The sequence below is a fragment of the Flavobacterium quisquiliarum genome, assembly GCF_019308285.1.
GTDB lineage: Bacteria > Bacteroidota > Bacteroidia > Flavobacteriales > Flavobacteriaceae > Flavobacterium > Flavobacterium quisquiliarum.
In genome coordinates, this window is sequence record NZ_WWEM01000033.1 from 173,015 (window position 1) to 230,685 (window position 57,671).

The 57,671-nt window shown below is 33.2% G+C and carries 52 protein-coding genes and 2 tRNA genes (2 of these 54 running past the window's edge); 31 read left to right on the plus strand and 23 right to left on the minus strand.

Going from position 1 to position 57,671, the window contains the following annotated elements:
• Both GSY47_RS16065 and GSY47_RS16070 read left to right on the plus strand, forming a co-directional pair.
• Nucleotides 1–1,024, plus strand: partial view of a Ppx/GppA phosphatase family protein gene (locus tag GSY47_RS16065; RefSeq protein ID WP_179001224.1) — the 3' portion only. Its footprint begins 71 nt before the window's first position; the window shows 1,024 of its 1,095 coding nt (coding positions 72–1,095); its start codon lies off the left edge, out of view; it ends in the stop codon at nucleotides 1,022–1,024.
• Between the two features lie 170 nt (nucleotides 1,025–1,194).
• Complete coding sequence (locus GSY47_RS16070) at nucleotides 1,195–2,490, plus strand: nucleoside hydrolase-like domain-containing protein (protein ID WP_179001226.1); 1,296 nt, start codon at nucleotides 1,195–1,197, stop codon at nucleotides 2,488–2,490.
• A 58-nt stretch (nucleotides 2,491–2,548) separates the two neighbouring features.
• On the opposite strand, the gene GSY47_RS16075 is transcribed toward GSY47_RS16070, so the two are convergent.
• Both GSY47_RS16075 and GSY47_RS16080 read right to left on the minus strand, forming a co-directional pair.
• On the minus strand, nucleotides 2,549–2,851 hold the full coding sequence (locus tag GSY47_RS16075) for a hypothetical protein (protein ID WP_179001228.1): 303 nt from the start codon (nucleotides 2,849–2,851) through the stop codon (nucleotides 2,549–2,551).
• A gap of 87 nt (nucleotides 2,852–2,938) precedes the next feature.
• Nucleotides 2,939–3,397 carry an Lrp/AsnC family transcriptional regulator gene (locus tag GSY47_RS16080; RefSeq protein ID WP_179001230.1) on the minus strand — a complete coding sequence of 153 codons (459 nt, stop codon included), beginning with the start codon at nucleotides 3,395–3,397 and terminating at the stop codon, nucleotides 2,939–2,941.
• Nucleotides 3,398–3,558: 161 nt separating this feature from the next.
• Between GSY47_RS16080 and GSY47_RS16085 the strand changes: the two genes are divergently transcribed.
• Nucleotides 3,559–4,461 (plus strand): EamA family transporter, encoded by a 903-nt coding sequence (locus GSY47_RS16085; protein ID WP_179001232.1) that lies wholly within the window; start codon nucleotides 3,559–3,561, stop codon nucleotides 4,459–4,461.
• Between the two features lie 95 nt (nucleotides 4,462–4,556).
• Here GSY47_RS16085 and GSY47_RS16090 read toward each other — a convergent pair whose 3' ends face one another.
• Nucleotides 4,557–4,802, minus strand: coding sequence for a hypothetical protein (locus GSY47_RS16090; RefSeq protein WP_179001233.1), 246 nt, complete (start codon nucleotides 4,800–4,802; stop codon nucleotides 4,557–4,559).
• Nucleotides 4,803–5,110: 308 nt separating this feature from the next.
• On the opposite strand from GSY47_RS16090, the gene GSY47_RS16095 reads away from it, so the two are divergent.
• Together GSY47_RS16095 and GSY47_RS16100 are read left to right on the plus strand one after the other, a co-directional pair.
• Complete coding sequence (locus GSY47_RS16095; protein WP_179001235.1) at nucleotides 5,111–6,367, plus strand: putative DNA modification/repair radical SAM protein; 1,257 nt, start codon at nucleotides 5,111–5,113, stop codon at nucleotides 6,365–6,367.
• 5 nt (nucleotides 6,368–6,372) lie between these two features.
• A complete protein-coding gene (locus GSY47_RS16100; RefSeq protein WP_179001237.1) occupies nucleotides 6,373–7,155 on the plus strand; it encodes a TIGR03915 family putative DNA repair protein in 783 nt (260 codons plus the stop codon).
• A 401-nt stretch (nucleotides 7,156–7,556) separates the two neighbouring features.
• Here the strand turns inward: GSY47_RS16100 and GSY47_RS16105 are convergent, their stop codons facing one another.
• Nucleotides 7,557–9,023 (minus strand): glycoside hydrolase family 130 protein, encoded by a 1,467-nt coding sequence (locus GSY47_RS16105; RefSeq protein ID WP_179001238.1) that lies wholly within the window; start codon nucleotides 9,021–9,023, stop codon nucleotides 7,557–7,559.
• Nucleotides 9,024–9,524: 501 nt separating this feature from the next.
• Between GSY47_RS16105 and GSY47_RS16110 the strand changes: the two genes are divergently transcribed.
• Both GSY47_RS16110 and GSY47_RS16115 read left to right on the plus strand, forming a co-directional pair.
• Nucleotides 9,525–10,067: a helix-turn-helix domain-containing protein gene (locus tag GSY47_RS16110; RefSeq protein ID WP_179001240.1), complete on the plus strand. Its 543-nt coding sequence runs from the start codon at nucleotides 9,525–9,527 to the stop codon at nucleotides 10,065–10,067.
• 87 nt (nucleotides 10,068–10,154) lie between these two features.
• Complete coding sequence (locus GSY47_RS16115) at nucleotides 10,155–11,093, plus strand: hypothetical protein (RefSeq protein ID WP_179001242.1); 939 nt, start codon at nucleotides 10,155–10,157, stop codon at nucleotides 11,091–11,093.
• Nucleotides 11,094–11,121: 28 nt separating this feature from the next.
• Here the strand turns inward: GSY47_RS16115 and GSY47_RS16120 are convergent, their stop codons facing one another.
• Complete coding sequence (locus GSY47_RS16120) at nucleotides 11,122–11,367, minus strand: hypothetical protein (protein WP_179001244.1); 246 nt, start codon at nucleotides 11,365–11,367, stop codon at nucleotides 11,122–11,124.
• A gap of 408 nt (nucleotides 11,368–11,775) precedes the next feature.
• Between GSY47_RS16120 and GSY47_RS16125 the strand changes: the two genes are divergently transcribed.
• The 4 genes from GSY47_RS16125 (at nucleotide 11,776) to GSY47_RS16140 (ending at nucleotide 14,753) form a co-directional block, all read left to right on the plus strand.
• Nucleotides 11,776–12,324: a DUF4494 domain-containing protein gene (locus GSY47_RS16125; protein ID WP_179001246.1), complete on the plus strand. Its 549-nt coding sequence runs from the start codon at nucleotides 11,776–11,778 to the stop codon at nucleotides 12,322–12,324.
• Nucleotides 12,325–12,547: 223 nt separating this feature from the next.
• On the plus strand, nucleotides 12,548–14,059 hold the full coding sequence (locus GSY47_RS16130) for a glycosyltransferase family 39 protein (protein ID WP_219071479.1): 1,512 nt from the start codon (nucleotides 12,548–12,550) through the stop codon (nucleotides 14,057–14,059).
• A gap of 5 nt (nucleotides 14,060–14,064) precedes the next feature.
• Nucleotides 14,065–14,589, plus strand: a complete 525-nt coding sequence (locus GSY47_RS16135; protein ID WP_179001250.1) for a DUF4269 domain-containing protein — start codon at nucleotides 14,065–14,067, stop codon at nucleotides 14,587–14,589.
• 91 nt (nucleotides 14,590–14,680) lie between these two features.
• A tRNA-Met gene (locus GSY47_RS16140) sits at nucleotides 14,681–14,753 on the plus strand.
• Nucleotides 14,754–14,896: 143 nt separating this feature from the next.
• Here GSY47_RS16140 and GSY47_RS16145 read toward each other — a convergent pair.
• Nucleotides 14,897–15,097, minus strand: coding sequence for a YqaE/Pmp3 family membrane protein (locus GSY47_RS16145; protein ID WP_218651370.1), 201 nt, complete (start codon nucleotides 15,095–15,097; stop codon nucleotides 14,897–14,899).
• A gap of 809 nt (nucleotides 15,098–15,906) precedes the next feature.
• Here GSY47_RS16145 and GSY47_RS16150 point away from each other — a divergent pair.
• Both GSY47_RS16150 and GSY47_RS16155 read left to right on the plus strand, forming a co-directional pair.
• Complete coding sequence (locus GSY47_RS16150; protein WP_179001286.1) at nucleotides 15,907–16,743, plus strand: T9SS sorting signal type C domain-containing protein; 837 nt, start codon at nucleotides 15,907–15,909, stop codon at nucleotides 16,741–16,743.
• 448 nt (nucleotides 16,744–17,191) lie between these two features.
• Nucleotides 17,192–17,263: transfer RNA gene (locus GSY47_RS16155), tRNA-Glu, on the plus strand.
• Between the two features lie 109 nt (nucleotides 17,264–17,372).
• On the opposite strand, the gene GSY47_RS16160 is transcribed toward GSY47_RS16155, so the two are convergent.
• A complete protein-coding gene (locus GSY47_RS16160; protein WP_179001288.1) occupies nucleotides 17,373–17,678 on the minus strand; it encodes a hypothetical protein in 306 nt (101 codons plus the stop codon).
• Nucleotides 17,679–18,179: 501 nt separating this feature from the next.
• Here GSY47_RS16160 and GSY47_RS16165 point away from each other — a divergent pair.
• Together GSY47_RS16165 and GSY47_RS16170 are read left to right on the plus strand one after the other, a co-directional pair.
• Nucleotides 18,180–18,668: a DUF1761 domain-containing protein gene (locus GSY47_RS16165; protein ID WP_179001290.1), complete on the plus strand. Its 489-nt coding sequence runs from the start codon at nucleotides 18,180–18,182 to the stop codon at nucleotides 18,666–18,668.
• Between the two features lie 122 nt (nucleotides 18,669–18,790).
• The gene (locus GSY47_RS16170) at nucleotides 18,791–19,936 is read left to right on the plus strand and encodes a GNAT family N-acetyltransferase (RefSeq protein ID WP_179001291.1); all 1,146 of its coding nucleotides are present in this window, start codon (nucleotides 18,791–18,793) and stop codon (nucleotides 19,934–19,936) included.
• A gap of 48 nt (nucleotides 19,937–19,984) precedes the next feature.
• Here GSY47_RS16170 and GSY47_RS16175 read toward each other — a convergent pair whose 3' ends face one another.
• Nucleotides 19,985–20,854, minus strand: coding sequence for a diacylglycerol/lipid kinase family protein (locus GSY47_RS16175; protein WP_179001294.1), 870 nt, complete (start codon nucleotides 20,852–20,854; stop codon nucleotides 19,985–19,987).
• Between the two features lie 62 nt (nucleotides 20,855–20,916).
• Between GSY47_RS16175 and GSY47_RS16180 the strand changes: the two genes are divergently transcribed.
• The gene (locus tag GSY47_RS16180) at nucleotides 20,917–21,879 is read left to right on the plus strand and encodes an App1 family protein (RefSeq protein WP_179001296.1); all 963 of its coding nucleotides are present in this window, start codon (nucleotides 20,917–20,919) and stop codon (nucleotides 21,877–21,879) included.
• A 217-nt stretch (nucleotides 21,880–22,096) separates the two neighbouring features.
• Here the strand turns inward: GSY47_RS16180 and abc-f are convergent, their stop codons facing one another.
• Nucleotides 22,097–24,019 carry a ribosomal protection-like ABC-F family protein gene (gene abc-f, locus GSY47_RS16185; RefSeq protein ID WP_179001298.1) on the minus strand — a complete coding sequence of 641 codons (1,923 nt, stop codon included), beginning with the start codon at nucleotides 24,017–24,019 and terminating at the stop codon, nucleotides 22,097–22,099.
• 66 nt (nucleotides 24,020–24,085) lie between these two features.
• Between abc-f and GSY47_RS16190 the strand changes: the two genes are divergently transcribed.
• Nucleotides 24,086–24,469, plus strand: a complete 384-nt coding sequence (locus GSY47_RS16190; protein WP_179001299.1) for a DUF983 domain-containing protein — start codon at nucleotides 24,086–24,088, stop codon at nucleotides 24,467–24,469.
• Here the strand turns inward: GSY47_RS16190 and GSY47_RS16195 are convergent.
• From GSY47_RS16195 to topA, 8 genes are all read right to left on the minus strand, one after another.
• On the minus strand, nucleotides 24,450–25,523 hold the full coding sequence (locus GSY47_RS16195; protein WP_179001301.1) for an NAD(P)/FAD-dependent oxidoreductase: 1,074 nt from the start codon (nucleotides 25,521–25,523) through the stop codon (nucleotides 24,450–24,452). The genes GSY47_RS16190 and GSY47_RS16195 overlap by 20 nt on opposite strands.
• 74 nt (nucleotides 25,524–25,597) lie before the next feature.
• Nucleotides 25,598–26,587 (minus strand): type IX secretion system ring subunit PorN/GldN, encoded by a 990-nt coding sequence (gene porN / locus GSY47_RS16200; protein WP_179001303.1) that lies wholly within the window; start codon nucleotides 26,585–26,587, stop codon nucleotides 25,598–25,600.
• Nucleotides 26,588–26,778: 191 nt separating this feature from the next.
• Entirely contained in the window at nucleotides 26,779–27,768 is a 990-nt protein-coding gene (gene porN, locus GSY47_RS16205) for a type IX secretion system ring subunit PorN/GldN (protein WP_179001665.1), read from the minus strand.
• A gap of 44 nt (nucleotides 27,769–27,812) precedes the next feature.
• Nucleotides 27,813–29,354, minus strand: a complete 1,542-nt coding sequence (gene porM / locus GSY47_RS16210) for a type IX secretion system motor protein PorM/GldM (protein WP_179001305.1) — start codon at nucleotides 29,352–29,354, stop codon at nucleotides 27,813–27,815.
• A 51-nt stretch (nucleotides 29,355–29,405) separates the two neighbouring features.
• Nucleotides 29,406–30,053 (minus strand): type IX secretion system motor protein PorL/GldL, encoded by a 648-nt coding sequence (porL, locus tag GSY47_RS16215; RefSeq protein ID WP_091492645.1) that lies wholly within the window; start codon nucleotides 30,051–30,053, stop codon nucleotides 29,406–29,408.
• Between the two features lie 55 nt (nucleotides 30,054–30,108).
• Nucleotides 30,109–31,509, minus strand: coding sequence for a T9SS ring complex lipoprotein PorK/GldK (porK, locus tag GSY47_RS16220; protein WP_091492644.1), 1,401 nt, complete (start codon nucleotides 31,507–31,509; stop codon nucleotides 30,109–30,111).
• A 262-nt stretch (nucleotides 31,510–31,771) separates the two neighbouring features.
• Nucleotides 31,772–32,923, minus strand: a complete 1,152-nt coding sequence (locus tag GSY47_RS16225; RefSeq protein WP_179001307.1) for a formimidoylglutamase — start codon at nucleotides 32,921–32,923, stop codon at nucleotides 31,772–31,774.
• Between the two features lie 6 nt (nucleotides 32,924–32,929).
• A complete protein-coding gene (gene topA / locus GSY47_RS16230; RefSeq protein ID WP_179001309.1) occupies nucleotides 32,930–35,428 on the minus strand; it encodes a type I DNA topoisomerase in 2,499 nt (832 codons plus the stop codon).
• 554 nt (nucleotides 35,429–35,982) lie between these two features.
• On the opposite strand from topA, the gene miaB reads away from it, so the two are divergent.
• The 10 genes from miaB to GSY47_RS16280 all read left to right on the plus strand — a co-directional run bounded on the left by miaB (nucleotide 35,983) and on the right by GSY47_RS16280 (nucleotide 48,692).
• Nucleotides 35,983–37,428: a tRNA (N6-isopentenyl adenosine(37)-C2)-methylthiotransferase MiaB gene (gene miaB / locus GSY47_RS16235; protein WP_179001311.1), complete on the plus strand. Its 1,446-nt coding sequence runs from the start codon at nucleotides 35,983–35,985 to the stop codon at nucleotides 37,426–37,428.
• Between the two features lie 45 nt (nucleotides 37,429–37,473).
• Nucleotides 37,474–37,863, plus strand: a complete 390-nt coding sequence (locus tag GSY47_RS16240; RefSeq protein WP_179001313.1) for a GxxExxY protein — start codon at nucleotides 37,474–37,476, stop codon at nucleotides 37,861–37,863.
• Between the two features lie 186 nt (nucleotides 37,864–38,049).
• Nucleotides 38,050–39,309, plus strand: coding sequence for a sigma-54 interaction domain-containing protein (locus GSY47_RS16245; protein ID WP_179001315.1), 1,260 nt, complete (start codon nucleotides 38,050–38,052; stop codon nucleotides 39,307–39,309).
• 123 nt (nucleotides 39,310–39,432) lie between these two features.
• On the plus strand, nucleotides 39,433–39,954 hold the full coding sequence (locus GSY47_RS16250) for an LptE family protein (protein WP_091492636.1): 522 nt from the start codon (nucleotides 39,433–39,435) through the stop codon (nucleotides 39,952–39,954).
• A gap of 85 nt (nucleotides 39,955–40,039) precedes the next feature.
• Complete coding sequence (locus GSY47_RS16255) at nucleotides 40,040–41,815, plus strand: tetratricopeptide repeat protein (protein ID WP_179001317.1); 1,776 nt, start codon at nucleotides 40,040–40,042, stop codon at nucleotides 41,813–41,815.
• A gap of 3 nt (nucleotides 41,816–41,818) precedes the next feature.
• Nucleotides 41,819–42,160, plus strand: a complete 342-nt coding sequence (secG, locus tag GSY47_RS16260; protein ID WP_179001319.1) for a preprotein translocase subunit SecG — start codon at nucleotides 41,819–41,821, stop codon at nucleotides 42,158–42,160.
• A 143-nt stretch (nucleotides 42,161–42,303) separates the two neighbouring features.
• Nucleotides 42,304–42,579 carry a co-chaperone GroES gene (locus tag GSY47_RS16265; RefSeq protein WP_008467105.1) on the plus strand — a complete coding sequence of 92 codons (276 nt, stop codon included), beginning with the start codon at nucleotides 42,304–42,306 and terminating at the stop codon, nucleotides 42,577–42,579.
• Between the two features lie 88 nt (nucleotides 42,580–42,667).
• The gene (gene groL / locus GSY47_RS16270; RefSeq protein WP_177210785.1) at nucleotides 42,668–44,299 is read left to right on the plus strand and encodes a chaperonin GroEL; all 1,632 of its coding nucleotides are present in this window, start codon (nucleotides 42,668–42,670) and stop codon (nucleotides 44,297–44,299) included.
• 405 nt (nucleotides 44,300–44,704) lie between these two features.
• The gene (locus GSY47_RS16275) at nucleotides 44,705–45,907 is read left to right on the plus strand and encodes an alkaline phosphatase family protein (RefSeq protein WP_219071480.1); all 1,203 of its coding nucleotides are present in this window, start codon (nucleotides 44,705–44,707) and stop codon (nucleotides 45,905–45,907) included.
• 418 nt (nucleotides 45,908–46,325) lie between these two features.
• On the plus strand, nucleotides 46,326–48,692 hold the full coding sequence (locus GSY47_RS16280) for a hypothetical protein (RefSeq protein ID WP_179001323.1): 2,367 nt from the start codon (nucleotides 46,326–46,328) through the stop codon (nucleotides 48,690–48,692).
• 255 nt (nucleotides 48,693–48,947) lie between these two features.
• Here the strand turns inward: GSY47_RS16280 and GSY47_RS16285 are convergent, their stop codons facing one another.
• The 5 genes from GSY47_RS16285 to GSY47_RS16305 all read right to left on the minus strand — a co-directional run bounded on the left by GSY47_RS16285 (nucleotide 48,948) and on the right by GSY47_RS16305 (nucleotide 54,301).
• Nucleotides 48,948–49,787, minus strand: coding sequence for an oxidoreductase (locus tag GSY47_RS16285; protein ID WP_179001325.1), 840 nt, complete (start codon nucleotides 49,785–49,787; stop codon nucleotides 48,948–48,950).
• Nucleotides 49,788–49,877: 90 nt separating this feature from the next.
• Nucleotides 49,878–50,786 (minus strand): helix-turn-helix domain-containing protein, encoded by a 909-nt coding sequence (locus GSY47_RS16290; RefSeq protein ID WP_179001327.1) that lies wholly within the window; start codon nucleotides 50,784–50,786, stop codon nucleotides 49,878–49,880.
• 451 nt (nucleotides 50,787–51,237) lie between these two features.
• The gene (locus GSY47_RS16295; protein ID WP_179001329.1) at nucleotides 51,238–52,767 is read right to left on the minus strand and encodes a SulP family inorganic anion transporter; all 1,530 of its coding nucleotides are present in this window, start codon (nucleotides 52,765–52,767) and stop codon (nucleotides 51,238–51,240) included.
• A gap of 296 nt (nucleotides 52,768–53,063) precedes the next feature.
• On the minus strand, nucleotides 53,064–53,309 hold the full coding sequence (locus tag GSY47_RS16300; protein WP_246611342.1) for a hypothetical protein: 246 nt from the start codon (nucleotides 53,307–53,309) through the stop codon (nucleotides 53,064–53,066).
• 2 nt (nucleotides 53,310–53,311) lie between these two features.
• A complete protein-coding gene (locus tag GSY47_RS16305; protein ID WP_219071481.1) occupies nucleotides 53,312–54,301 on the minus strand; it encodes a DUF6268 family outer membrane beta-barrel protein in 990 nt (329 codons plus the stop codon).
• Nucleotides 54,302–54,481: 180 nt separating this feature from the next.
• Between GSY47_RS16305 and GSY47_RS16310 the strand changes: the two genes are divergently transcribed.
• The 3 genes from GSY47_RS16310 to GSY47_RS16320 all read left to right on the plus strand — a co-directional run bounded on the left by GSY47_RS16310 (nucleotide 54,482) and on the right by GSY47_RS16320 (nucleotide 56,719).
• The gene (locus GSY47_RS16310; RefSeq protein WP_219071482.1) at nucleotides 54,482–55,477 is read left to right on the plus strand and encodes a sensor histidine kinase; all 996 of its coding nucleotides are present in this window, start codon (nucleotides 54,482–54,484) and stop codon (nucleotides 55,475–55,477) included.
• On the plus strand, nucleotides 55,453–56,166 hold the full coding sequence (locus GSY47_RS16315; RefSeq protein WP_179001335.1) for a LytR/AlgR family response regulator transcription factor: 714 nt from the start codon (nucleotides 55,453–55,455) through the stop codon (nucleotides 56,164–56,166). Before GSY47_RS16310 ends, GSY47_RS16315 begins: the two co-directional genes overlap by 25 nt.
• Before the next feature lie 91 nt (nucleotides 56,167–56,257).
• Nucleotides 56,258–56,719 (plus strand): hypothetical protein, encoded by a 462-nt coding sequence (locus GSY47_RS16320; protein WP_179001337.1) that lies wholly within the window; start codon nucleotides 56,258–56,260, stop codon nucleotides 56,717–56,719.
• Nucleotides 56,720–56,725: 6 nt separating this feature from the next.
• Here the strand turns inward: GSY47_RS16320 and GSY47_RS16325 are convergent, their stop codons facing one another.
• A complete protein-coding gene (locus tag GSY47_RS16325) occupies nucleotides 56,726–57,148 on the minus strand; it encodes a DoxX family protein (RefSeq protein WP_179001339.1) in 423 nt (140 codons plus the stop codon).
• Between the two features lie 238 nt (nucleotides 57,149–57,386).
• On the opposite strand from GSY47_RS16325, the gene GSY47_RS16330 reads away from it, so the two are divergent.
• Nucleotides 57,387–57,671, plus strand: partial view of a hypothetical protein gene (locus GSY47_RS16330; RefSeq protein ID WP_179001341.1) — the 5' portion only. It continues 180 nt past the right edge of the window; 285 of the gene's 465 nt are visible here — the first part of the coding sequence; it begins with the start codon at nucleotides 57,387–57,389; the stop codon falls past the right edge of the window.

The following is a 57,671-nucleotide window of genomic DNA, read 5'->3' on the forward strand; positions in this document are numbered from 1 at the left end:
TGCTCAAAAAAGTATTTATGCTGGAATTGAAATTGGAAGAAGAGCCATCAAAGTTTCTGTTATTGATGTAAGTAACATAAAAAAAGCCGATTACAAAATCCTTTCTTTTTGGACTGAAAGAATCCCTTTTGCAGATCACATTGGTGCTAATGGGCAACTTACTCCAGAAGACATCAGCAAAACAAGCATTACAGTCGTTGATCAGTTGAAAAAAATCAGAACCGATTACAAAATGTTGGATGAAAACATCTTTATTGTTGCCGCTCCAGTTTTTGCTTCTGCCACTAATGTTGATGTGCTAAAAAATAAAATTGCTACTCTTACCAACAAAGAACTTGAAATTCTTGATGTTAACGAAGAAGCAAAAACATTGGTAAAAGGTGCAATTCCTCCAGTTGATTACGCTAATGCATTCCTTTTAGATATTGGTGCTCAAACTACTAAAGGCGGTTATATTGACGAACTTAAAGATAATAAATTAGAGTTTATTCCTTTAGAGCTTAATTTCGGTACAATGACACTTACAGATGCTGTAGAAAAAACAGTAGTAAACAAAAGCCAAGCAAATGATATGTCTGCTTATCAAGAAAAATCGTTTGACTATAACACCATCCTACGCAAGAAAACACAAGAGTTATTTGCTGCAAATCCGCTTTTAATGAAAAAAGATAAATTGTATTTGTCTGGCGGAGCTGTTTGGGCTTTTTCTACTCTTTATTATGATGAAAATGTTAAAGACCATTACATTCCTTTGACATTACAAGATGCTGTAGATTACGATGCTATCTTAAAAAATAACTTTGGTAAGTTTACCAACCTTGCAAAAACTAATAAGGAAGCAGCGAGAGTTTTAAACACATACGATCAAAAATATCTTATTTCGGCAAACAACATTTTAATAGCGTGTCTGGAAAGTATTCCAAATTTAGCGACCAAGAAAGTCTATTTTGTAAAAGAAGGACAGGTTACTTGGCTAATCTCTTATATTGCAGAGCGTTCTAAAAAAATTAATACTAATTTCTAAAAAGTATTTATTTTACAAATCATCAAAGCTTCAGAGAAATCTGGAGCTTTTTTTATTCTTTAAAATCACCAAAACGCTTCAAACTCGAAATATTTTTAAATTGACTTATACATAAAAGCCTTATATTAGCAATTGTAATCGATTACATTAATCTTTAAATGCATATTGTCATGAGAATTAAATGTTATACCATTAGTTTACTGAGCCTCTTTATTACTTCAGTTTATGGTCAAAAAGCCGTGCCTGTAAAGCCAAGAATACTAATCAGTACAGATATTGGCGGCACAGATCCAGATGATAATCAATCGATGACGCATTTACTGATGTATAGCGATAAATTTGAAATTGAAGGATTAATTTCATCGCCTTCTTATGGAAACGGAAGCAAACAGGAAATAATTCGAATGATTGATTTGTATGAAAAAGATCTTCCTAAACTGCAAAAACACCAATCCGGATTTGCATCTCCGGATTATCTTCGTTCTATAACCAAACAGGGATATCACGGAAATGTATCTTTTATTGGTTATTCTAAAGCTACAGAAGGTTCTAACTGGATTGTAAAATCAGCTCAGAAAAAAAGTTCTCAGCCTCTATGGATATTGTGCTGGGGAGGTTTAGAAGACTTGGCGCAAGCATTGCACGACGCACCTGAAATTCAAAATAAAATCAAAGTGTATTGGATTGGCGGGCCAAATAAAAAATGGAGTGCTAATAGTTACGCTTATATTGTTGCCAATTTTCCCAATTTATGGTTTATCGAAAACAACTCGTCTTATTATGGTTTATTCTCTAAAAGTGATGAGCCCGATAGCGTAGCGATTTCAAATTATTACACGAATCATATTAAAGACAAAAGTTTTTTGGGGAAAGACTTTATCAATTATTATAAAGGAGAAGTCAAAATGGGAGATACGCCTTCCCTGCTCTACATGATGGACGGCGATCCCAATGATCCAACACGTGAAAGCTGGGGATGCAGTTTCGAAAAATTCAATCATAGTCCGCGAACTGTACTTGATCGTACAACAACTATTAACGATACGATTGCCTACTGTTCGATTATGGAAATGCGATTTACTGTACCCAAAACAAAAGCTAAAAAAGAATCTATTGGCTTTTGGATGGAAGTGCCTTATGGAAAAACAATTCAGAAATGGCCAGGATATTACATCGGAAATGATGTTTATGCCATACGGTATATTCCAAAGAAAGCAGAAGTTTTAAATTATAAATTGTCCTCGGATATTCCGGAAATTAACGGAAAAACCGGTGCATTGGTGGCGACAAACTTATGGCCTGGAAAAAGAAGCTCAAAAGATGATCAGTTAGGCAGTAATTGGTTTACAGATAAACACGATCCTGATCTTTATTTTGGTAAAATTCAGGGCGGTAAAACCATTTCAAAATGGAGAGATGACATTCTTCTGGACTGGAGTAAAAGATGGGAATGGCTTAATGAATAAGTACTTAAAAGAGTTTCTCAGTATAAAAAAGCTTCAGAGAAATCTGGAGCTTATTGTTTTATGCTTCTTTAACTAAAATTTCCTGAACCAAATCCAGCAACTCCATTTCGTCTGTTGGAAATAACTGAAGTGCTTGTTCCAAAATCAATCCAACATCAATCGCTTTGTTTTTACCATTATCCTGTTCCAATGCTAAAATACAAAGCTTTAGCATGTTGGTAATAACACAGCCTAGCTCCGAATAATTCAGCATTTTGATTTCTGCATTATACCCTTTTTCTATTTTTGGCTTTAGCGTATTTAAATATCGAACTGACATTTTTCTAATATGCTCTAAGTTTCTTAATTGCTCCGTTTCCATGATCATAATTTGATTAATTCTCCATTAGCCAAATCTCTATAATTCTTTTCAGAAAACGGTTATCTTACATGATAACTCAGAAAAAACCTAAAAATGCAACTTAGTAGACTGCTTAATATAGCTCATTACAAAAGAACTCTGCACTTTACTAATATTCGGAATGTTCGATAGTTTTCTAATAAAATCATTAAATGCTTCCGGATCTTTTACCACAACTTTCAAAACATAATCGAAGATTCCGCCTGTTACATAACCTTCTACAACCTCATCGAGTGCCGAAACTTGTCGCGAGAATTCTTCGACCAATTCTAAACGCTGGCTTGTTAGAGAAAGATTTATAATTACCGTGAAATTCAATCCTACCTTTTTCGGATCAATTATCGCGACATAATCTTTGATATAACCTTCATTTTCGAGTTTTTTTATTCGGTCGTAAACAGAAGTTCGCGACATATTTAGTCTTTCGGTTAAATCTGTAATATCGAATCTGGCATTCTGCTGTAGGATTCGAAGTAGTTCTATTTCTTGTTTGCTTAATTCTTGCATCGGATTTTTTCCAGTTAAAGTATAAAAAACAATTCAATTTAGGACAAAAAACATAAAATATTACATTTTACAGAATTAAATACATATTTAATTCTAAAATTTCGTTCATAATTCTACAATAAATACTTTTGAATGTACAAAACATATTTTTAGAATACAAAATGAACAAATATATTATTATTGTCGCTTTGGGCGCTTTGAGTTTCGGAATGCTGTCTTCTTTCGCTAAAATCGCTTATGGAGAAGGTTACAGTCCAGCTGAAATTACGTTGACGCAAGCCCTTGTGGGAACTTTGATTTTATGGTCGATTGCTCTTTTCAAAAAACTTAAAAATGGTAATAAATTAGTTTTAGACTGGAAATTACTTTTGGCAGGAACTACAATGGGTTCTTCTGCTTATACTTATTATTTATCTGTTGCCTATATTCCGGCTTCTCTGGCAATCGTCTTATTAATGCAGATTACATGGCTAAGTATTTTGGTCGAATGGATTGTTTTTAAGAAAAAACCAAGTACCGTTGAAATCGGTTCTTCGTTATTTATCATTTTAGGAACTGTATTAGCGGGCAATCTTTTGGAACTAAACAACACCAATATTTCTTTTAAAGGAATTCTTTTAAGTTTACTATCAGCTATACTTTACACTTTGTATATCGTTTTTACGAGCAAAATCGGAAAAGAAACCCCAATGTTCGAAAAAAGCGCTTTAATGACAAGCGGATCTGCTATGATTATATTTTTAATCAACTGCGAAGCGATAACTTCAAGTACACATTTAGATTTTGGTTTACTGCAATGGGGAACATTTTTAGCAGTTTTTGGAACTGTGATTCCACCAATTTGTTTTACTGTCGGAATGCCTAAAATTGGTGCAGGTTTAAGTTCGGTTCTGCTGACTTTAGAATTGCCGGCAGCGGTTTTCTGCGCCCATATTATTTTGGGCGAAAAAGTAACTTTACCACAGCTATTAGGAATTGCTATAATGCTTGGTGCCATTATCTATCTTAATATTTCTAAAGCCAAAAAAGAAAAAGTAATGCAAAACGAAACAGCAGTATGTTAATACTTAACAGCATTGCTGCAAACAAAAGATATACCTCACAAAGAAGCTCCCGAAGTAGTTTTAGAAAAAGTTACGGCCTTTATAAATTGTTATTTTTAAGCAGCTTTCTTTGCCCGTCGTTTTTTCTTTTCTATTAATTGTAGATGATTCTCGGCACACAAAATATTTTCTGTTGTACCATTTTTTTGAATTTCAATCAGATAATGAAAATCTCTCTGTTTTGAAGTAGATTTTATTATCAGCCCTTTTTTGAAATCCATTTTTCTTTCTATCACTTTCGCCTCATAAGACCTCCCACTCAATGCTGTGTAGGAGACATCTTGTCCTTTTACAAATTTCATCGTTTTAGCTATTCGGTTTATAAAATAGTCGCTAATACTAGTAAGTCTTTTTACAGACAAAAATCAATTGTTAAGGGGGATAACGGATTTTTTTCTTACTGAGGCGCAATATATAAAGTTTGCAAAATCCGAAAACACGTATTTATACCTGTTTTCAAATCTGGAAAAGTTAAAGTTTTGAAGCTCGTATTTTAGGCTGATTCAAATTTGATACAATTTGGAACACCCATTTTCAGGTCTTTTTTTCGTCAAATGAGTAGTTTTGAAGGAATGAATTTTCATTTCCAAAACAACAAATTAAGATCAAAATGGTACACGAAAGAGTAATGGAGAAACTGGCGATCTTAGCGGATGCAGCCAAATATGACGTTTCTTGTTCTTCCAGTCAAAGCACTCGAAAGAACCAAAACAAAGGATTGGGCGATACTGGAAATGGAATTTGTCACGCTTATACCGAAGACGGACGCTGTGTTTCACTTCTCAAAATTTTACTGACCAATCATTGCATTTTTGACTGTGCTTATTGTGTGAGCCGAAAAAGCAACGACATTAAACGTGCCGCTTTTACGGTTCAGGAAGTTGTAGATCTTACCATAGGTTTTTATCGAAGAAATTATATTGAAGGTCTATTTCTGAGTTCCGGTATTTTTGATAATGCCGATTTCACTATGGAACGCCTGGTTCGAATTGTCAAGAAATTACGACTCGAAGAAAATTTTAATGGTTACATTCATTTAAAAGCCATTCCAGGCGCGAGTGAAGAACTTTTAAAAGAAGCAGGATTATATGCCGATCGTTTGAGTGTTAATGTCGAAATGCCAACAGAAAAAAGTCTAAAATTACTTGCTCCCGACAAAAATCATAAAGACGTGATTCAACCAATGCAATATCTAAAAAATGAGATTGTCGGTTACAAAGAAGAAAAGAAATCCAACTACAAAGCACCACTATTTGCTCCAGCAGGACAAAGTACGCAGATGGTTATTGGCGCCACGCAGGAAAATGATCTTGAAATTCTGGGAATGGCTAATTATTTCTACGACACCATGCAGATGAAACGGGTTTATTATTCGGGTTATGTACCAATAAGTTACGACAACAGATTGCCTGCCATTGGAACTCCCGTTCCCATGATTCGGGAAAATCGTTTGTATCAAGCCGATTGGTTAATGCGTTTTTACGGATTTAATGTCAATGAAATTGTTGGTTTTGACCAACCGAATTTGGATTTAGATATTGATCCTAAATTAGGATGGGCATTACGAAATCTGCATCAATTTCCTGTTGACATTAATACTGCTGATTTAGAACTGATTCTTCGTATTCCAGGAATCGGAGTTTTGAGTGCTAAGAAAATTGTCGCAGCCAGAAAGTTTAAAAAATTACAGGCTGCCGATTTACAAAAATTAGGAATTGCGTACAGTCGTTCCAAATATTTTCTGGCTTTTGCTTCTCCTTTTCAGCTCCAGAAAGACCTGACTTCGGCTCAGATCAAAGAGCATATTTTGAATTTTCAAAAGAGCAAATACCAAAATAATTTCTCCAATCAGCTGGCTTTATTTTAATCAAAATGACACAGATAATTTATGACGGGAGTTATGAAGGCTGGCTTACGGCAGTTTTTGAAATCTATGAATACAAAATCAAAGATGTTGCTTTCGCAAAAGACGAAAATTCAAATGCTTTGCTTTTTTCGAATACACATTTCGTCACTACAGATAATGCAAAAGCCGATCGAGTTTTGAATGGTCTTCAAAAACGTCTTTCCAATAGTGGATTTTCGAATTTGTATTATGCATTTTTATCTGAAATGAATCAGATTGAAGAAATACTATTTCAATATGTACAATATGTTTTAGCAAGTCCAATTAATATCGAACAGGATTTCAGCAATAATAATGTTTTAAATGTGCAAAAAGCAACGCATTTAACAGGCAGAGAAAGCCACAGAATGAAAGCTTTTGTTCGTTTTAAACTCACTAAAGACAACTTGTATTATGCCATCGTAGAACCAGATTGCAATGTATTGCCTCTGATAGAAAATCATTTTAAAAACCGTTACGCCGACCAGCGCTGGTTGATTTATGACGCCAAACGCAAATACGGAATTTACTATGATCTCGAAAATGTATCAACAGTCGAAATACAGTTTGATGCTAATTCTTCTTCCTCCAAATTCCTAGCTGAAATAAGTGATGATAACGAAGAGTTTTTTCAGAGTTTATGGCGTAATTATTTCAAAAGTGTCAATATCGAATCCCGTAAAAACACAAAGCTCCATATTCAACACATGCCCAAAAGATATTGGAAGAATCTGACCGAAAAGATTCCTGATTTAAAAAGCAGAAAATAGATTTTTTGTTGATCTTCATAAAATCTGTATAATCAGACGCGGATGATACAGATTCGCTAACGCGAAGACGCGGATTAAAACAGATTTTTTATTAATCTGTCTAAAAAATTTAATAAATAAAAAATCTGTTTTAATCCGCGTTTTTACGAAGTAAATCCGTTTTATCCGCGTTACCAATATGCCTTACATTGAATTATTAATTTGTTTAGCGGATAGCCTTATTATTTTAAACACATAGAAACATAGTCTCTTTAGAAATTAAAAAAAGGAGTTTCATTAATTTAAATGCACATAGTTTAGCTATGTGTGGAAACTTGTTTCTTCTAATTTCTTTTTTGACACAATCCTAATCTATGTTTCTATGTGTTTATATATTTTTTGAAATTTGCCCCAGCTAATTGCTATTTACTTTTTCGAAGTGCATCCAATAATTCGGCCAAATCAACAACCCCATAAGTAGAACAGTAATCGGATACGGCATAAGGCAAAATCAAACTGTTGTTGTGAATTATCGCACCGCAAGAATACACTACGTTGGGTACATAACCTTCTCGTTCGTCTTCCAATGGAGCAAGTAAAGGCTCTGTAAGTCTTCCTATTTCTTTAGACGGATCTTCTAGATCAAATAAAGAAGCACCAATACAATAACGTCTCATGGTTCCTACTCCATGCGTTATTACGAGCCAGCCTTCTTCTGTCCAAAGTGGTGATCCACAATTTCCTATCTGCGTTAATTCCCAGGTAAAACGAGGTTCCTGAAGCAGAACTGGCGTATTCCATTGTGTTGCTCTGTCAGAGTACATAATGTAATTATTCACACCATCTATTCGGGCTAACATGGCATATTTTCCTTTAATTTTTCGTGGAAACAAAGCCAGATTTTTATTCTGTGCTCCCTCGCCATGAAGCGGCATTACTCTAAAACTATAAAAATCTTCGGTAGAAATTAACTTTGGTAAAATCGTATGTCCGTTATAGGCCGTGTAAGTCGCCATTATTCGAACAGAATCATCATCATCAACAAAACGAACAAAACGTGCGTCTTCTATTCCTCGGCTTTCAGATTCTGAAATCGGAAAAATAACACGTTCCGTAATATCAGAATCATGTTTGAATTGTAAATCGTAAAACGAATTGGCGAGCCATAATATTTCCTGTAAAGCCGTTTTTCTTTCTTCTCGGATAGACGGATCGCTAAGTGCTTCTGTGAGCGTATTTTTAAGAACTGCAAATTCAAATTCATCCGGCAGATCGTGCATAATTTGTTCGATATATTTATCGGTCGTATGCATTTCTGCCAATTTCGTTAAAAAACGTTCTTTATTAAATAAGGTTTTATGTTCGATTTCGGCCTTATCAATATGATTTCCGATTTTCATGATATGCAGGTCGTTGTTTCTATCCAGAATTCCTCTTCTAAAAACAATCGACGAAATATGACCTTCTCCCGTAGCTCTAAACGAAATTACAACACGTTTTTCGCCTGCTTCCAATCCCGTTTGATCAAAATCTTCTACAATGGACGGATTAAAAATAGCCGCCGATTCAATTGCATATTCCATGGTGCAATAGGAACCAATAAGCATTTTTCGATCAGAAGACATGGCTTCATAATCAATCTGTAATTCTTCTATTATAGGTCTAATTCTTTCGCAATGTTTAAAGAAAACTGCCGATATATTTCTGTGACGTCTGGCGAACTCACGAAGTGTTTGTTCTAAAGTTTGTGATACTTGTTTTTCGTCGAGCATCATGATCCGAAGCACCATTTGCTGGGTTCTTTCATGCCCGTTCATAAAATATCGGGCAACAACTCTTCTGGAATCTGGTGTAAATTTTATGCTTTTTCGAACTACTGATACGCGCATAGTGGTATTTTTTAGGATATTTAGTATCTGTGAATCATTATTCTACAACAAGTTAATCATTTTGTTAAAGAAAAAGGCTTAATTTTTATTAAACTTTAACTTTTGAGATGCTATTTATAAAGATTGTATTCTGTTAAATATACCCTTAAGAGTACTTAAAATAGTTTCACGCAGATTTAAAAAGATTTGAGCAGATAAAAGCAGATCATCATAAATCCGCTGGGTATAATTAATAGAAAAAATTAAACACATAGAAACATAGTTATTTGTTTACCTAAATAAGGAGACAAAAAGAAACTAGTTTCTAACACATAGTTTGCTATGTGTATTGATGCAAATGAAATGCCTTTCAGCTATTGCATAACTATGTTTCTATGTGTTTAAAATAATTACGCTCAACATTAAATCTGCCTAAATCTGTAAAATGTGCATGAAATAATTTAAAAACAAACGATAAAAAACTTTTTTATATTTTCGTCTTTAAACTGCCAATCCTAAAACATGAAGAATAACGTAAAATTTTTGAGAGAAACCCAAAATATGACTCAAAATGAACTGGCCGAAAAATCAGGACTTTCGTTAAGAACAATCCAGAGAATCGAAGCCGGAAATATTCTAAAAGGATTTACACTCAAAACTCTTGCGCAATCTCTGAAAACTGAACCGGAAAATCTTATCATTAACAAAAACGAAAAAAGCGAAGTTGAAAGAGCCAAAATTATTAATCTTTCTGCTTTAACAGGGCTTATTATTCCGTTTGGGAGCATCATTTTTCCTTTAATTATAACTTATAAAACCAAAGATTATAAAAATCGTGAACTGGGGAAACAGATTATTACCATTCAAATTTTTCTAAGTCTTATCCTTTCCTTTTTATTAATCTTAAGTCCGTTTGTTCAAAACGCTTTTTTGATAAAATTCCCTCTTTTTCTTATTCCATTAATTACGATTTTGTGTTTGAAATTGGTAATCGTTATTCTAAATGGTATTAGTTTGAATCAAAACCAAACCTTATCTATCAAATTAAAACATAACTTCTTATAACCAAAGTCATAAAACTGACGTAAAAATGTCGTATTGTTTTTGCACGAAAATCGGAAGCTAAATCCGAACGTTGCAAAAAAATCAGTCATGAAATTATTTAAGAAAGTTGCCCTTATAATTCTAACGATTATCGTTTTATCTTTATTGGGAGGATATTTTTATTTCCAAAAAAAATTCACACCACCGGAGAATTATCTGAATGTTTCAGGAACAACAGAAAACATTCCCATAAAATGGATTTCAGGTAATGAAAATCAGCATGTAGCTTTACTTATTCCTGTAAAAATTCAGGGAATAAATAAAACATTATACATGCAGTTTGATTCTGGTTCAGCGATTACTGTTTTTTATAAAAAATCATTAGAATCAATCTCAGAAAAATTTCCGAATCAAATAAAAATTAATATTGAAAAAAATCAGATTTCAACAGGTTTTACGATTGGAAATATGAAAGTGAATTCGGTTGTTTTTCAGTTTTTAAATTACGGCAGTATAATCGATTTTGATAATCCAGATGCAGAAAACATCATTGGTACCATTGGAACTGATTTACTCGAAAAACGAATAATTATTTTAGATTTTAAAAACAGTAAATGTTCCTTTCTTGAACAAATATCAGAAGAAAATTTTACAGCTTTTGAATTCAAAAAACGCAAAATATTGATTCCTTCAAAAATTGAAAATCAAGATTTGAAATTGCTGTTTGATACAGGAACAAGCGGTTACGAATTGATTACCCAAAAGGAAATTTGGGAAAAATACAAAATCGAAAATAGTCCGATAAAAGCCGAAAAAGGAAATTCTTGGGGAAATACACTGGATGTATATTCCGCTTCCGCGAAAAAGAAAATAGCGTTTGGAAACTTGTCCTTAAATCTTTCTGAAGTTACTTATATCGAAGGTACTTCAAAGCTTCAAAAGTTTTTAATGAAACGTTCGGGAATGCAGGGAATGATTGGAAATAAACTATTTCTCCAACATAAACTGATTCTGGATTGCAAAAACGAAAAATACAAATTGGAATAAAAGTAGTTTTCTTGCTATAGAATAAAAGTTAAGAATTGATGTCAATAATGTTTTTGACATTTTGTATAAAAGTTTCAGTGTCTTTAATTTCTTGTTTGATAGACAAATGATGATCCTCCAAATTGTATTGATCCAGCATATCTTTTTTGAGATATTTAATCATAGATTCGATGCTTCTGGAATCATTTTCGCCTTGTCTATTTAACTCACGCTGTTTACTTTGCAAGTAATCTAAAGTCTCTTTTAATCTTTGAACGTTTAATTTTCCTGTCATTTAGTATTCTTAAAATTCATAAAAAATAGTAGCCAGAAATGCGGTAAGATTCAGTATGTTCCAAAAACTAATTATCATTCGAATTTACCTCATTCCCGACCACTATCTTCCCACACTTACGTTCAAATTGACCATTTGGATTTAAGGCAAAATGTTTTTTTTGAAAAATTTTAAACCGTAAAAAATAAATTACTGAATTACAATTATTTACACTCATAAATCATTTTTATTTTTTTTAATTTTAAAAGAATGACAAAGCTTACAAAGCCTTATTTAAAAGTAAAAACACAACATTCAGATTTTCAAAATGTTATCAAAAATGATCTTAAATTGTGAATATCTATTTCGATATTTAACTATTTATTTTGCAGTATAATCTATCTTTGGCATCCTTAAAATTTAGAAGAAATGAGCGTAGTTTGGTACGAATGCAAAGTAAAATATAGAAAAACAGATGAAACTGGAGGACAAAAAGTTTTAACCGAACCTTATTTGGTTGATGCATTGTCTTACACAGAAGCTGAAAAAAGGATTAATGAAGAAATGGCAGCTTATATTAGTGAAGAGTTTAAAATCACAAATATCAAAGTGGCAAATTATGCAGAAATTCATCCGTTTGAAAATGCCGACAGATGGTTTAAATCTAAAATTTCTTTAATCGCCTATGATGAAGAAAGCGGAAAAGAAAGAAAAACCGGTATGTACATGCTTGTGCAAGCAAATGATGTTCGTGAGGCTTATGACAATACACTTCACATCATGAAAAATACAATGGGCGAATATTCGATTCCTGCTATTGCAGAATCCCCAATTATGGATGTTTTCCCTTATTTCAGCGGAGAAGAAGGCGAAACCGAAATGCTAGAAAGATTTAATGCCCTGAAAGCTTCAAAACCAGATAAACCAGAAGTTGAAATGATCGACCACATGGAATTTGAAACTGCAACAGAGGAATAAAATTCAACAAAAGCTTCAGAGAGAAATCTGGAGCTTTTTTGTTTTCTTTAAACACATAGAAACATAGATTATACCGTTCGTTAAAAGGCGCTTCACTTTCATAAATGCACATAGTTTATGCGTGATTGATATCTCATTTATTTTAATCTTTTTCAAAAATAAAGTCTATATTCGTTAAGCCTTTTAACTGAAACAAAACCATTTACGCTTAAACCAAAACTTCATGAATAAAAAAACACTGATTTTAATTGGGTTTATTCTGCTCAAATTTGTTTTACAGTACGCTTTAATTAGTCCAGAATATGATTTACAGCGTGATGAATATCTGCATCTGGATCAGGCGCATCATTTGGCTTGGGGCTATTTATCGGTTCCGCCGGTTACTTCTTGGATTTCGTGTCTTATTTTATTGCTCGGTAATTCGGTTTTCTGGGTTAAGTTCTTCCCTGCCCTTTTTGGCGCTTTGACTCTCGTAATTGTTTGGAAAACTATCGAGCTTTTAAAAGGAAATCTTTATGCTTTGGTTCTCGGATCTTTGGGTATTGTATTTTCTTCTTTGCTGCGCCTTAATATGCTTTATCAGCCAAATTCGCTGGACGTGTTGTGCTGGACGTTATTTTATTATATTCTGATTCAGTATATCACTTCAGAAAAAAACAATTGGCTCTATTTAGGCGCTTTTGTTTTCGCATTTGGCTTTCTTAATAAATACAACATTTTGTTTTTGTTGCTGGGATTAATTCCTGCTATTTTACTTTCGAACCAAAGAAAAATAGTAACAAAAAAAGAGCTTTATTTTGCTTTGATTATGGGCTTTCTTTTCATAATTCCGAATCTTTTATGGCAATACAGAAATCATTTCCCGATTGTGCATCATATGAAAGAACTGGCAGAAACACAATTGGTCAATGTAGAACGAGTTGGATTTTTAAAAGAACAGGTTTTATTTTTTATTGGAAGTTTTTTCGTCATACTGGCTTCTTTATATGCATTACTATTTTACAAACCATTTGAGAAATACAGGCTGTTCTTTGGTTCGCTCATTTTTACTTTAGTTATCTTTTTATACTTCAAGGCAAAAGCGTATTATGCAATTGGTTTATATCCAATATATATTGCTTTTGGATCTGTTTTTCTTTCAGACATTTTACAAAACGGATGGAAACGCTTTTTAAAACCTGTATTTATTGCGCTTCCATTATTATTGTTTATACCAATGTATTTCATGGCTTTTCCTAACAGAAGTCCAAAACAATTGGTTGCCGAAAAAATAGAAACCCATCGTTGGGAAGATGGAAAAGAACACGACTTAGCACAAGATTTTGCAGATATGCTGGGCTGGAAAGAACTTGCCCGAAAAACAGATTCTATTTATGCTTTGTTTCCGAAGACAGAAAACACTTTGGTACTTTGCGACAATTACGGTCAGGCCGGAGCCATAAATTATTACAGCAAAAAAGGAATTAAAGCCGTTTCTCTCAATGCCGATTACGTGAATTGGTTTGATTTGAATGTGTACTACAAAAACTTAATTCGCATTAAAACTTTTGAAGAGAACAGTGACGAATTTAAAACAACAAGTCCGTTTTTTGAAAAGGCTTTTACAGGTGGTCAGATTACCAATAAATATGCGAGAGAATACGGAACGACTATTTTTGTTTTTGCAAATGCTAAAATCAATATCAACAAAAGATTAGAGCAGGAAATTGCCAAAGAAAAAAATTATAAGGATTAACAAAAATGACCGATTTCAAGAATATAGCGTATTTAAAAACAGGAAATCAAAAACAGCAATTAGCTTTTGAAGTTTTAACGAAACACAAAGTTCTAGAAAAATTGGTTGATTTTGATCCTCTTTTAGTCGGTACTATTCCAATAAACATCGATATCGAAAACAGTGATCTTGATATTGTTTGTTACTGGAAAAATAAACTGGATTTTATTGAGAGAATTAAACAGCTTTTTGAAAAAGAAACTCATTTTACAATCAGAGAATTTGTAATTGATGATAAAGAATCTGTCATTGCAAACTTCTTTATAGACGTTTTTGAAATAGAAATCTTTGGACAAAACATACCTACTGAACTTCAAAACGGCTATAAACACATGATTATTGAAGATAAAATCCTACATTCTAAAGATGAATCCTTCCGACTAGAAATTATCAAACTAAAAGAAAAAGGCATCAAAACAGAACCTGCATTCGGCTTATTACTAGGCTTAAAGGGAAATATTTATCAGGAATTACTGGATTTTAAAATCTAAAAAAAACAACACTTCTCAAGAAATATAAAAAATAAAGTACAAAAATTGTTTGCATAACCGTATTTAGTGTGTATCTTTGCACCCGAAACATCGCGGGATAGAGCAGTAGGCAGCTCGTCGGGCTCATAACCCGAAGGTCACAGGTTCGAGTCCTGTTCCCGCTACAACGATAAAAGCTTCAGAGAAATCTGGAGCTTTTTTTGTTTTCTAACCTTTTGTTTAAAACTGAAAATTCGAAATAATTAAAAAATAAAAGTCCTTGAAAATATCATACGTTTAAACAGGCTTAATTGATTAAGAGTTTATTTTACTTCGATCTAATTGCTTTGATAAGTTTGGCATTACGTCTGTCTGCCCTCGAATTCTGAAGCGACAGAACTGCCCATATTGCTGCCGGAATCCATCCTATAAGTGTAATCTGCAAAATAAGACATAATAAGGCCGTCAAAATTTTTCCTCTCAGCAGAAAAGACAACGAAGGAAAAAATATAGCAATTAAAGTCATCATAAGTTTTAGTTTTTAAAATAATAGCAATTAACAGCCGAGTAAAAATTACCTTAAAACATTAGTCTTAAATAAAACTGTTTTGTTTCAAAAACAGCATTAAATAATTATTCAAAGTTTAGTCAGACTGGATTTTTCATCATTTTCTCCAGCGTAATAATGGCTGTATTATTCTTAAAAAAGTACACTTTAATAGCATACACATGTTATACAAATATCTTCGTTTTATTACTTTTAAATAATACCAAAAAACTTTCACGTCATAAATTCCCTGACTTTAAAGCAAACCTCGTTTACCTATTTCAAATTGATTTTTCAAAAAGAATAAACTTTAAAAAATTATAAAACTGCTCAAAATTAAAGACAATTCCACTGTTTTTTACAACATAACTTCAAAAACAAGGGGATAAAATAGAACTTACAGGAATTAAACATAACAAATCAGACAGTATATTCCAAAACAGCTTATTTAGGGCAGTAAAAGCATTTTTAGCATTTTTTGATTTGTGAACAAATTCGCATCTTTATGTAATATACAATCGATAAACGGTTAAAAAAAACCGATGTAATGCGTTAAAATTAAATTCAACTTTGTTTTTTACAGCACATCATTTTTTTATTAATAAATCAGAACAAATTTTAAAAATTATCCATATAGAGAAAAAACTACGCTTCAATTTAATTTTTTATTTAAGTTTCAGTATCGACCAACCATCGATTCTGTTTGTGTTTTTCTGTGGAGGATAATTAAAATTTACTGAAAGCGGGTATCGACAAAGCCTTTTTTATTATTTTTTTACATTATCTAGATTATGAAAAAACTTTACTTATCCTATGCGCCTTTTTTTGCATTACAACTTTTCCTTTTATTATATCCTATGACTGCTCAATATGCAGCCGTCCCTTCGGAACGTTCTTTCAAGGATTTAAAAACTTTATGCTTTCCTAGTTCAATTAATAAAGCTCAAATAGAAAGACATCGTGTCTGGCTTAATTTAACCAATGAAGACGGTATTTTCAAGCAACTTTTAATTGGTTATATAACGGGAGCTACCAATGGTTGGGATGTTAATTTTGACTCCTTATCAATGGATGCTTATTTACCTGCAGATTTTTACAGCATTAACGAAAACAAAAAACTAGTCATTCAGGGACGCGCTCTGCCATTGAAGCAAACAGATATAATTACACTTGGATACAGATCATCAATTAGGGGAAATCTTAAAATATCGATTGATCGTGCTGATGGAGATTTAACCAATATGAATATATACATATTAGATAAGGAGACAGGTACAATCCATAATCTAAGAAACGGCGGCTATAACTTTTTTACACAGGAAGGAAGGTTCGATAATCGTTTTGAGATACGATATCAAGAAAACAAGAATTTAGGACTAGAGGAATCTGGCACTATAACACAAGAATTAACCGTGGTTTCAAGAAACAACATCATCAGCATAAACTCTCGTGACACTCTCTTAAAAGAGGTTTTTGTTTTTGACATCACTGGAAAATTACTTCACAACAGTCAAAAAATAGATGCATCCAACTTAGAAATCAACAACATTCAAGCTGAAGCTCAAATATTACTCGTTAAAACAATATTAGAAAATGGAAAAACTATAACGAAAAAGGTCATTTTTTAATCATACAGTCAAATACAAATAACATCAAAGCCTGCAGAAAAATTCAAAATTCTGCAGGCTTTTTTTATAGTATTGGATTTTTGATTCTGTCATTTTTACTTCATTTTTATCAAAGATTTGAAAAAATTACAAATAAAATCGCTTACAAAGATTTCTATTGGAATTTTCGAAAAACAAAAGCAAAAGAATATTCTTTCAAAACCAATAATATTCTTTAAAATTTAAAATTTCAGAAAAAATTTTAATCTCAATAAAAATTCTCTTTCTCATTACCTAAACATTCAAGAAGCAATTACAAATCAAATAAATACATTCCAACTAACTATTTCCATTTGCGAATTGACCGCTTTAAAAACGATATTTTAGAAATAGTAAAAGAATTTTTTTTTCAAAAGCCTATTGTATAATTCAAAATTAGTTCTAATTTTGCACCCGCAATAGCAAAGAAGGTCCGTTCGTCTATCGGTTAGGACGCCAGGTTTTCATCCTGGTAAGGGGGGTTCGATTCCCCCACGGACTACTTAACAAAACAAAAGCTTCAGAGAAATCTGAAGCTTTTTTATTTTCGAAACCCTAAAAAAAAGACCATCTATCTAGACGGTCTTTTTTCTTCTTATTTTGAGAAAAATTTATGCTCTAAATAAAGCATATTTATTGTAGTTGTACAACACTTTATCATAAGGAACAAAAAGCGAAACAATCTTCTCTGTTGATTCATCAAATTGGATTCCATTATATTTTCTAAACAAATAGATTTCTTTTAAGCAATTCGAAAGACTCTGATGAATCTCACTTGTAAAAGTTGGCACTTTTTTGTCGCCAACTAAAAGATCGATTTGGTAATTTGAACTACTTTTTGACAAATTGTTCCCAATAATTCTAATAGTAAAAGTGGTCTTTTTTCCGTATTGCTCACCTTGATATTGCAGTGTCATAATTTCTGTTTATTAAAGTTAGTAATAGCGCGGTTTTTACAAACTTTGCTGTTTTGGATACTTGTATTAAAGTTATAAAATTTTAGACAAACATAAAAAATTCCTTTCTAAATTAAATGTTATTTTTTTAAAGAAGTGCTTCTGTCCAAAAACAAAAAAACCGTAACGAATTACGGTTTCAGCAATTAACTAAATATATTTAATCAACTTTTTTAACGAGTGTAAAATTCATTCATAAGCACGATTAATTTTTGGTAAACATTGTAATTTATTTTTTGGTTTTGGTTAAAATAACAGCTTATATATACTTGGCTTTTATTGCAAGATTTTAGCTCTTAATTTATTTTACGAATTTATATATTTCATAGATAATATTCGCATAATATCGATAAACTGTTAATAAATTTCTTATTAACAAGACTTATAGCACTTTACAAAAATCTAAATTCAGTATCTGTTTTTTAACTACATTTGACTAACTAATTCTAAACCCCTCATATTATGAAAATTAACTTCTTCGCATTGCTTATCTCTGCAATTGTTACACTTGTTGTCGGTTTTATCTGGTATAGTCCAAAAGTGTTCGGAACCATCTGGATGAAAGAAAATAACCTGACACAAGAAGAACTTAGAAAAGGCAGCATGTTTAAAATTTTCGGATTAACGTACATTTTTTCGTTAATGATTACCATGACTTTAATGTCGCTTACCATTCATCAATCTGGTGCCATCGGAATGGTTGGAGGCCCGCCGTTAATGGACAGTGCAAAACCTTCTTTTGCCGCTTTTATGGCCGATTATGGAATGGCATATAGAACTTTTAAACATGGTGCATTACATGGATTTATGTCTGGTTTATTTTTTGCGTTTCCGTTAATCGGAATTAATGGTTTGTTCGAAAGAAAATCTTGGAAATATATTTTTATTCATACTGGCTATTGGCTAATTACGCTTACTTTAATGGGCGGAATTGTCTGCGGTTTTGCCTAAAAAAACAAAATATTAAACCCCCGTTTGAAACCAAAAAATCAAACGGGTTTTTCTTAATAATAACTTAAAGAAAGTGAGTTATTCTAAATATTATCTAATTTTGACGAAATTAGTTCACACTCTTGAATACAACTTATTCTTTCCAGATTTACAAAAGCGCTTCATTACTGCCATTAGAATGGAATTCGCTTGCTGCTGAAAATATCTTTTTAACTCGTGAATATTTAGAAGTTCTGGAAAATTCTTCTCCAGTAAACATGACTTGCCATTTTATTGGACTCTTTGAAGAAGAAAGGCTCATTGGTATTGTTTTAACGCAATTTTTATTTGCAGAAAAACTGGAATCGTTTGGAGAGCGTGATAAATGTTTAAAAACTTCTGTTCGAAATTTTGCATTGAAGAATTTTGCTTCACATGTTTTATTCGTTGGCAACAACATGCTGACGGGACAAAACGCTTTTATTTTTGATAAAAATATCAAAGAAGCAAAAGCAATTAAAACCCTTCACAAAGCCGTAAATCAGCTTAAGAAAGACCTAAAAGAAAACGGAAAAAAAGTTCACATTACAAGCATAAAAGATTTTACTGCTGAAGAAATAAAACCACTGCAAGCCGAATTTAAAAACAATTATACGTTTTCGACTCAGCCTAATATGGTTTTTGAAATCAGGGAAAACTGGAAAAACGAACAGGATTATATCGACGCTTTATCCAAAAAATATAGAGATCAATATAAAAGAGCCCGAAAAAAATCAGAAGGAATTGTAAAACAGCAAATGTCATTAGCGGATATTAAGCAATATGAAGATGTTATTTACGATTTGTATTTTCATGTCGCTAAGAATGCTCCGTTTAATACTTTTTTCCTCGCTCGAAATCATTTCAGCTTTTTCAAAGAAATCATGGGAGACAACTTTTTGTTGTATGGTTATTTCATTGACGAAAAACTAATTGGATTCAATACACTCATCAAAAATGGCGATACCATAGATACTTATTTCCTTGGCTATGACGAAAGTATTCAGCGCGAAAAAATGCTGTATCTAAACATGCTTTACGACATGATTTCCTATTCTATCAAAAAAGGATTCAAAGAAATTGTATTTGCCAGAACAGCACTCGAAATCAAAAGTTCTGTCGGCGCAAAACCGGTAAAAATGTATGGTTTAATTACGCACAGCAACGCTTTAATAAACCATAATATTTCGAGGTTTTTCAATTATCTGGAGCCTAAAACAGAATGGCAGGAACGCAATCCTTTTAAATAAGAGATTCAATTGCAATGACAATGACAATTGCAATAAACGAATATTCATTTAAGGAACCGCAATTTTCATCTGCTTATGCAAAATATGGATTTCCAAAGAAGTCTGTGCGCCACAATATTCTCCGTCAATTTGAAAGTTAACAGGATAATCGGTTTTTATTTCGGCTTTTTCTGTTGAAATAATGACAATATCATCTGAATCAATTGGCATATTTCCGGTAATAATTTTACCAATTAAAAGCAGATCAAGACTTTTTAGAATTACCAATTCGAATTTGCCGTCATTCATTGCTCCGTTTGGATTTATAATTACCCCTGTTCCATATTTCTGCGAATTGGCAATTACAATCATTCTTGCGGTATGTTCCACTGTTTTATTGTTTGCCGAAATAGTGGCTACAAAAGGATCTTCAGATTCTTTTAAAGTTGTAAAAGCCTGCAACGCATATCCCCAAAAACCTCTCACATCACTTTGTTCGTAATTTTTAACCAAGTTTGCATTCAATCCTAAGTCGCTTAAATGAATGCTTTTTTTACCGTTAATACATATCATATCCATTTCGATATAATGATGCAGAAAGGCTATTTTGAGGTTTTCCTCGATTCCGTCGGGAAGATTCAAATCTACCGAAAGCCCGTTTGCAGAACCTGCTGGTAAAATACCAATTATGACATCCTGCTCTTCCATAGCTTCGGCAACCATTTTTATGGTTCCGTCACCGCCAGCGACAACAATTCGCTCTGGTTGATATTGCTTGTATATAGATTGTATTTCTTTTGGGTCATTTTTTCCAGTGGTTTCATACACTTCCAGATCAAAATGATTGGTCGCTGCAAACTCTTCTACAGCTTCGATTAAGTCTGATTTATCAAGATCTCCCGATATCGGATTTACAACAAATAGTATATTCTTTTTCAAAATTTTATTTTTAAAACCAATTTAAATTAAGTAAATTACAGTTACCTAAATATACGTAATTAATGAAACCAATTCTACAATTATATCGCGGTTATGCAAATGAGCAAGAATTAATTGTGATGGGGCACGTTTTAAAGAAAGAGCACAATTACGATTTTGAAAAAAGAAAATTAAAAAACGCTACTTCAATCTTAAAGTTATTCCGAATCAAAACCATTAAAAATTTTGATGTTTATCTTCATTATAATAACGAAATCATTCACACCAAAACTCTAGATGATGGTTATTTCAATTTTTGTATTCCGTTGGAAAAAGAAACGCATTTTGGCTGGATGCCATATGAAGTTAGTTTGAAATACAACGACGAAACTATAGTGTGTAAAGGCAGTTTTATACGACCGCACAAAGGCAAACTCGGAATCATATCTGACATTGATGATACTTTTTTGATTTCGCACACCAAAAATTTTTTCAAAAAACTTTATATTTTACTTTTTAAGAATGTAAATGACCGTAAGGTCTTTAAAGATGTCGTCGCTCATTATCAAGCCTTAAGTCAGGCAGGAAGAGACAAACCTGAAGAAGAAAATGCCTTTTTCTATATTTCCAGCAGCGAATGGAATTTATACCGTTTTATTGCAAAATTTACCAAAATCCACAAACTTCCAAAAGCTGTAATTCTCCTGAAAGACATCAGAAGAGGAATTACTGATTTCTTTATGAGCGGAAGAGGAAGCCACGATCATAAGTTTGAAAAAATCAAACATGTTGTCGAATTCTATCCTACTTTAAAATATGTTTTATTAGGTGATGATTCACAGCACGATCCTATTTTATACGAACGTATCTGCAAAATATTTCCAGTTACCGTAATTGCGGTTTACATTAGACAAACTGGTAAATCACCAAAATCTGAAGTCCAAAAAATTCTAAAAAACCTAGAAAATCTGAATGTTTCTGTCTGCTATTTTAAAGAAAGTGGCAAAGCTATTGAACATTCAAAATCTATTAGGATTATTGAATAGTTTTTTTTTGTTTCAGGTTTTGAACTAATGAATATTTAACCGCAAAGCACGCTAAGTTTTTTAAGCGAGAGGTTTTATAAAACACAAAGTTCGCAAAGCTATATAAATAAAGCTTTGCGAACTTTTTACATCTTAAAGGCAAACTATAAAAAAACTTAGCGTGCTTTGCGGTAAAATTTAGTTACCAGGATTACAACTTGAAACCTAAAACAGAATATTAAGCATTAAAACTATCAATCTCTTCCTGAACGATTTCCCAATCCATTAATAACTGCTCTAAATCTTCTTTCTTTTTATTATAAGCAGTAAAGAATGAGGCGTCTTCAATATGTTTATCGTAATTAGTTTCCAGCATTTTATCGTCATGCTGAATTTGTTTTTCTAATTGCTGAATCTGACTCTCGATTTTACTTAATCTGTTTTGAAGTGATTTTCCTTTTTTCTGGTCTTCATAAGATAATTTACTTGCTTCTTTTTCTTTTGCAGCTGGTGCATTTTTTACCACATCTTTTTTCTCCACTTCACGCATATTTTCCATATTACGCTGTTCCAAGAAAAAGTTGATATCGCCTAAATATTCTCTAATTTTTTGGTCTTTGAATTCGTAAACGATATTCGACATTCCCTGAAGGAAATCCCTGTCGTGAGAAACTAACAACAAAGTTCCTCCAAATTTTTGAAGCGCGGCCTTTAAAACGTTCTTAGACTTAATATCTAAGTGATTGGTAGGCTCATCCATCAGCAGAACATTAATTGGCTGTAATAATAGCTTACAAAGCGCCAAACGGTTACGTTCTCCTCCCGAAAGTACTTTTACTTTTTTCTCTACATCGTCTCCGCGGAATAAAAATGCTCCCAACATATCACGTACTTTCATACGATTGGTGTCGGTTGCGGCATCTTCCATAGTTTGAAGCAGTGTAATTTCTCCGTCCAAATGTTCCGCCTGATTTTGGGCAAAATATCCTAATTGTACATTATGTCCTAATTTGATATTTCCTTCGTATTCAAATTCGTTTACCAAAGCTTTGATAAAAGTTGATTTCCCTTGTCCGTTTTGTCCAACAAAAGCAATTTTACTTCCTCTTTCAACCAACAAACTGATGTCTTTCAGAATCGTTTTATCGCCATAAGCTTTGGTTACATCTTCGGCTTCGATCACAACTTTTCCTGGTTCTTTTGAAACAGGAAAAGAAATATTCATTACAGAATTGTCGTCTTCATCAACTTCGATTCTTTCAACTTTATCTAATTTTTTAATCAACGACTGCGCCATCGAAGCCTTTGAAGCCTTGGCACGGAATTTCTCGATTAATTTTTCTGTTTCTTCAATTTTCTTCTGCTGATTTTTTTGAGTCGCCAATTGTTTCTCACGAATTTCATGACGCAATTCTAAATACTGAGAATACGGTTTATTGAAATCGTATGCTTTTCCTAAAGAAATTTCGATTGTTCTATTCGTAACATTGTCCAAGAACATTTTATCATGCGACACAATCACAACTACTCCAGGATAATTGCGAAGGAAATTTTCTAACCAAATAATACTTTCGATATCTAAGTGGTTGGTTGGCTCATCCAGAAGTAATACATCATTAGACTGTAAAAGTAATTTTGCCAATTCGATACGCATTCTCCATCCACCAGAAAAAGTTTCGGTTTGGTTATTAAAAACTTCTCTTTTAAAACCTAAACCTAAAAGAATTTTTTCTGTATCTCCAACATAGTTATAACCACCTAAAAGTTCAAAACGGTGCGTATAATCAGATAAATCCTCAATGATTTTAGCGTATTCTTCACTTTCATAATCCGTTCTGGTAACCAATTGATGATTGATCTCTTCCAGCTTCTTTTCTACAACCTTGATTTCAGTAAAAGCTTCATAAGCTTCCTCTAATACGGTTCTTCCCTGTTCAAAATCAATATCCTGACGTAAGAAACCCATCTTGATATCTTTCTCTTGAGAAATAACTCCAGAATCCGGTTTAAAATCTCCTGCCAACATTTTTAGCATGGTAGACTTACCTGCTCCGTTTTTACCAACAAGACCAACTCGGTCTCCAGCTCCTAAACGGAAAGTTACTTCTTCAAATAAATAGGTTCCTCCAAAAGAAACGGAAAGATTGTGTATATTAAGCATAATTTATAACTATTGTTATCAGCAGTAAAGGTTGAAAAATCGTACCTTTGTTTAAATTTTTTGCAAATGTTAAAAAAAGGATCGAAACTAAATAGTATTTTAACAGGAAGTTGTCCAAAATGCCAAAATGAAAGCATGTATGAAGACAAAAACCCGCTTCATTTGAGTAAAGTTCTAAAAATGAATGAAAACTGCAGTCACTGCGGCTTCAAATATCAAATTGAACCATCGTTCTTTTATGGCGCCATGTACGTCAGCTACGGATTGAATGTTGCTGTTGGAATTGCTGCCTTTATTGTCTCTTTTGTCTTTTTTGGAGCCAATATCGAGCAATCATTTATCGCCATTATCGTGACTTTGGTCGTTTTGTTTCCTTTTGTACTTCGTCTGTCTAGAAACTTATACATTAACATGTTTGTTTCTTATGATCCTAACGCTGGCCGAAAGTAATCCCTTTTAAATATCTTTTATGGAATCGCTTAATATCGGCTTCTCGGTCTATAGGCGTTCCGTTTTCAATATGCTCGTACAACATTTTTGCCAATGCCGGCCCGAGCATCACGCCTCGCGTTCCTAATCCGTTAAGAACATGAATAGAACTGTATGCTTCGTGAGTACCAACTAAAGGTCTTCTATCCGCAACTGTTGGTCTTACTCCAGCAAAATGCTTTATGATCTCAAAATCGCAGGTAATAATTTCTTTTATTCGATCTATAAGTTCCTGTTTCCCTTCTTCTGTTGGAAGATCCGTCTTATCATGCCAATTGTAAGTTGCACCAACTTTAAACAAATTACCACCTACTGGTAAAATAAAGACACTTGTATTCACAATTAGGTCTAATTTTAAATCAGGTGCTTTTATCAAAAACAATTCTCCTTTCGTCCCATCCAAAGGAAGATAATTAAAATATGGATTTTTATGTAGTCCAAAACCTTCTGCAAATATGATATGGCGGGCTTTAATACTTTTATACTGAATTCCAGATTCAAGAATTTCCAAGAAAGAACTATGAAAAGATTCTTCCAGAAGCAAATTATTATCTTTTAAATAAGCTTTATAACTCTCCAACAGCTGTCCAGTTTTTACATAGCCTGTATGCAGCACTTCTCCATAATTATGAGGAGAATCGATACCTTGATACTTTTTAGTAATGAGTTTGGTGGATAAAAACGGAGCTAAGTTTATTTTATCAGAAGCAGCAAACCAATTATTCTGTTCTTCAATCGAAAAAAACTTTCGGAGAATAGGCATTTTATAATTGAATTTTTCCTGCAATTTGTCCTCAACTTGATCATAGAATTCGTTCATCAAAACCAAATGCTCTTTAGCATTCCAAACTTCGCTGAAACGTTTCAGAATAACTGGATTGTACAAACCACCTGCAATTCTAGATGAATTTTGAGATTTGTCATCTATAACTAAAATAGATTTATTGTTTTTAAGGGCAACTTCGGCAAAAGAAATTCCAGCCAATCCAGATCCGACGATTAAATAATCAAGCATTTGCAGTGTAGATAAAATAAAAAAACTCTAACTACAAAGGTAGCAAGAGTTTCTCTTATAATTTGATTCATTACTTAGTAATTCCACATATCTTCTTCGAAATTTCGAATCTTCTCTTTTACACGTTCAGATTCCAATAACTGACTTTGCGCATTATCTCGTATATAGTCTTTAATTTCACGGTCCCCATATACATTTTCTTCTTTATAAATCACGGCATTAAACCTTCTGGAATCTAATATCTGATCAAATGAGATTGGAAGAGCTGAATTATATTCATTAAAGGCTTTAGCTTCATGCAGTACATCGCGCGCATTTGGAAAGAAAACCCAGAATAATTCAATATAATCTTTTTCATCACTATTCATCGTATAAACATCCGGAGTGACTGGGCAGATTCCGAGTAAACGATATTTTAATTCACTTTGACGTTTATCAAAATACCAAAATCCTTTAATCTTATATTGACTTACATCTGCCGCAGTAAGATCTTGTTTTAAAATATACTCAGCAGGAACAGTTCTGGTTGGCCCAACAGTTTCTTCAACATAAGAAACACTTTTCTTTTTCCCTTTGCCAGTAATTACCTTTTTCTTGACCACACGCGACCTATAGTCGTCAGGATATTGATTAATAAGTTCTCTTCCCGCGTCCGTCGTATCTACACGAGATAAAGCACCTTCGATATCTTTTAAAGACTTTTTGGTATTAAAATAACTATCGGTATACACTTCAGTTATTTTACCTGTTTTAATTCCCTTTGTTAAAACATCATAAAGAGAGCGTCTATCCTTCCCGATATTTACACTATCAACAGGAAAGTATAATGGAAAATTTATTCTTTGGTTTAAATCAATAATTTCCCAAACCATTTTACCCATTAAAATATCCCGATCATCAACATAACCATAGGCTAAAGGTTTATCGTTATCAGACATCATTTGTGCAGGTGTCTTAATTCCAATCTGATCAGCAGTTTTGGCATTAAGTAAATTAGACTGCGCATAAGAAACCAAATTTCCAGCCACAGCAACAACAGCAATTAAAAAATTTCTCATTTTCATAATCATAACAATTATTAGACATTAAACGAAATTTTATTAAATATATTGTTATTTTTCCTACATAAATAAATTAAAATAAAATTATATCCTATCCAATCTCTTTTTTTAAAAGAAACATGTGAACTATTTACATAAAAAAAACTCTTACTACAAAGGTAGTAAGAGTTTTTAAATATTTGATTATGTACAACTTAGTAGTTCCACATATCTTGTTCGAAATTGCGAATTTTCTCTTTCACTCTTTCAGATTCTAACAACTGGTTTTGAGCGTTGTCTTTCATGTAATCGCTAATTGCTCTATCTCCGTAAAGATTTTCTTCTTTATAGATTACAGCATTAAAACGTCTTGAATTCAAAATCTGATCAAATGAAATTGGAAGAGCTGAATTGTTGTCGTTGAAAGCTTTTGCTTCATGAAGCGCTTCTCTAGCATTTGGGAAGAATACCCAAAACAATTCAATATAATCCTTTTCATCACTATTCATAGTATAAACGTCCGGAGTTACTGGGCAAATACCAAGCAAACGATATTTCAATTCACTTTGACGTTTGTCAAAATACCAATATCCTTTAATTTTATACTGAGTAACATCAGCCGCAGTAAGATCTTGTTTTAAGATATATTCAGCAGGAACTGTTCTTGTTGGCCCAACTGTTTCTTCAACATAAGATACACTTTTGTTTTTTCCTTTACCAGTAACTACTTTTTTCTTCACAACGCGAGATTTGTAATCGTCTGGGTATTGGTTAATCAACTCTCTACCAGCATCTGTTGTATCAATACGAGATAATGATCCTTCGATGTCTTTCATAGATTTTTTAGTATTAAAATAACTATCTGTATAAACTTCAGTTACTTTTCCACTTTTAATAGCTTTAGTAAGAACGTCATATAAAGAACGTCTGTTAGAACCAATATTAGCTGTATCTACCGGAAAATACATTGGAAAATTGATTTTTTCATTTAAGTCAATAATCTCCCATGTAGTTTTTCCCATCAAGATATCTCTATCATCTACATAACCATAGGCTAAAGGCTTATCATTATCAGATATAAGTTGAGCAGGAGTTTTAAGTCCAATCTGATCAGGTGTTTTTGCGTTAAGCAAATTAGATTGCGCATTAGAAGCAAAACCTCCAGCGATAGAAACAATAGCTATTAAAAAATTTCTTACTTTCATCATGATATCATTATAAGATATTGAACGTAGCTTACACTACTTTATTATTGTATTTCGTAGATTACCGGAGCAGTTCTTGGCAATAAATAACTACCAGCACCAACCAGTTTAGTTTTAATTTCAGAAATAGTAACTTGGTCTCCTTTACCAGCTCTTGAAAGTACTTGTTTACATTGTGCATTTAATCTGTTTCCAGTAACAACAACTGTAGGTTGTCCAGGAATTTTAAAGTTAAATCCAACAACATCTAAACCAACTTCAAAATCAAAATCAACCAATTTAGCACCAATAGTAGCAATCTCTAAGTTAGATTTAGGACCTTTTACAACTCCGTCTTCTCCTCTAATTGTACCTGTTGGCCCAGGAATTCCTTTAATTCTGAATGTTTTCTTATCTGTTACTTTGTCTCCGTTTGGTAATGTTCCTGTAACTGAAATTGTTGTCTCAGTACCTGAACCTGGGCTCATGTTATATTTTCCTGGTTTTCCAGCAGAAGATAACCCTGGAGCACTAGCAACAATTTTGTTAGCATCAACACCAGCGAAAGATACAGAGATTGGGTTAACAACTCCTCTATATACAACATTCATCTTGTCTGCAGAAATTGTAGCAGAGTTTGGTCTTGGAACTACAACATATTTTCCAGAGAATTTCAAAGGAATATTTTTACCATCCTCTAAGAAAGTAAATTGTCCATTGATATCTTGTTCTCCAACTCCACCAGCGGTTAAAGAGATAACAGCTTGTCCGTTAATGATTTGTCCAGGACCTTGGAATGAAGTAGGTTTAGTGTTTTCGTCATAACGACCTAAAACTACTTTACCTGTAACTTTTTCTCCTTGGAAGTAAGCATTTTTGTCTAAAACAACAATCGCTTGGTAGTTACTGTAAGAAGCAGCAGCAACTGCAGCTTTTCCTAAAGCACTATTGTAAACGTCAGCTTCTGTTTTCTGAACGTCATTCTGCCAAGCTGAAAGTTTAGCCGCAGATGCGATTGCAGGGAAACCTTTAAAATGATAAGCTAAGTATTTTTCTTTTATACCGTCTTTGTTTTTTACATCAGAAAGATCAAATTTTTTATCAACCTCAGAAATGATTGCTGCATATTTTTTATCTGTTCCTAAAGCTGCTTTTAAATCCGCTTTATATTTTTCGATTTTAGCGATAATTTCGTTACCTTTTTTAGTGTAACCGTCTCCTGTAAACCAGTCGTCGATGTTATCACCTTTGTCCATAGACTCGTAAGGCATTTTTCCAGTTGCTTTATCAACTTCAAAACCTTGTACAGCCTGAGTTTTTAATGTACCGATATAAGCATAAAAATCTTTAGAAATTGCTTCAACTTTATGAGCAGTTTGAGCTGCAATAGCAAACTCTCCTTTTGCTTCAGCCGCTTTTTGATCTAATGCTGTTAATAAAGAGGCATTGTTTGTGATTGATGTTGTATTAGAAGCTTCAAATTTCTCGTTAAACAAACCGAAACCTGAAATAACTTCTTTTGATACGTTCATTGCCAACATTGCGATGAAAACCAGATACATCAGGTTGATCATCTTCTGTCTAGGGGTTAATTTTCCTCCTGCCATTTTTTCTAATTAGTTCTTTTATTAATAAATTTAATATTAGTTAAAAACTAATTATCCTTTGTTACTCATTGCAGAAAGCATACCACCATAAACACTGTTTAAAGAAGCAATGTTTGCAGTCATAGACGCCATTTGTTCTTTTAATTTAGAAGCATTTTCAGCGATCTCTTTGTTAGCCTCAGCGTTTCTAGAAGCGCTTTCTAATTGTACTTTATAAAGACCATTTAATGATTCCATTTGAGAAGCAGCTAAAGCTAATTCATCAGAATATTTCTTTTGACCTGCAATTGAATCTACAGTTGGAGCAATTCCTTTAGCAGCTGATTCGAAGTTTTTGATGCTATTTCCTAAACTTGACATTAATTCACCGTCAATTTTAGCTTCTTTTAATAATGTATCTAATTTTTGAGATAATAATCCTTGAGCGTCTGTTGGAGTTTCAACTTTGTCAGCTTTTTTTCTAGCTTGTCCATTTGCTAATTCAGGGTAAACAAGAGTCCAATCTAACTCGTCTTCAACAGGTTCGAAAGCAGAAAGCGCAAAAATCAACGCTTCAGTCAACAATCCCACTGAAAGCATAACTGTTCCTGTTAATGGTCCAATTTCAAAGTGAGTAATTTTGAATAAAGCTCCAACGATTACCACTGCCGCTCCCATACCATAAGCGAAATTCATTGCTTTTTTACTTAATAATGCCATAATACTTTTTTTTTAGGTTTAAAATAGATTTGTTGGATATTGATAAAATTATAAATTACTTTCTTTTACTTCCATTACCTGTTGACTGAGTCCCCATGTAATCTTGTACTGTTCTGAATCCGATATAACTTCTAGCTGAATCAGCATATTCGTGGTCACGAGTGCTTACTTGTAGGAAATAAGCAACGTCTTTCCAAGAACCTCCACGAACAACTTTTCTTTGATTTTTACCATCAATTACGTTTGGATTCATTGTAGAAACATATTCGTAAGCGTTTGGATTGTAAGCAGAATCAGTCCATTCTGAAACGTTACCTGCCATATTGTATAATCCGTAACCGTTAACTTCGTATGATTTAGCTTCTACAGTATATAAAGCTTCGTCAGCAGCGTAATCTCCTCTACTTGGTTTGAAGTTTGCTAAGAAACAACCTCTATCACTTTTAGTATAAGGACCTCCCCAAGGATAAGTTGCAGACTCGAGACCTCCTCTAGCAGCATATTCCCATTCTGCTTCAGTTGGCAATCTGAAAGAGTTAACTAAGTCACGACCTTTTTTCTTAGATTTGATATAACTGTTTTTGTATAAAGTTCTCCAAGCACAGAATGCTTTAGCTTGTTTCCAAGTAACACCTACTACAGGATAATCTCCATAAGCTTTGTGCCAGAAATAATCGTTATGCATTGGTTCGTTGTATGAATAAGCGAAATCTTTAATCCAAACAGCTGTATCAGGGTAAACATTAACCTGTTCTGTTTTTACGAAATCACTTCTTTTTCCAACTTTAGCTTTTGCAGCAGCCTGAATATCCATCCAAGAATAACGGAATTTCAATTTATTTACATCAATTGTTCTTAAACCATTATATGATTCTTCAATTGGTAAATACATAGAATCCATTACCTCAGTATAATATTCGTCTGGATATGCTTTTGTATCTTTAATTAATTTAACTTTTCTGTTTAATTTTCTCCCAGCATACGGATCGTCTTTTGTACCTACACTATAGTAGTTGTCGTACATATACTTATCATAAGCTGTCATTTTTTCTGGATCAGAGTCATTAAATGCGTAGTCAGCAATACTTCCGCCTTTTTTTCCTTTACCATCAGTAGCTTTCTGTCCTGTTTCATCAGCTAAGATTGCTAAACGAACTCTCATTGTAGAGTCTTTTACCCACTCCACAAATTGACGATACTCACTGTTAGTAATCTCAGTTTCATCCATGTAAAATGAACGAACAGTTACCGTTTTAGTCGGAGCATCTTCTACGTTAGCTAAATCAGCATCTGATTTACCCATAATAAAAGATCCACCCGGAACTAATGTCATTCCATAAGGCTTCTCGGGATGCCATTTCCCTCCTGTAACACCAACTAATTCACCTTTGTCACCTGACTTACCACAGCCGATTACCAGTGTTAACATTGCTGCAAATGCAATAAACTTCTTCATATAAATTTGGGATTATCTATTCATTATTAAAAGTCCGTAAACGTATTTATTATTTATCTAAAAAACAATACTACTTGCGAATTTATTTTACCGTTCAAAAATAATGTTAAATAAAATAAAAAAAAAATATTTTATCGATAAACTGTGACAAAAAATCGATGTAAAACGTTAATTTTTATACTATATAATTATTTTCTTACTAATTAAATTTAACTTTTTCCTACCGTTTTCAAAAACCTAAGATTTACCTTAAGTTTTAATCTTATAAAGCATTTTTTCGCTGTGCTTTCCACCATCTTTCTGGTAGTTCTTGGTTACAAGCAGCCAAATATTCTTCATAAGAACAGGGTAATAACGTATTTCTTTTCAACTTATTGTGACCATTTGATTGAAATGGAATTTCAATCCACCAACGATCCGTTTTATCACTCTTATAAAAAATCAATTCCTCCTCTTCTAAAGGAACAATATATTTCAAATAATTAGCACGGCTTCCAAAAGGATATTCTTTGGAACGATAATGATAACCCTCGATAAAATACCAGACAATCTGAGCAATAATTACCGCTTCAGCCATTGTACTGTTATGATTAAACACTCCAAATGCCGAAACTTTATCGCTGATTCCTGCGTATCTTGACAAAGCACAAATCTCCTTACCATTGAATCCGTTAGGCTCAAAAGTCACATTGTTTCCTGAAGCTGAAGACTTTACAGAATTCAAATCAAAACTAACTAGATCTGCATCTCTAAAAACAGGCTCCGCCAAAGTAATTTTATTTGAAATTTCACCTAAACGATAAGCATCAAAGAACAGCTTTTCGATTAAATCAATTTCTTCTTGAGAATTATAATAGGTCTGATACCCAATATTACAGTAATTAAACAAGTTATTAGGCTCGTCAATAATGATTTTCGTCAAATAAGAATTAGCCGAAACTGATTCATTTTCTTTTCCGAAATCAAATTTATTATCAACTGCTACCAAATTAACCATCTGCTCCAAATCATCGTAAGCACGATATAAAGCATAAGTCAAATCCTGGGAACCTCCTAGGACTATAGGAATAACTTTTTTCTTGATCAAAGAAGCTACAACCTTCTTTACAGCAAAATAAGTATCTTCTACAGAATCACCTGCAAGTATATCACCTAAGTCTGCAATTGAAGCATCCCAATTCCCTGGAAACATACTATACAGCTTTTTACGAACTGCTGAAAGATTAACTTCGTTCACCATATTGATGTTTGTACGATCTTCTAAAACACCAATTACAGCAATATTAATCTGATCAATATCAGGAAACTGATCTTGGGTATGAAAAACAACTTTACTTCCAAGTTCTTGGGAAGACAGTGAACTGACGAATTTTAAAATCGCATCATTAACTGGTTCTAGAAAATCAAATTCCATCTATACTTATTTCTTTTTAGCAGCTGTTTTTTTAGCTGGAGCTTTTTTTACTGCAGCTTTCTTTGCAGGAGCTTTTGCTTCTATCATTTCTTGAACCTGAGCCAATGTCAACTTCGTTGCATCAACATCTTTACTCAATTCAATTTTGATTTTACCTTTTAAAATCACAGAACGTCCCCAACGGGCTTTCTCTACCACAATTCCTTCATCTTCCCAATTGTGAAGCACTTTATCGATATTTTTTTGAAGCTTATCTTCAATAAGCTCTTCTACATCTGCTTGTGATAAATTGTCGAAATTATATTTTTTGCTCACATTCACAAAAAGTCCATTCCATTTAATGAATGGTCCAAAACGTCCCACGCCTTTTTGAACACCTTCTCCTTTATAAACAGCTATCGGCGCATCTGCAAGTGCTTTTTCGTCAATTAGCTCTTGAGCTCTTTCTTTAGAAACACTCAATGGATCTTCCCCTCTTGGCAACGAAATAAAAACACTTCCGTGACGAACATAAGGACCGTAACGGCCGTTATTCACTTCTACTTCTTCTCCTTTATATTCTCCTAAACTTTTAGGCAGCAAAAATAAATTTAAAGCTTCTTCAAGCGTAATGTTTCCAATATTTTGATCTGCCATTAAGCTGGCGAATTTTTTATCCTCATCATCTGCTTCTCCAATTTGAGCCATCGGACCAAATTTTCCTAAACGAACAGAAACCTGTCTTCCATCAGCATCTTTTCCTAAAATTCTTTCACCGCTTTCACGTTCCGCATTTGCCTCAACTTCTTTTACATTTGGATGAAACTGATTATAAAAATCCTGCATCATTTTTGCCCAGTCAATATTTCCTTCGGCAATTTCATCAAAATCCTGTTCTACTTTCGCAGTAAAATTATAATCTAAAATGTTTCCAAAATTCTTCACCAAGAAATCAGTTACAATTGTTCCAATATCTGTAGGAACTAATTTTCCTTTATCCGAACCTGTATTTTCTTTTAGAACTTTCTCTCCAACTTTGCTGTTTTGCAAGGTAAGCTGTGTATAATTTCTTTCTACACCTTCCAAAGTTCCTTTTTCAACATAATTTCTATTGATAATAGTAGAAATCGTTGGCGCATAAGTAGAAGGACGACCAATTCCAAGTTCTTCTAGTTTTTTAACCAAAGAAGCCTCTGTATAACGAGCTGGTGGTCTTGAATATCGTTCTGTAGCTGTAATATAATTATTCGCTAGTTTTTCGTTTACTTTTAATGCTGGAAGCATCCCTTCTTGCTCCTCTTCATCATCATCGTGTCCTTCCAGATACACTTTCAAGAAACCTTCAAAAAGCAATACTTCTCCAGAAGCCGTAAAAACTTCATTATGATTATCAGCCTCGATTTTTACATTTGTTCTTTCTAACTGTGCATCGCTCATTTGCGAAGCTAAAGTTCTTTTCCATATCAAATCGTATAAACGAGCTTGGTCACGATCGATATTTACTGTATGACGAGACATATCTGTTGGACGAATTGCTTCGTGCGCTTCCTGCGCTCCTTTGTTTTTGTTGGCAAAAACACGAGGTTTCGAATATTCTTTTCCGTATGATTTTATAATTTCTGCTTCAGCAGCATCCATTGCTTCTTTTGAAAGATTCACAGAATCCGTTCTCATATAAGTAATAAGTCCGGCTTCGTAAAGACGCTGTGCTAACTGCATGGTAATTCCAACTGGCAAGTATAATTTTCTTGCTGCTTCCTGCTGCAACGTAGAAGTTGTAAAAGGAGATGTTGGGGATTTTTTGGTAGGCTTAGTTTCTAAATCGGCTACCTTATATTTAGAACCGATGTTTTGATTTAAGAAATCTTCGGCTTCTTTTTTAGTATTGAAGTTTTTTGGAAGCTTTGCTTTAAAAGCTTTTCCAGCTTCGTTTACAAATTCTGCAACAATTGAATATGTTGCTACTGCATTAAAACTTTGAATTTCACGTTCTCTTTCAACGATCAAACGTACAGAAACCGACTGCACACGACCTGCTGAAAGTCCACCTTTGATTTTTCTCCATAAAACCGGAGATAATTCGTAACCTACTAAACGATCCAGAACACGACGTGCTTGTTGTGCGTTTACTAAATTATAATCAATTTCTCTTGGATTGTCGATTGCTTTAAGAATCGCAGATTTTGTAATCTCGTGAAAAACTATACGTTTAGTCTTTTTTGTATCCAGTTTCAGTTCTTCCGCCAAGTGCCATGAAATAGCCTCCCCCTCGCGGTCCTCATCGGATGCCAACCAAACCGTTTCGGCATTCTTAGAAAGTGATTTTAGTTTCGTTACCAAGGCTTTTTTATCAGGAGAAACTTCATATTTAGGTTTAAAACCATTTTCTACATCTACTCCTATTTCCTTTGATGGTAAGTCGGCTATGTGACCATAACTTGACTCCACCTGAAAATCGCTTCCGAGAAATTTCTCGATCGTTTTCGCCTTTGCAGGTGACTCCACTATAACTAAATTCTTTGCCATTGCTCTTATTTTCTGCAACAAAAGTATCTATTTTTTTTAAATATTAACCTTACGAACGCATTTTTGAAGTATTTTGATATTATGAAACTTAAAATTGCAGATTTATCTGTAATAATATCGATTATATATATAGGTATAACTTTTAATGATTTCTGACCGAGAAATCTCCTTTTTTAATGTAGATTTTAGATTTCAGATTTTAGACTGCAAAAAACATACACTTAAATTAAAATTTAATTCTTTCTTTTAAAACTGTTTGACCTAGCCCAGATTGAAACGGATTGCCCGGAGTAAAAAAAGCAAAAGTTTCTTGTTCTAAAAAAGCGACCAACGGAAGCTCTTTTTAGAACATTAGAAACTTTGCTTTTTTTATGAGGACAAGAAGTGGAAAGCTGGAAATAGCTCCTAAAAATTGTAAAATGTGAAATGTAGGTAGCAAAATGCTTAGAATAAAATGCTGGAATTTACTATTTACCAAAACATTGTTAATTCTTCATCTGCCATCTTGTCATATTAGATGCAATTACCCTATCTTTGCACTTTGAAATTTTACAATGGAAAAGATTATTGAAGAAAGCAAGCAGGGCGAAAGTCTTGTTCTGGAAAATAAACCTGAGAATACTAAAAAACTCTTTATAGAAAGTTACGGCTGTGCGATGAATTTTTCGGACAGTGAAGTCGTAGCTTCCATTTTGTCTGACGGAGGTTATAACACCACTTCTGTTCTGGAAGAAGCCGATTTGGTTTTAGTGAACACCTGCTCTATCCGTGACAAAGCTGAACAGACTATTCGTAAACGTTTAGAAAAATACAATGCAGTAAAACGTACGAATCCAAAAATGAAAGTGGGCGTTTTGGGCTGTATGGCCGAACGTTTGAAAAGCCAGTTTTTGGAAGAAGAAAAAATAGTTGATCTTGTTGTTGGTCCTGATGCTTATAAAGATCTTCCGAATTTATTAGCAGAAGTTGAAGAAGGACGTGACGCTATTAATGTAATTTTATCAAAAGAAGAAACCTACGGAGATATTTCGCCGGTTCGTTTAATGAGCAACGGAATCACCGCTTTGGTTTCAATCACTCGTGGATGCGACAATATGTGTACGTTTTGTGTTGTACCTTTTACACGTGGACGTGAAAGAAGCCGTGAACCTCAAAGTATTATGAATGAAATTAAAGATCTTTGGGAAAAAGGTTTTAAAGAAATTACACTTTTAGGACAAAACGTTGACAGTTATCTTTGGTACGGTGGTGGTTTGAAAAAAGACTTTGTAAATGCTTCTGAAATGCAAAAAGCAACTGCTGTTGATTTTGATCAATTATTAGAAATGGTTGCTGTTGGTTTTCCTAAAATGCGTATTAGATTTTCGACTTCAAATCCGCAGGATATGCATGAAAGTATTTTACATGTGATGGCGAAATATCCAAATATCTGTAAACATATTCACTTGCCGGTTCAGTCTGGAAGTAACAGAATTTTAAAAGAAATGAATCGTCTGCATTCTCGTGAGGAATATATGGCTTTGATTGATAAAATTAGAGCGATTGTTCCAGATGCTTCGATTTCACAAGATATGATTGCTGGTTTCCCTACAGAAACGGAAGAAGATCATCAAGACACCATGAGTTTAATGGAATATGTAAAATATAATTTCGGTTATATGTATTCGTATTCTGAACGCCCGGGAACTTTGGCTGGAAGAAAAATGAAAGATGATGTTGAAGAAGAAACTAAAGCCAGAAGATTACAGGAAATTGTTGATTTACAACAAAAACATGCCTGGTTTAGAAGCGAGGAATTTGTTGGAAAAACAGTTGAAGTTTTAGTCGAGAAAGTTTCTAAGAAATCTAAAGACGAATTCTCAGGAAGAAATTCTCAGAGTATTACGGTTGTTTTCCCTAAAGAGAATTATAAAATTGGAGATTTCGTAAACGTAAAAATCACAAGCTGCACTAGTGGAACTTTAAAGGGTGAAGCCATTGGATATTCTGAGATGAATTAGTTTTTATAACCGCAAATTTCACAAATTTCCGCAAATTAACTATTCATGATCGATACAAACGAATATTACTACAAGAAAGATCAAAATTATCAAATTGTAGGCATATGCATGGAAGTACATAGATTACTAGGCCCTGGATTACTTGAAATTGTCTATAAAGATGCATTAGAAATTGAATTCAAAAATAACAACATTCCTTATCATCGAGAAAAGGAATTTTCAATAGAATACAAAGGAGTTATTTTGCCTCATAAATTTTATGCCAATTTTATAGTTTATGAAGATATAATATTAGAAGTAAAATCAGTTAGAGAAATCAGTAATGATCATCTTGCTCAAACATTAAATTACATGAAGCTTGCGGATACTCCCGTTGGAATAATTGCAAATTTTCAAAACAAATCATTAGTACACAAAAGATTGATAAATTCATAAACAGAATTTGCGCTAATTTGTGTAATTTGTGGTTAATTTAATAATACACATTTCTAACGGATTTAAAAGAAAACTTGAGTTAATCCGCATTAATCTGTGGTAAAAGAAAAAAATACAAGCCAAAGTTTTAATTTTTAGGCATAACCTGAAACTTGAAACAAATAAAAAACTTGAAACAAAAACTACATGGAAACAGTTCAAGCAATAAAACAGCGATTCGAGATTATTGGTAATGATCCGAAATTAAATCGTGCTATCGAAAAAGCCATTCAGGTTGCTCCAACTGATATTTCGGTTATGGTAACTGGGGAAAGTGGTGTTGGTAAAGAAAATATCCCTAGAATTATACATTCGCTTTCACATAGAAAGCATGGTAAATATATTGCCGTAAACTGCGGCGCTATTCCGGAAGGAACAATTGACAGTGAACTTTTTGGCCACGAAAAAGGCGCTTTTACAGGCGCTACAAGCACTCGTGAAGGCTATTTTGAAGTGGCTGACGGCGGAACAATATTTTTAGATGAAGTTGGAGAATTACCTTTGACAACTCAGGTAAGATTATTACGTGTTTTAGAAAATGGCGAATTTATAAAAGTTGGTTCATCCCAAGTTCAAAAAACAAATGTCCGTATTGTTGCAGCAACAAATGTGAATTTATTTAATGCAATCGAAAAAGGTAAATTCCGTGAAGATTTGTATTATCGTTTGAGTACAGTCGAAATCACTTTACCGCCCTTACGAGAAAGAAACGATGACATTCATTTGTTATTCAGAAAATTTGTTGCCGATTTTGCTCATAAATACAAAATGCCTCCTTTAAGACTGGATGATGATGCTGTTCAGCTTTTACAGAAATTCAGATGGAGCGGAAACATTCGTCAACTTCGAAATGTGGCTGAGCAAATTTCTGTTTTAGAGACCAATCGTGATATTACTCTCGCAACTTTACAATCGTATTTACCAGCCGAAGGAAGCAATCTCCCTTCTGTTATAAGTGATAGTAAAAAAGAAAGCGACTTTAGTACTGAACGAGACATCTTGTATAAAGTCCTTTTTGATATGAAAAGCGACTTGAATGATTTAAAGAAACTGACTTTAGAATTAATGAAAAACGGCACTTCTAAAGTACAGGATATCAATCCTAATTTAATTCAGAAAATATACGGAAATCAAGAAACTGACAGCGAAATTGATTTTGAAGAAGAACCAAGAACTGCGGTAATGACAACACCAGCCGTTCGTGAAGACAGCTACCAAATACAGGATGACAACTATTTGTTTGCCGAAACTATAGAGGAAGAAGAAGTTTTACGTTTAGAACAAAAAGAAATCGAAATGATCAAAAAATCATTAGAAAAAAACAAAGGAAAACGAAAAGCCGCGGCAGATGAATTAGGTATTTCTGAAAGAACGTTATATCGTAAAATCAAACAATTCGATCTATAATAAACCTCAATACTAAAATTCCAAATACCAAATGACTATATTTGGCGAAATTTGGATTTTGAACCCGAGCGATAGCGAACGGGCGCAACAATTTCGAAAATTGGAATTTGACCAATAAACATTATGAAAAAAATATATTCTCTTTTTGCATTGTTAAGCCTTTTCATGCTAAGCGGCTGTACTATAAAATATAATTTTACAGGAACTGGAAAAATCGATGCAAAAACCTTTCAGGTTAACTTTTTCCAAAACAATGCAGACTTGGTAGAACCTGGAATAGACAGAACATTCACATTGGCTTTACAGGATTTGATTATGAATCAGACCAATTTAAACTTAGTGAGTGTCAATGGTGATTTAACTTACGAAGGAGAAATTGTAGACTATAGAATCACTCCAATGACTGCAACAGCTGTAGGATCAAATGGTGATGTTGGAGCAGCTCAGAACCGTTTGTCAATTCGTATTAATGTTAGATTCATGAATAAGAAAAAGGAAACAGATGATTTCGAAAAACCTTTCGAATTCTACTATGATTTCCCAGGACAAGATCTTCCAACTGGAGCAGTATTAAATGATGCTCTTAAAACAATTTTCGAAAGAATCACGCAGGACATCTTTAATGAGTCATTGGCCAAATGGTAAAGTATTGATTTATAAAATCGGTTAATGCTAATCGATTTTCAAAAAAAATTAAAGAACTAAGCAGTTAAACGATTAAACAAAAAAAATGAACGTTACCGATTATACCTACTTAATGAACAAACCGGATGCTATTACAGAAAGGCAGGCGGATGCATTAGGAAGTGTTTTGAATGAATTCCCCTATTTTCAAAGTGCCCGTGCACTAAGATTAAAAGGACTTTACAATCAAAACAGTTTTAAGTATAATTATGCTTTAAAAGTTACAGCAGCACATACTTCGGATCGTTCCGTTTTATTTGATTTTATCACTTCAGAAGTCTTTACATCTGTTCAAAATGATTTCTACGAACAAAAACTAAGAGATCTTTTAGAAATTACGGTTTTTGACAGCGAAATTATTTCTCCTGAACAAATTAGAAAAGCACTTCAAAAAAATGATCCAGAAGAACAGCCTGTTCCTGACAATAAAGAAACTCAATCCGTTTCTAAAGTTTCAACTGAACAATCCTTAAAAATTGAGGATTTTGTAAAACCAGAAGAACCGATAAAAATAGAGGAATCTTTAAAAACTGAAGAACCTTTAGTTGCTGCTGAAGTCAAAAATATTCCAGAAATAGATCCTTCTATTTTTCTTGCTATTAAAGAAGCTCAAACGGTAACTTTTGAAAAACCAGCAATAGAAGAAAAACCTATAACAATTCCTGAAATAGATCCTTCTATTTTTATGGCTATCAAAGAAGCACAGTCGGTAACTTATGAAAAACCAGTTATTGAAGAGGAAAAGAAAATAGAATCTATTATCACTTCTGAAACTATAGAAAATGTAACTTCCGAAACTACAGAATCTTTAGAAGAAATTGATATTCCTTCTTTTACTGAATCAGAAAAAACAGAAGAGCCCGAAATTGAAAAACCTAAAATTGATCGTATTGAAAATTCCATTTTAAGTTCTATAAAAGTTTCTGAAACTCCTACTATATCAGAATCAACAAAATCAGAATCAGCAAAAGAAATTGAGGAAGAAACAAAATTTGATCGTATTGAAAATTCGATTTTAAGCTCTATTAAAGAAGCTGAGGCTACAATTTCTGAAGAACCAGCAATTATAGAAGAAGTTAAAGTTATTCCTGTTATTGAGCAACCTATTTCAAGCACTATCGAAGACGAAGAAGAAGGCGTTATTGAGGAAATGATAATTCCAGAACCTAAATTTAATACAATCGAAAGATCTATTCTTTCTTCAATTAAAGAAGCAGAAACTGTAATTCCTAAAATCGAGCTTAAAGAAGAAACTGTTGAAGAAATTACTGCTGAACAACTTCAGGAAGAAATTGAAGAAATTGTAGAAGAAACTCCTAAAGAATTTGAAGAAGAAAGAACCGAATCAGTAAAAACTGCTGCAGAACATTTGGAAATTGGCAAGCCTTTAGATTTTTCGCTAAGAGAAAAACACTCTTTCCAAGAATGGCTTCAATTATCTAGAACAGAACCAATTGATCGTTCAAATGATCTTTCTCCCGAAGAAAAAGCAGCAAAAGAAGCTGCAGAAAGAGCACAACAAGAAGAAGAAAGACAAAAAAAGGCTAGCATAATCGATAAATTTATCGAAAATAATCCGAAAATCTCTCCAATTAAACCTGGAAATAGCGCTCCGATTGTTCAGATTGAAAGTGCTCCAGAGGACAATTCGTACCTAATGACAGAGACTTTGGCTAGAGTATATCTGGAACAAAAGAAATATACAAAGGCAATTCAGGCATATGAAATATTAATTTTGAAATATCCAGAAAAAATTACTTTCTTTGCAGACCGCATATCGGATATAAAGATTTTACAACAAAATAACAATAACAATAATTAAGTAATGAGCACATTTTCAATTTTTTTAGTTTTAATCACAATAGTTTGTTTTCTATTGATCGTAGTTATCATGGTACAAAACCCAAAAGGAGGCGGATTGTCTTCTACTATCAGCGGAACGCAGATGTTAGGTGGAGTACAAAAAACAACTGACTTTTTAGATAAAAGTACTTGGACTTTAGCTACTGTTTTAATTGTGCTAATTTTACTTTCTAGCTTAAGTTTCTCTGGAGCTTTAAGCGATACAGACTCTAAACTTATTGACAAAACTGAAGCTCCAGTAAATACACCTGTAGCTCCAGCACAAGGAAACACTCCTGCTCCAGCAGTACCAGCAGCTAAATAATTTTAGCTCAATATAAAAATCTAATGCCAGCCTGTCAAAGCTGGCATTTTTTTTAAGAAATAATGTCAGTTTTAACAGCATGGCACAATTTCTGAAAGTTTATAGAACATAAAAAAATGTATAACTTATAATAATATAAAATCATGGCTTTAAACATTAAACCGCTTTCAGACCGCGTACTTATTGAGCCTGTTGCAGCTGAAACCAAAACTGCTTCAGGTATTTTTATTCCAGATACTGCCAAAGAAAAACCACAAAAAGGAACTGTGGTTGCAGTAGGAAACGGAACTAAAGATCATACTATGACTGTAAAAGTTGGTGATACTGTTCTTTATGGCAAATATGCAGGAACTGAGCTAAAATTAGAAGGTACTGATTATTTAATTATGCGTGAGGACGATATCCTTGCAATTATCTAAAAAAAACATATTGTATTAAGTACGAAGTATTAAGAATTAAGAACTTCATTAACTTGAAACAACTCAAACTTTAAATAAAAATATTAAAATGGCAAAAGATATAAAATTTGATATTGAAGCACGTGACGGATTAAAACGTGGTGTTGATGCATTAGCAAATGCTGTAAAAGTAACGCTTGGACCAAAAGGTCGTAACGTAATCATCGGAAAATCATTTGGTGGACCTACAGTTACTAAAGATGGTGTTTCTGTTGCAAAAGAAATCGAATTAAAAGACGCACTAGAAAACATGGGTGCGCAAATGGTGAAAGAAGTGGCTTCTAAAACCAATGACCTTGCAGGTGACGGAACTACTACTGCTACAGTTTTAGCTCAAGCAATCGTAAAAGAAGGTCTTAAAAACGTTGCTGCAGGTGCAAATCCAATGGATTTAAAACGTGGTATCGACAAAGCGGTTGAAACTATCGTGGCTGACTTAGCAAAACAAGCTAAAGTAGTAGGAAGCGATTCAGACAAAATCAAACAAATTGCTTCTATCTCTGCTAACAATGACGAAGTTATTGGTGAGTTGATCGCTACTGCTTTCGCTAAAGTTGGAAAAGAAGGTGTTATCACTGTTGAAGAAGCTAAAGGAACTGACACTTTCGTGGATGTTGTTGAAGGAATGCAGTTTGACAGAGGATATCTTTCTCCTTACTTCGTAACAAATCCTGAGAAAATGGAAGTGGAACTAGACTCTCCATACATTTTATTATACGACAAAAAAGTATCTTCTTTAAAAGAATTACTTCCAGTTTTAGAGCCAGTTGCTCAATCAGGAAAACCATTATTGATTATTGCTGAAGATGTTGATGGAGAAGCGCTTTCTACATTAGTAGTAAACAAATTAAGAGGTGCTCTTAAAATTGCTGCTGTTAAAGCTCCAGGTTTTGGAGACAGAAGAAAAGCAATGTTGGAAGATATCGCTATCTTAACTGGCGGAACTGTAATTTCTGAAGAAAGAGGTTACACTCTTGAAAACACAACTATCGAAATGTTAGGAAACGCAAAAAGAGTTTCTATCGATAAAGACAATACAACTATCGTAAGCGGTGCTGGTGAAGCTGATATTATCAAAAACAGAGTAAACCAAATTAAAGGTCAGATGGAAACTACTACATCTGATTACGATAAAGAAAAATTACAAGAGCGTTTGGCTAAATTAGCTGGCGGTGTTGCGGTTCTTTATGTTGGTGCTGCTTCTGAAGTTGAAATGAAAGAGAAAAAAGACAGAGTGGACGATGCTTTACACGCAACTCGTGCTGCTGTTGAAGAAGGAATCGTTGCTGGTGGTGGTGTGGCGCTATTAAGAGCTAAACTTGCTTTGGCTGACTTAAAAGCTGACAACGCTGACGAAGCTACAGGAATCCAAATCGTTTCTCGTGCTGTTGAATCTCCATTAAGAACTATCGTTGAAAATGCTGGTCTTGAAGGTTCTGTTGTTGTGGCTAAAGTTTCTGAAGGTTCAGGAGATTTTGGATACAACGCAAAAACTGACGAATATGTAGACATGCTTACTGCAGGAATTATCGATCCTAAAAAAGTAACTCGTGTAGCATTAGAAAATGCTGCATCTGTTTCAGGAATGATCTTAACTACAGAATGTGCATTGATTGATATTAAAGAAGAAAATGCCGGAGGCGGAATGCCAATGGGAGGCGGAATGCCAGGAATGATGTAATTCATCCTCTTCTTAAAACTTAAAAGCGTCGGATTCACTTCTGGCGCTTTTTTTGTTTGCCACGAATTCACAAATTATTTTTTTCTAATCTTTGTGGTTATTTTTTTTTAGCCACGGATTACACAGATTAAAGGGATTCCTTTACTTAGGTGCCGCAAAGTTTTTTCACGCAGATTTCACAGATTTAAGCAGATTAATATAAATTTTATATTAATCTGTATGAAATAGAAATCCTTTTAATTTGTGTAATTTATGGAAAGCTTTTTTTACACAACGTATTTGCATAAATTCGTGAATTCGTAGCTATTCTTCTAGTCGATTCGTGACTTGCTTTTTTATTTAACATTCTCTTTTTCTTTAAAAAATCTGTTATCTCTAACTTTGCAGTTATAATAAATTCAAAAAATGAAAAAATATTCTACTGCGCTCCTATCTTTATTTTTCTTCGCAATTTCATTTATTTCACAAGCCCAAAACAACAAAGACAATTATGTTGTTTTAGTTTCTATGGATGGATTTCGTTGGGATTATGGCAAAATGTATAATCTTCCAAATCTGAAACAAATTGAAAAAGAAGGCGTTCATGCCAAATCAATGAAACCTTCTTATCCAAGTAAAACTTTTCCAAATCATTATTCAATCGTAACAGGACTTTATCCAGATCATCATGGAATTATTAATAATGTTTTTTATGATGCGTCTTTAGATCAGGCATTTTCATTATCAAGCAAAGCAAAAAATGATTCTCGTTTTTATGGTGGAAATCCTATTTGGAATTTAGCAGAACAACAAGGAGTAAAAACAGCTTCTTTCTTTTGGCCAGGTTCTGATATTGATAAAAGAAATCCAAGTTATTTTAAAAATTATGATGGTAAAATTCCATACGGCGCAAGAGTTGATACGGTTTTAAAATGGTTACAATTACCCAAAAAACAACGACCTCATCTGGTTACTTTATATTTTGATGAACCCGATCATTCTGGTCATAATTTTGGTCCGCTTTCTCCTGAAACCAAAAAAGCAGTCACTAAAATGGATTCAATTATGGGAGAATTATCTCGAAGATTGGATAAACTTTCTATTGGAAAACAAATCAATTTAATTATCGTTTCTGACCACGGAATGGCCAATATCAGTAATGATAAAAAAGTAGCAGTTCTAGATTATTTAAAACCAGAATGGCTCGGATATAAAGATGTCGTAAACCCAATTATGAGCTTACAGGCAAAAGCTGGATTTCAAGATTCTATTGCTAAAGCCTTAAAAAAAGTACCACACATTAAGTTCTGGAAATCGACTGAAGTTCCAAAAAGATTGCACTACGGAACCAATCCAAGAGTACACGATTTCGTCATAGAGGCTGAAAAAGGATGGAGTCTTGTAAGCAAAGAAAGCACTCATATAAAAGGCGGAACTCATGGTTATGATAACAACGAGAAAGATATGCATGCCATTTTCTATGCAAAAGGCCCTGCTTTCAAAGTAGATAAAACTGTCCCTACTTTTCAAAATGTTTCCGTTTACCCTTTAATTGCTCATATTTTAGGTTTACAAGTAGGAGAAATTGACGGAAAGTTTAGCGACGTAAAATCAATGCTGGTTAATTAGATAAATCTTTAAATTAATCAAATTGAATTGCCTCCAGATTTATCTGGTGGTCTGCTTTCTCATTAACCTATTCTTTCCTCTAGCTAAAACAGGAGGCAAAACGATAAACCGGACAGGTTTTTGAAACCTGTCCGGTTTGCCACAATATTTTGGAAATGGAATTATTTTACCTGAATTTTTCAATCATCAAATTATCCCATTATCTAATTAAAGGATTGCTCTTTCGCAAAATAATTCCCTTTAAACGTTTGCTATTTTTTTGATTTACAATATCAAAGTATATCAATTTGATAAATATTCATTTTATTTAATAAATTTCTAAAATATTATGAATGCTTTAACTTTTACAGATTAATATTACAATTAAATTTAAACCTATTATTACGAACATCATAATAGCCTTTAATATCTTCTTTGTATGAAATTAATCATCAGGTTTTTTAGTTTTCTATTCTGTCTACAATCTTTCGCACAGGCTATTTCCAATCAAGAAAAAATCACGAAATACCTTAATGATTATTTTTCTCAGGACCGCGAGATTATCCATGTACAATTCAATAAAAAGTTGTTTACAAATAATGAAGATATTGCATTCAAAGGATACGTTCTCAGTAAAAACAACAACATCCCAAACAGCAACACTGCAAATATTCAATTAGTTGTTTATAATGAAGACGAGCAAATAGTTCAGAAACAGTTACTTTTTGCCCAATACGGTATTTTTTCTGGTGGGATTCATTTAAATGAAAAATTTAAACCTGGTAAATATCATTTTCATTTCTATACCAACTGGATGAATAATTTCAAAGAAGACGATTCCTTTAATCAGACTATTGAAATTATCGACAAAAACATTCCTTATGCATTTCAAACCAATGAGCCTAACTGGAAAACAGCAGAAATAAACTTATTCCCCGAAGGAGGAATTATATTAAACGGCATCATTAATTTGATTGGAATTAAAATTACAGATTGCAATAAAACAGGAATAGAAGTAGCAGATGGCGTTGTTTTAGATTCCAAATCAAATGAAATCACACACTTTCGCACCAATCAAATGGGAAATGGCGTTTTTTATCTAAAAGCCGATTTAAACGAAAAGTATACGATTAAAATAAGTAATGACAAATTAAAAGTAACACAACTCCTTGGGAAAATTACAGAAACCGGGCTTGTATTAAGCGCTCCTAATAATCCTGGAAGAAACAATTTACTTGTTATTCTAAAGACAAATGAAAAAGGACTTCAAACTTATCAAAATAAAAAATTCACAGTACTGATTCAACAAAATGGAAATTCAATGCAACAGGAAGTTACCTTTAACAACAGTAAAACGGAACAACCATTTTATTTTGACAAAAAATATTTACCAAATGGAGTAAATACGATTAGAGTTTTAGATGAAGATTTAAATGAAATCACAGAAAGATTGACTTATATTGAAGAGGGTAAAAATCCATCCACAACACTGAATGCCAAAATAATAACCAACGATAGTATTGTATTATCTGGAAAAACAGATATTGCCAAAGCCCATTTAAGCATTAGTGTTCTTCCTGAAAAAAGCGTATGCATCGACCAAAAGAAAACACTTTTGGGTACTTTTTACCTAAATGCCTATTTAGAAAAACCAGAACCTGACACTTATTTTTATTTTAATCCCGACAATAAAACCCGAAGACAAGATATAGAGTTCTTATTGCTTAATCAGAACAAAGGAAAATATCTATGGGAAAATATCAAATCGGGAGCACCGAAAATTAGTTTTGAATTTGAAAAAGGAGTCACAATAAATGGAAAAGTAGAGAAAGAACTAAAACCCAATTCTCAAAACAAAATTTCTCTTATTGCATTAAAAAACAATTTATTTGATCAAACTACTATCGATCAGAATAATGATTTTAAATTTGAACATTTTTTTGTTCAGGATTCGACTGTTTTAGCTTTGCAGATGACCAATGAAAAAAATGTTACTCAGACTACTAAAATAGAAGCACGAATTGCCCGAAATGAACCTAGATTTGTTTTAGGGCCATCATTCGAAAAAACATTTTGTCCTGTAATAAAAAGCTCAGACACTATTTTTAATTTCGCACCTCCTAAAACGAAAGCGAGTGAATTAAAAGAAGTTGCAATAAAAAACACCTATAAAAAAGAAGTTTTTACTCATAAAGCTGATATGAGTCCTATGGCGAGAGCCTTTAAATTTGATGGCAAAGAATATGGAACTGTGCTAAATTTTCTCTCTTCAAATGGCTATAATACAGGCATTAACCAAAGTGACTTCAGTGTATATATTAGAGAGAGAAGAGGTTCTTATCTGGGTGAATCAGCGAGTTCTCCAAATGTATATATTGACAATGTTTTAGTATTCGATTTCAATCAGCTTTTCAATCTTACTTTAGATCAAATAGATGAAATTTACATTGATCAGACTGGAAGCTCTGATATGACAAGCGCAGGACATGGAACAATTAAAATTTTCATGAAAACCGGACAAAAAAATGATTATTTCAAAGTGAAATTTACAACACTCATCGTAACAAAAGGTTTTGCACAAAACTTCACTTACAAAACTGCTCCATTTGAAAATCAGGATGAGTTTAATTATTTTGGTACTTTGGGCTGGTTCCCAAACATTGAGCTGGATGATCATTTGGACTATCAGATTAAAATCCCAAAGAATCAGCAAAAAGAAATACAGGTTGTAATTGAAGGTTTTACTAATGACGGACAATTAATTTCAGAGATTAAAAAAGTACCTATTGCAGGAAATTTTAATTAGAGAATGTGCCAATTAGAAAATTTGATAATTAGAAAATTCTTTCAATTAATAAAATTTAATTGCTTTCAGATTTATCTGGAGGTTTATTTTTGAGACATAAAAAGGAGCTTTAGCCAAACTACTTAGTTTGGCTAAAACTTTCTCATTAATCTATTGTTTTCCTCCAGCTAAAGCAGGAGGCAATTCAATAAAATGATAAACCTACACAGTTTTTTTTAACCTATCGGATTTATCATTGCATTTAGAATTTCCTATTTAAAGTGCTGTTGAAACAGAAACTGCTTTCCATTGTTCTAACTCTGCCTGAACACTTGCTATTTTTTGGTTTGCCATAGTATAAGCATCTTCTCCTAAAAACAAATGGAGCGGTGGATTTTGATCTTCGCTTGCTTTAATCAACGCTTCGGCTAATTTTACAGGATCTCCCGGTTGATTTTCGTTGATATCATCTTTATGAGCACTTTCAGATTGTCTTACTTCTTTATAATCTGCAATTGGATTTTGAGGCAATAACAACGAACTGTCTTTTAAGAAATCGGTTCTAAAATAACCCGGATAAACGATTGTTGCGTGAACTCCAAACGATTTTACTTCTGCAGCCAAAGATTCTGTTAAACCAGCAACCGCGAATTTTGTAGAACAGTATATTCCCCAACCTGGAAACTCTCCATAATATCCTCCAACAGAAGAAATATTAAAAATATGTCCCGTTTTATTAGCGCGAAGAATCGGCATTGTATTTCTAATTACATTCAATAATCCAAAAACATTTACTTCGTAATTTTTTCTAGATTCAGCATCTGTTAACTCTTCTAATGCACCTAGTAAACCATAACCAGCATTGTTTACTAAAACATCAATTGTTTTAAAATGATTTATAGTTTTGCTGATCGCATTTTTGACACTTTTTTCATCAACTAAATCCATTTCTAAAGGAAGAAAACTTTCAGACGAATTTCCTAAAACTTTAATCAAAGCTTCTTCGCTTCTAGAAGTTGCAGCTACTTTAAATCCTTCTGCTAATAATTTTTTAGCTAATTCTAATCCAAGTCCTTTTGAAGCACCTGTGATAAACCAAACTTTTTTATTGTCCATGATTTTAATTTTTAAGTTTTAAATACAGGACAAAGGTATTAGTGAAGTACTTCTAAAATATTAAAGCAATCAAACAAGAAGTTGCAAAAATCAAACAATTTCTGTCAAACGATAAATTTTAGGCGAAACCTGAACATTCTTTTTAAAGAAATTGATAAAATGCGACAATTCTTCAAAGCCTAAGCACCATGCAATTTCATTAATATTCCAATTGGTCTGTTTCAATAAAATCATTGCTTCTTGAACAATTCTTTCTGCAATAATCTGCGAAGTTGTTTTTCCAGTTGTTTCTTTTAAGGCTTTATTTAAATGATTCACATGAACATTTAACTGATTCGCATATTCTGAAGGGGAACGAAAATTAATTTGCTGCGAAATCGATTCAATCGGAAACTGGCGTTCTAACAATTCCAAAAATAACGAAGAAACACGAATTGTAGCATTCGATTTACTGTATAATGAAGCAGTTACAGTCTGTGTTTTTAAGGCAAGATGAATAATCTCGAAAACCAGATTTCGGATTACATCATATTTAAAAGCGTAATCAGAATTAATTTCATCGAACATTCTTAAATAAACCAACTTCAAAGATTCAGCCAATTCTGGAGAAACCGAAACGACTGGATTGCCACCGGGCTGAAATAATGGGTATTCTTTTAAATTCCCAAACTGATTAAAAAAAGCATCTGTAAAAATGCAGAAAAATCCCGTTTGTTGTTCATCAATATGTTCCCAGCTGTAAGGAATCTGCGGATTAGCAAAGAACAAAGCCTGATCTTCAATCGCAACAACCTTATCGGCATAATGCACTTTGTTTTTTCCAATGATTAAACTGATTTTGTAAAAGTCTTTTCGCGTATAAGGCAAAGGATTACAAGTACTTCCTATATAATCATCCAGTTTAAAAACATTAAAATGTCCGATTTCTTTTTTAAGATTTTCGGGCATTCCATTTATTTTTACGGTGTAAAAATCTTCTAAAGTTTCTGTTAGTTTCATTTTACAAAGTTACAAAAATCAATCTTTGGTTTTTCGCCACGAATTCACGAATTTAAATAAATTATCTTTCTTTATTATGATGTGAAAATTACACCAAAATCACAACGTATATCTGTAAAGACGCACCACAGTGCGTCTTGTGTGCAACGATTGGCCACAGATTATTTTTCGCCACGAATTTAAATTTTTCTAATAGTTGTCTTGTATGTCACCCTGAGCGGAGTCGAAGGGCGCTCCAATTGGTACGCGGGCTTCTCCCGAAGCCTCGGAATCGCTCAGCCTGACAAAACTGAATCAATTATAGAGAACTAAACCCGACAGGTTTTTGAAACCTGTCGGGTTTGTCATCGTATTTGGAATTTTGCATTTGGAGTTTCAGCAATTGGAGTTTCAGCAATTGGAATTTCAGCAATTGGAATTTCAACAATTGGAATTTCAACAATTGAAGTTCCTAACTTACCACTTTATAAGTCGGATCTTCAATAACATTCACATGAATAACAGCATTGGCATTTTTGAGTAATTGTTGGCAATCTGCACTTAAATGCTGCAATTCTACAGTTTTATTTTGAAGACCGTATTTTTTAGTAATATTATTTAACGCTTCGATGGCAGACATATCGGAGACCCTGCTTTCTTTAAAATCTATGATAACATGATTTGGATCGTTTTGTACATCAAATTTTTCCATAAAAGCAGCTATAGAACCAAAAAATAATGGACCGTATATTTCATAATGTTTTATGCCGTTTTCATCAATATATTGACGTGCTCGGATTCTTTTAGCACTTTCCCAAGCAAAAACTAAAGCCGAAATAATAACCCCGATTAAAACCGCTAAAGCCAGATTATGAAGCACAATAGTGATAACGGCTACTAAAATCCCGACGAAAATATCATGTCTTGGCATTTTATTAATAATTTTAAAACTAGCCCATTCAAAAGTAGTAATAGCCACCATCATCATTACGCCGACTAAAGCCGCCATAGGTAATTTCCCAATTACAGGAGCACCAAAAAGTATAATAATTAAAATCGTTAAAGCTGCGATAATTCCGGAAAGCCTCGCTCGTGATCCAGCTCCAAGATTTACTAAAGTCTGCGCAATCATAGGACAGCCTCCCATTCCGTAGAAAAAACCATTTAAAATATTTGAACTTCCCTGCGCAATACATTCACGATTACTGTTTCCACGCGTTCCTGTAATTTCATCCACTAAATTCAGCGTAAGCAAACCTTCCGTCAAACCAACCGCTGCCACAATTACTGAATAGGGAAAAATCACTTTTAGAGTTTCAAAAGAAATTGGAATATTCGGAATATGAAATGGAGGAAATCCTCCTTGAACAGAGGCAATATCTTCGACTGTTTTAGTATCGATATTAAATATAATTACTAAGGCAAAAACAATCATAATGGCAATCAGAGAAGCTGGAACTGCTTTGGTAATTTTTGGAAAAATCAAAACAATTGCGACAGTCAGCGCAACCAGACCCAACATAATGTATAATGGAGTTCCCTGAAGCCAGGAAACCTGACCGTTTACTACAGTTTTAAACTGCTCGAGCTGTGACATAAAAATTACCACTGCCAATCCGTTTACAAAACCAAACATTACAGGCTGTGGCACCAATCGAATAAACTTTCCGAGTTTAAAAAGTCCAATACAAATTTGGACCACACCGCCAAGCGCAACGGCTGCAAAAACATATTCTATTCCGTGAGATTTCATCAAAGCAATCAAAACAATTACTGTTGCTCCTGCCCCACCTGAAATCATTCCAGGCCTTCCTCCAAAAATTGCCGTTACCAATCCCGCAATAAAAGCGGCGTATAAACCAACCAAAGGCGGAAAACCAGCCAAAATAGCAAATGACAAGGATTCTGGAATCATCGTCATCGCTACGGTTAAACCTGCTAAAATTTCGTTTTTATAATTGACTTTCTGACTAAAATCGAAGAGTTGGAATGCTTTTTTCATAGGGCACAAAATTAGAAAAATAATGCCCAAAAAAAGCACAAACCTTTCCACAAAGGAAAAGTACAAAAGAAGACTTAAAAGAAGTAAAACTGTTAAACTAGAACAGCTGCTCCAAAAGAAAAATGAAAATCGAAAGAATAAGATCTAACATCTGTAAATAGCTTTAAATATAAACCAAAAATTACCGTACAAAATTATAAAGAAAGTGAAAGATACAGCTACGTATTTTTACCCTTTTTCAATGACAATGGCAATTACAAAATTCAATGGCAATGCGAAAAGTAATTTTTAATCGCTCAATCCAGCCTTACACAGGTGTAGCCAAGACAGTGCACATAATCTATAATATTATCGCATTGAATATCGATTCCTTCAACCCTTAATATCTTATCGCAGTCTTCCAGATCAAAATTAATTTTATAGTCTGGAAACTGAATTTGTATAACCGCAATGATGTAATCTTTCTCAGATTCTTTCTGAACATTTGTTTTAAAAATCTCCACAACCATAACTGTTTCCTTTAATTCTTCCAACTTATCCATCTCTATTTTCGATTAAAAAGATTATACGATATTCCAAATCTAATATACCCTTGTGCATCTTCTTTCTGGTCATAAACATAGCGGTTGGTTCGTTCACCTTTCTCTGTAATTCTCGCACTTACCACATTATTTATACCACCTTTAGCAAAGGCAATCAGCTTTGGTGTAAAACTATATTCATAGGTAATTCCAGACTTTAACTCCAACTGATTCAGTTCGTATACTCCTTTTAAATTTGAGCTATTTAAATTTAAGTAAAAACTTTCAGTATTTAATTCTGTTCCTAAGGAAATTCTTCCGTTTTCCAACAATTCTCTTCTAAACAATAAACGCTGTGGCAGAATAAAATCCATATCCCATTTAGAGTTTTTAAACTTATGATTTATAGACAGTAAAGGTGTCATTGGCACAATTGAAGACGGATCCAGTAATACTAAAACCCCAGCAGTAATTGTAGTTGACGGCGTTCTTTTAAGTACCAAAACTGCTGAAGCAAATCCTTTTACACGCTGTAGTTTTTCTTCATCGCCGTCAACGGTTACAGTGGCACTGTAAATTGAAGGTTTTCCAAACAATGTTCCCATGTAAGTTGCCGTTAAAGCACCCGCCCAAAAATGGATATCCTGATTTTCTCTTCTGTAAGTCTGATTGTTGCCATAATTATAAATATCCCCAAATTCATAACTTTCATATTTATAGCGCAGTGAAGCCGCTAAAACAAAACGTTTTGATTTTGTAGCATAAAACGGAAGATTAAAAGCTGCTTTAAATCGGTTGTGGCTTTCTACTCTTCCTCTTTCAAATTTATTTCCAAACAATTCCGAATCATAATTAGACGGCCCAAGGTTTTCGTACTGTACATCAAAAGTTCTGGTTGTCGGAAACTTATTTACTATTGCTTTTCCTAAAGTTTTCATGCCAGGTTCTTTTTCCTGAGCCATGGTTTTCAAGGAAATAAAGACAACTAAAACGGAAATGATTTTGGATTTCATAAAATGGAATATATAAAATTTGTTTTGGGATATAGTGAAACTTGGATCCAAAAGTAAATGAGGCATTCTTATTATAATAGTATTTTTATACCAACGGCGTATGATTTATACGAACGGCGTTAGTATAATTTATCCTTTACAAAGAGCTAAAAACTATACGATTATATTATTTTTGCCGTTATGACGATCTCCAAACTTTATCAAAACTTTTTCCTTCGAAACCTATTCGTAAATACACTGGTTTACTTAGTCATTTTAGCCTGTGTTTATGACGAAATAAAACTGGACGGACACAGCTGGTCTTACATTCTAAGCAAAATTGCAGTAGGTTATTTTCCTTGTATTGTATGGATTACCATTTTCAATATCTGCATCATCAAACCTGTTTTATTCAAAAGAAAGGTTAAATCGTTCTTTTTTCTACTTGCCGTTTATTGGACATGTTTCTACTTTTTTATGAACTGGTTTTTTCCTCTTGTTGGTTTAGGAAATTTTAAAACACTGCAAATATTATCGTTGATTATAAACGGAATGTTTTTCTATTTCATTCATGTGGTTATTACCAAAAAAATCATGGATGCTGATAAAGATATCATGAACTATAAATCGGAACTTTCGTTTTTAAAGCAGCAATTGAATCCGCATTTTTTATTGAATGCTATGAACAACCTCTACGGCGAGGCACTGGCAGAACCGGACAAAGTTCTAGACAGAATCCTGAATCTTTCAGATATGCTGCGTTATCAGATAGAAGCTTCTAAAAAAGATTTTGTTTCGGTCGAAGAAGAAATAGATTTCATTAAAAAGTACATCGAATATTATACGTTCAGAAACGAAAGATTAACGGTCAATCAAAACATTGAAGGCGTTACTAAAGAAACCGAGATTCCACCTCTATTCTTTTTGCCTTTGGTAGAAAATGCTGTGAAATTTTCTTCTGAAATGGCAGAACCATTTATTAATCTGGATTTAAAAGTAAAATGTCGAAATTTGACTTTTACCATAAAAAACAATTATCTCGATTCGGGCTCGCGCCTTTCGAGTACGGGAATTGGAATTGAGAACCTAAAAAGACGTTTGGAAGTTTACGGCTTAAAACACAATTTAAGCTGCCAGAAAGAGAAAAATTTATTTGTTGTAAAATTGAGTATATGGCACTTACCTACCGCTGTCTAATAATTGATGACGAATCACCAGCTCACAAAGCCTTGATTTCGCACATTTCGAAATTTGACGAACTGGAACATTCCGGAAGCGCTTTTAATGGTATGGAAGCTATAAAACTACTCAATGAAAATCAATATGATATTATTTTTCTTGACATTAATATGCCTGTTATTTCAGGCGTAGAATTAATGGAATTACAGCCCAACCGACCGCTTACGATTGTTACCACCGCCTATTCAGATTTTGCGCTTTCTGCCTATCAAAACGATGCAATTGATTATTTAATGAAACCTATTTCATTAGATAAATTCTCTAAAGCCATTGAAAAAGCCAAAACGTATCATTCTGGAAATACCATTAAAAAGGAAAACAGCAGTTCTGAAAAAACACTTTCATATCGTTCTAACGGACAGACAATAGAAACTCCGCTTTCGGATATTTTATACATCGAAAGTTTGGGCAATTACATGAAACTCTACCACGGCAAACTGAAATCGCCTATTGTTATTTACGGTTCACTCGCCAGCATAAGCGCCGAAATTGAGTGTTCGCATTTTGTACAAGTGCATCGCTCTTTTATTGTTAATACAGCTAAAATTACCGCTGTTACTTTTAAAAATCTTACAATGTCTAATGGTGATGTTATTCCTGTGGGAAGGAAATATCAGATTTTGTTGGATAATCTTGGGATGAAATAGTTAGATGTTTTTTATAAAAGTTTAACTATTTTTTTTAGTTCATTTTTTTTTATTAAATAATTACTTTAACAGAATAGAAAATCAAATAAAAATGAACTGGATAATTCAAAAAACGGAAAAATTAGAATTTCACACTGACCTAAAAGAATTATTAAAACCAATTCAAAAAGAAATTGAATATTATAATTGGGTAATTAGTGATTTCGAATTTATATCCGACAAAGAACTTCCAATACATCATGAAGAAGATTTTTTTGTTTTATCAAGTCAAGAGTTTAATGATATTCTAAATTCTCAAACACAATTTATCTGGGGCATAATATGTGGTTTCCCTAAAGATCAAGAAATAATAGTTAATGAAAATAATATTCCTTTTGCTGAAGAAAATGATTTAATCTGGAAAAACGAGAACTTTCAAATTCCTAATTCATCAATTGAAATTATTGCATTTGACAGCTCTTACACCATTATTAAATTTAAAGAGAAAAATCTATCTAATACTTTTAAAAGATATTTTATTGAAGCAATCAAATTAGAAGATTTTAATTCGTAGAAAAAACTACCAAATTTTTACCTTCCTAAAATACCCAACTCCACCCGTAGACCACAAAGCCAAAAAAATCAAAACGGGTTGAAAAAACAATCGAATCAAACGAGCTTGATCTGTATCTAGTCCAAAGGCCGAGGTTCCGTTTAAATATTGTGCAATATTACCCGGAAAAACTAAGACATAAAATACCGCCAGCGCAATTCCCACTTGCACTTTATACTTCGTTAGAAATAACATACTAAGCCCTAATGCTATTTCTACAATTCCAGAAAGAATAACTACCAAGTCTTTATCCAAGGGCATCCAATTTGGTACCTGCGCCTGAAAATCCTGTCTTTGAAAAGTAAAATGACCAAAAGCGGCCGTGATCATAAAAATTCCTAAGAGAATTCTAAAGAAGTTCTGCGTTTTAGTAGTCTGTATATTTTCCATAAAAATGAATTTATTTTAGAGAATCTTTGATATCAAATTTAAGGTATAACATGATACTCTTTGTTTCATAGTGTTCATCATTTAATTGTATAATATCTATGTTAAAATCTAGTTAGAAAAATAAATCAACAATCTTTGTTAATTCTTTTCTTTAAAAAAAAGATTTATATGAATAACTTTTCTTACTTAATTATCTAAATTAGCATAATTCACAACCATTAAGATTATTTTATAACCAATGAACATTTTTAACTTCTTTAAACGATCAGATATAAAGTGTCCTAGATGTCTTGGAAAGGGATTTGTAGACTGGAAAGATATTGTTCGTTTAAAAAGACAATTGAAATGGGTTCCTGCACCCTGTGCTTACTGCAATGCCACAGGAAGAGTTGAAAAAGAAATGCTCTCAAAAGTGGCTGTAGACTGCATGTATCTCACTATAGACTTACCAGAATCGATAATCGAAAAAATAAAAGAAGGTGATAAGGAAACTATTGAAAAAGGCAAACAACGCGAACGTTTT

Excerpts from the sequence above, each read along its gene's own strand:
- GSY47_RS16070 (WP_179001226.1), top strand. The coding sequence starts at position 1,195 with ATGAGAATTAAATGTTATACCATTAGTTTACTGAGCCTCTTTATTACT.
- GSY47_RS16075 (WP_179001228.1), bottom strand. The coding sequence starts at position 2,851 with ATGGAAACGGAGCAATTAAGAAACTTAGAGCATATTAGAAAAATGTCA.
- GSY47_RS16080 (WP_179001230.1), bottom strand. The coding sequence starts at position 3,397 with ATGCAAGAATTAAGCAAACAAGAAATAGAACTACTTCGAATCCTACAG.
- GSY47_RS16085 (WP_179001232.1), top strand. The coding sequence starts at position 3,559 with ATGAACAAATATATTATTATTGTCGCTTTGGGCGCTTTGAGTTTCGGA.
- GSY47_RS16090 (WP_179001233.1), bottom strand. The coding sequence starts at position 4,802 with ATGAAATTTGTAAAAGGACAAGATGTCTCCTACACAGCATTGAGTGGG.
- GSY47_RS16095 (WP_179001235.1), top strand. The coding sequence starts at position 5,111 with ATGGTACACGAAAGAGTAATGGAGAAACTGGCGATCTTAGCGGATGCA.
- GSY47_RS16100 (WP_179001237.1), top strand. The coding sequence starts at position 6,373 with ATGACACAGATAATTTATGACGGGAGTTATGAAGGCTGGCTTACGGCA.
- GSY47_RS16105 (WP_179001238.1), bottom strand. The coding sequence starts at position 9,023 with ATGCGCGTATCAGTAGTTCGAAAAAGCATAAAATTTACACCAGATTCC.
- GSY47_RS16110 (WP_179001240.1), top strand. The coding sequence starts at position 9,525 with ATGAAGAATAACGTAAAATTTTTGAGAGAAACCCAAAATATGACTCAA.
- GSY47_RS16115 (WP_179001242.1), top strand. The coding sequence starts at position 10,155 with ATGAAATTATTTAAGAAAGTTGCCCTTATAATTCTAACGATTATCGTT.
- GSY47_RS16120 (WP_179001244.1), bottom strand. The coding sequence starts at position 11,367 with ATGACAGGAAAATTAAACGTTCAAAGATTAAAAGAGACTTTAGATTAC.
- GSY47_RS16125 (WP_179001246.1), top strand. The coding sequence starts at position 11,776 with ATGAGCGTAGTTTGGTACGAATGCAAAGTAAAATATAGAAAAACAGAT.
- GSY47_RS16130 (WP_219071479.1), top strand. The coding sequence starts at position 12,548 with ATGAATAAAAAAACACTGATTTTAATTGGGTTTATTCTGCTCAAATTT.
- GSY47_RS16135 (WP_179001250.1), top strand. The coding sequence starts at position 14,065 with ATGACCGATTTCAAGAATATAGCGTATTTAAAAACAGGAAATCAAAAA.
- GSY47_RS16145 (WP_218651370.1), bottom strand. The coding sequence starts at position 15,097 with ATGATGACTTTAATTGCTATATTTTTTCCTTCGTTGTCTTTTCTGCTG.
- GSY47_RS16150 (WP_179001286.1), top strand. The coding sequence starts at position 15,907 with ATGAAAAAACTTTACTTATCCTATGCGCCTTTTTTTGCATTACAACTT.
- GSY47_RS16160 (WP_179001288.1), bottom strand. The coding sequence starts at position 17,678 with ATGACACTGCAATATCAAGGTGAGCAATACGGAAAAAAGACCACTTTT.
- GSY47_RS16165 (WP_179001290.1), top strand. The coding sequence starts at position 18,180 with ATGAAAATTAACTTCTTCGCATTGCTTATCTCTGCAATTGTTACACTT.
- GSY47_RS16180 (WP_179001296.1), top strand. The coding sequence starts at position 20,917 with ATGAAACCAATTCTACAATTATATCGCGGTTATGCAAATGAGCAAGAA.
- abc-f (WP_179001298.1), bottom strand. The coding sequence starts at position 24,019 with ATGCTTAATATACACAATCTTTCCGTTTCTTTTGGAGGAACCTATTTA.
- GSY47_RS16190 (WP_179001299.1), top strand. The coding sequence starts at position 24,086 with ATGTTAAAAAAAGGATCGAAACTAAATAGTATTTTAACAGGAAGTTGT.
- GSY47_RS16195 (WP_179001301.1), bottom strand. The coding sequence starts at position 25,523 with ATGCTTGATTATTTAATCGTCGGATCTGGATTGGCTGGAATTTCTTTT.
- porN (WP_179001303.1), bottom strand. The coding sequence starts at position 26,587 with ATGAAAATGAGAAATTTTTTAATTGCTGTTGTTGCTGTGGCTGGAAAT.
- porN (WP_179001665.1), bottom strand. The coding sequence starts at position 27,768 with ATGAAAGTAAGAAATTTTTTAATAGCTATTGTTTCTATCGCTGGAGGT.
- porM (WP_179001305.1), bottom strand. The coding sequence starts at position 29,354 with ATGGCAGGAGGAAAATTAACCCCTAGACAGAAGATGATCAACCTGATG.
- porL (WP_091492645.1), bottom strand. The coding sequence starts at position 30,053 with ATGGCATTATTAAGTAAAAAAGCAATGAATTTCGCTTATGGTATGGGA.
- porK (WP_091492644.1), bottom strand. The coding sequence starts at position 31,509 with ATGAAGAAGTTTATTGCATTTGCAGCAATGTTAACACTGGTAATCGGC.
- GSY47_RS16225 (WP_179001307.1), bottom strand. The coding sequence starts at position 32,923 with ATGGAATTTGATTTTCTAGAACCAGTTAATGATGCGATTTTAAAATTC.
- topA (WP_179001309.1), bottom strand. The coding sequence starts at position 35,428 with ATGGCAAAGAATTTAGTTATAGTGGAGTCACCTGCAAAGGCGAAAACG.
- miaB (WP_179001311.1), top strand. The coding sequence starts at position 35,983 with ATGGAAAAGATTATTGAAGAAAGCAAGCAGGGCGAAAGTCTTGTTCTG.
- GSY47_RS16240 (WP_179001313.1), top strand. The coding sequence starts at position 37,474 with ATGATCGATACAAACGAATATTACTACAAGAAAGATCAAAATTATCAA.
- GSY47_RS16245 (WP_179001315.1), top strand. The coding sequence starts at position 38,050 with ATGGAAACAGTTCAAGCAATAAAACAGCGATTCGAGATTATTGGTAAT.
- GSY47_RS16250 (WP_091492636.1), top strand. The coding sequence starts at position 39,433 with ATGAAAAAAATATATTCTCTTTTTGCATTGTTAAGCCTTTTCATGCTA.
- GSY47_RS16255 (WP_179001317.1), top strand. The coding sequence starts at position 40,040 with ATGAACGTTACCGATTATACCTACTTAATGAACAAACCGGATGCTATT.
- secG (WP_179001319.1), top strand. The coding sequence starts at position 41,819 with ATGAGCACATTTTCAATTTTTTTAGTTTTAATCACAATAGTTTGTTTT.
- GSY47_RS16265 (WP_008467105.1), top strand. The coding sequence starts at position 42,304 with ATGGCTTTAAACATTAAACCGCTTTCAGACCGCGTACTTATTGAGCCT.
- groL (WP_177210785.1), top strand. The coding sequence starts at position 42,668 with ATGGCAAAAGATATAAAATTTGATATTGAAGCACGTGACGGATTAAAA.
- GSY47_RS16275 (WP_219071480.1), top strand. The coding sequence starts at position 44,705 with ATGAAAAAATATTCTACTGCGCTCCTATCTTTATTTTTCTTCGCAATT.
- GSY47_RS16280 (WP_179001323.1), top strand. The coding sequence starts at position 46,326 with ATGAAATTAATCATCAGGTTTTTTAGTTTTCTATTCTGTCTACAATCT.
- GSY47_RS16285 (WP_179001325.1), bottom strand. The coding sequence starts at position 49,787 with ATGGACAATAAAAAAGTTTGGTTTATCACAGGTGCTTCAAAAGGACTT.
- GSY47_RS16290 (WP_179001327.1), bottom strand. The coding sequence starts at position 50,786 with ATGAAACTAACAGAAACTTTAGAAGATTTTTACACCGTAAAAATAAAT.
- GSY47_RS16295 (WP_179001329.1), bottom strand. The coding sequence starts at position 52,767 with ATGAAAAAAGCATTCCAACTCTTCGATTTTAGTCAGAAAGTCAATTAT.
- GSY47_RS16300 (WP_246611342.1), bottom strand. The coding sequence starts at position 53,309 with ATGGATAAGTTGGAAGAATTAAAGGAAACAGTTATGGTTGTGGAGATT.
- GSY47_RS16305 (WP_219071481.1), bottom strand. The coding sequence starts at position 54,301 with ATGAAATCCAAAATCATTTCCGTTTTAGTTGTCTTTATTTCCTTGAAA.
- GSY47_RS16310 (WP_219071482.1), top strand. The coding sequence starts at position 54,482 with ATGACGATCTCCAAACTTTATCAAAACTTTTTCCTTCGAAACCTATTC.
- GSY47_RS16315 (WP_179001335.1), top strand. The coding sequence starts at position 55,453 with ATGGCACTTACCTACCGCTGTCTAATAATTGATGACGAATCACCAGCT.
- GSY47_RS16320 (WP_179001337.1), top strand. The coding sequence starts at position 56,258 with ATGAACTGGATAATTCAAAAAACGGAAAAATTAGAATTTCACACTGAC.
- GSY47_RS16325 (WP_179001339.1), bottom strand. The coding sequence starts at position 57,148 with ATGGAAAATATACAGACTACTAAAACGCAGAACTTCTTTAGAATTCTC.